We start from the raw sequence: 57,671 nt of genomic DNA, 5'->3' as shown, positions 1-57,671 counted from the left end.
GCTTCTCGAAAGAGGAGCGGATCATTCGAAAACTTCTGGTTCTTCCTCCGCCGCGCAAATTCCAGAGTCCCTACGAATTTTCTCTCGACGAAATTTCGAACGAGGCCAGCCCATTCGAGAACAAGCTGCGCGAGCTCTCGAAAGACAAGATGTCGGAAATCGATCTGAAATTTCTCGCAACTGAATTGGGCATGTCTTCGCGAACCCTGTCTCGCAGATTTTTCGACGAACTCCAGACAACGCCGGGAAAATGGATCCAGGAACGGCGGCTGGAGTTGGCAAAATCCATGCTTGAGGAAACGAAACTGAGTGTTTCAGAAATTTGCTATCGCGTCGGATATCAGGACGTCGCCTCGTTCAGCCGCCTTTTTTCCAAGGCAACTGGAATGGCACCAGGCGAGTTTCGAAAGCAAATCCGGTGACAAGTCGGCAACGGAAGTGCTGCGGCTACGGGCAACCGCCGCGGAAGTGCGGCTATCCATGAGCCTCGGCAAATGACTTCAGCCGATCCGGACGATTGCATAGGGTGTCATCACAAGATGGTCTCGGACCGACGTATCTCGCGGAATCTTGCGCGATATTCGTCCATCCCAGATCTTCAGAGGACCCCGATCGGAGCCGAGCCCGGAAACATCGACTGGAACGTCGTCCGAGGTAAGGTTCGCCAGCCAGACGATGATCTTGCCTGTCTGGGAGCGGCCGGCCAGTGCCAGCACCCGCGTCTCATCGGTCGTTGTCGCCGCCACATGCGCATGGCCGGCCAGATCGCAAAGTCCTTTCACCGCGTGGAAAATCGGCCGGGGTGCACCTTCTTCGACAGGTTCGCCCGACGAGGCCAGTACGCCGAATGGTCCGGTGAAGCTGCAGAGCGTGAGCATTTCGAGCCCGGCCGGCGCAACGCGCGCGGCATAGCCGATCGTCCACGCGGCCCCGAACAGCCCGGCATGGCGAGGGTCGCGGTCGGCCATGGCAATGCGCTGATTGTCGGGATTGGCCTTGGTCGCGCCGCCATAAGGGTTCTGGCGCATGGCAATGGTCGACGGCCCGATCCTATAAGGTATTGTTCCGAAGATCGTTCGTACTGACGCCGTGATGAAAGGCAGTGCCTCCAGCGATTGCATGACGCTGAGATCGTCGGCGGCGTGCACGATCGGGCAGGTGCAATGCGTGACGAAATCGAGCGGGTCAGCCGGCACACGCTTGCGATTGAGTTCGGTGAAATAACTGAACATGCCGCCGCCGAGGCGGGTGTCGGGAAAGGCGCGCCGCGCCGCGGCATAGACGTCTTCGAGCGGTGGGCATTGCGGCCATGCGCTGCCCGGCGGCGTCGACTGCCGGTCGACCGAGGGCGAGACGGCAATGGCCGAAAGCTTGAGCCCGACCTGGCGCACCATGTCGGCGACGCCTGAAAGCTCGGCGTCGAGATCGCCGTCGCCGGCAATGACACATTCGAGCATTGTCCGGACCGGATAGGCGGCGGCGAGCCGGGCGTAAGCCCGCAAGGCGTCGAGCCCATGGCCACGCGTCGGGTCGTAATGGAACATCAATTGCTGCGGACCAAGCTCGGACAGCATCGGCAGCTTGCCCAGCGCCGCCTCGACCTCATCCGGATAGACGATCACGCCGATATCCGGCAGCGCCGGTCCGGCTTTGCCGAGCGTGACGCGAATTGGTTCGACGGTTGCCGCAGCCGCCGGCACTTTCCCGCGACCCTCTATCCGCAAGCTGATGGTCTGGCGGAAGGTCTCGCCGGCCGGCAGCACGTATGGCCATGGCAGCGCCAGCGGCCGGACATAGGTCTTGTAGGAGGCATCCGACCAGTTGCGCTGGTCCTCCATCTCGAAAGTATCGCCTTGCATACGGCATTCGGCGGTGACGCCCGGCCGGACCTCATGGGTGATCGCCCGCAGATCCTTGAAAGGCTGCCAGGGATCGATCAGCTCTGGAAGCCGCGTCGCGACCACGCTGCCGTCGGTATGCTCGACCGTGACCGGGCGGCCGGACAGGCCGGCAATCGGATGCAGGATGCAGAAGCCACAGCGATTGGTTTCGAAATCGCTGTCGGGAAGAGTGCTCACGTCGAAGACCAACTGGCCGTCGGCGGAGCCCTTGATGGTCGCACGGAAGCCGAGCCGGCTTCCCTCTGGTCCGAAACAACCTGCCGAATAGCTGACGAAGAAAGCGTCATCGCCCTGGTCGATGATTAAATCGGTGAGCGTCGGCTCGTAGGTGCCCCAGTCGCGATCCCTGACGATGTAGGCGATGGCACGCAGAACTTCGGTGTCGCCGTGGCGGATGCTGCGCAGATTGCCGTTGACGAAGTCCGCCGTCAGCGCGCCGGCGCGCAGCCTGACCGGTTCGGCTTCAACGGCACGTGTGCCGTAGAGGAGGAAGGCGTCGGCTGTCATTTCAGCAAGGCGTCGAGTTGCACCGGCTCCCGGCTTGCGGCGCCGGCATAGGCTGCCTCGACCAGCGCTAATGTCTTGAGGTTGTCCGCGCCCGAGGTCGCGGGCTCGGTTCCGTTGGTCAGGCAATCGACCCAGTGCTTTTGAATGGCGACGACGCTTTCCTGGATGTTGTGCCACGGCCGTGATGCCCAGGCCAGCAGCGGTGGCGAGACGTCGCTCACGGCTGTCCCGCTCCTGCCGGTGACGGTGAGCCGGTAGCCCTGCGCCAGCCGGATCGTGCCGTCGCTGCCGTCGATCTCGATCAGCGTCTCCGGAAACGGCTCGGTAGCGAGCTTGCTCGCGTAGCTGCAGTCGACCACGGAAGTGGCGCCGCTCGTGTGGTCCATCAGCATCGTCGCAACGTCCTCGCCGGCAATGCCGGGATTGATGCGCGCCGTTCGCGCAGTGACCGTCGAGACGTCGCCCAGCAGAAAGCGGGCGATGTCGAGGATATGGATGCCGAGATCCTCGATAATGAAGCGCTTTCCGGTCGCCAGATAGGGCTGGCCGGAAAACACGTCATAGGCAGAGCGGAACGAGATCCGTCCGAAAAAGGGGGTGCCGATTTCGCCGCTGTCGAGCACGGTACGCACCGCCTGGATCGGCGACTGCCAGCGAAAATTCTCATGCACCATCAGCGGCACGCCGGCGTCAGCACAGGCCTTTACCATCGCTTTGGCGTCGGCAAGCGTCGGCGCAAACGGTTTTTGGCAGATTGCCGGAACGCCGTGCTGCGCCGCCATCTCCACGAGCATTCTGTGGCTTGGTGCGGTGGTGGCGATGTCGACGAAATCCAGCCTTTCGCCGGCAAACAGCGCCGCCGCGTCGGTATAGCGCCGCGCGACCCCGAACTGGTCGCCGACGATCCGCAGCCGGTCCGGATCACGGTCGCAGATGGCGGCGATCGAGGCGCCCTCTATGTCGCGCCAGGCATGCAACTGGTTGACGGCAAAGAAGCCGCAGCCGATCAGCGCTCCACGCAGTTCCGCCATGTCAGCCGGCCTTTGCCATCTGCATCAGCGTGACACGGCTCTGCAGCCGGCGCTGTGCCTGGTCGACGACGACGGCGACGATGATGACGAGGCCCTTGATCACCATCTGCCAGAACGAGCTCACTCCCATCATCACCAGCCCGTCCGAAAGGATGCCGATTACGAAGGCGCCGACAATGGTACCGCCGATGGTACCGCGTCCGCCCGACATCGAGGTGCCGCCGAGCACCGCCGCGGCAATGGCGTTCAGCTCGAAGCTCTCGCCGGTCGCCGGATGCGACGCCATCAGCTCGGACGAGATGATCAGCCCGACGATCGCCGCGCAGAAGCCGGAGAACATGTAGACGAACATCTTCACCATGTTGACGCGGACGCCCGAAATCCGCGCCGCCCGTTCGTTGCCGCCGACCGCAAAGATGTGGCGGCCGAGCGGGGTGTATTTGGCGAGATAGGCCGCCCCTAGCGCAACGACGAGCAGAATCCAGAGCGCGACCGGCAGGCCGAGCAGCCGGCCGGCGCCGAGGTAGCCGAACCCTGTGGTGCCGAGCTCGGGCTTGCCGACGAGATTGGGGAAAGTACGGCCGTCCGACGACAGCAGCGCCAGGCCGCGCGCGACATAGAGCACGCCGAGCGTGGCAATGAAAGGCGCAACGTTAAGCCTGGTGATCAGCAAGCCGTTGACGGCGCCGATCAATATGCCGACGGCAAGCGTGATCAGCGCGATCTCGAAGACGTTGAAATAGATGGTGTAGCCGACCTGCAGGTCGATGCCGTTGAGCACGAGGTAGCCGGCCACCATGCCGCACAGGCCGACGATCGAGCCGACCGACAGGTCGATGCCGCCGGTGATGATGACGAAGGTCATGCCCATTGCGAGGAATGCGTTCAGCGCCACGTGCTTCGACATCAGGATAAGATTGGCGGCCGATAGGAAATTGGGGGCGGCTATCGAGAAGAATAACAGCACGGCGATCAGCGCGATGAACGTCCTCGCCTTCATCAGCGTCAGCAGGACCGAGCCGCCCGACATGGAGTTGACCGCCGCCTTGGCTGGGATGTCAGTCATGCGCCTTGCTCTCCGTGCGGGACCGGTCCGTGGCCGAAGGCCGAGGCAGCGACGAGTGCGGCCTCCGTCGCCTCGGCGCGGTCGAACATGCCGGTCAATTTTCCATTGCTCATCACCGCGATGCGGTCGGACAACGCCATCACTTCGTCGAGATCGGAGGTGGCAAACAGAATCCCCAGGCCGTCGCGCGACAGCTTGCGCATGGTGCGGAACACGTCGGCCTTGGCGCCGACGTCGATGCCGCGGCTGGGCTCGTCCATCAACAGCACCTTCGGGCCGGTGAGCAGCGCCTTGCCGATCACCACCTTCTGCTGGTTGCCGCCTGACAGCGACGAGACTTCCTGCGCCGGATCGGCGACCTTGATCGCCAGTTCGCGCACCGTCCGGGCCACCGCCTGTCTTTCGGCGGCACCGCGAATGTGGAACAGGCGCACGAACCGCGACAGGCTGGCCAGCGTCAGATTGCTGGCGACGGAGAGGATCGACACCAGCCCTTCGCGCTGGCGGTCTTCGGGGATCAGCGCCAGGCCGCGCCGGATGCGCCGCGTCGTGTCGCGCTCGTGCACTTTTTTGCCGGCAATGAATATCGTGCCCGTCGAATGGCCGTGGCGGCCCATGACGCAGTCGAACAGCTCGCTGCGTCCGGCGCCCATCAGGCCATAGATGCCAAGAATTTCGCCGGCGCGCAGCGACAGCGAGACGTGATCGACCGCAAGCCCGCCGGTGACGCGCGGCAGGCAGATGTCCTCGGCGCGGAATATTTCCTCGCCCGGCACATGGCCGTCGGCCTTGGCGAAGTCCTTGGCGTCCGAGCCGATCATCTGCCGCACGATCCACCGGGTGTCGACGTCTTTCATCTCCGCCTGGCCGGTGATGCGCCCGTCGCGCAGCACCGTGATGGTGTCGCCGATGCGGATCAGTTCCTCGAGCCGGTGCGAGATGTAGACGATTGCCACGCCGCGTGCCTTGAGGTCGGCAATCACCTTGAACAGGATCTCGACTTCCGCCGCGCTGAGCGCCGAGGTCGGTTCATCCATGATCAGGATGCGCGCATCGAGCGAAACCGCCTTGGCGATCTCGACCAGCTGCTGCTGGCCGATGCGCAGATCCTCGACCAGCATGTCGGGCCGGATGCCGGCTTCCAGGCGTTCAAGGAACTCCGCCGCGCGGCGCTCCTGCTCCTTGCGGTCGATCTTGCGGAAGCGGTTGGTGATCTCGCGGGTGGCGAAAATATTTTCGGCGACAGTCAGATTGCCGAACAGATTCAGCTCCTGGAAAACCATGCCGATGCCGCGGCTCACGGCATCACCGGAAGACGAGAATGAAACCTCCTCGCCGTCCAGCAAGATGCGCCCGAGCGTCGGTTGCTCGACGCCGGCGATGATCTTCATCAGCGTCGATTTGCCGGCTCCGTTTTCGCCGACCAGCACGTTGACCGCGCCTTTGCGCACCTCGAAATTCGCCCGCTTGACCGCGACGGTGCCGGAATAGACTTTCGAGACGTCCTCCAGCTTCAGGATGACATCTTGATCGCCGGTCATGGCTTCGGCCCGATCTTTGCCTCCGCCGGCGTTACCAGCGGCAGGTCCTGGCCACTGCCCGGCGTATAGGCGCCAAGTACCTCGACGCTGCGGCCCTCGAGTGCCTCGCGCGGCAGCTTGGAAAGCACGGTCTTGTCGGCATAGGCGTTGAAAGCCTTGCCGAACTGGGCGAAGTCGATCTGGTTGGTGAAATCGTTGAACTGGATGAAGTCGAGGCTGTCGCGCAGCGCGGTTCCGCGCATGGCGGGTCCGATCTGCACCCGCGCGTCCGCCTTGCCGTCGCCGTCGGCATCGATGTCCATCGTCGCCGCGCGTGACTGTGTGTTGGCTGCCACGACCTTGCCCTCGAGCCGAACCGCGAAGGTCCATGGCGAATTCGCCTGCTTTTTCGGATTGCCGTATTTGGCGCCGGCAGCGGCGGGATCGGTCTTTGCCAAGGCATGAACCTCGGGAAACGGCCCGGCCTTCTGCTGCAGATAGGGTATGACTTTCGCCGCCCAGATGTCCTCGACCATCTTGTCGGGATTGAACGCGGAGCCAGTGCCGCCGTTTTCCGCTGACGGCGTCGGCAGGATCTTGCAGGCGGTCAGGCTGCCTATTGCTGCGAGGAACAACGCGACAAAGATCGGCCGGGTCAGCGTGTTGAACATGTCGGCTCGTTCGGCATGGCAGTCAGGAGCACCCAAAGAAATGGAAGAAAGGGCGAAATGGAAGCAAGGGACGAACCGGAGGCTCGTCCCTTGCTGCTGATGTTGCACCGGCTCAGTTGGTGAGCGCGAACGTCTCCAGCTTGGCGGCATTGTCGCCATTGACCAGGACGCAGTCCATCAATTGCTTTTCTTCGGCGGGAGACTTCTTGTTTTTGATGAAGTCGTTGGCCTGCTCGACCGCCATCTGCGCCTGCGCGAAGGCCGGCTGCAGGACTGTCGCCTTGATGCCGCCGGAGGTGATCGAGTCGCGCACGTCGTTCGACCCGTCGAAGCCGACGACGATGACGTCCTTGCGGCCGGCAGCGGCAAGTGCCGCATAAGCGCCCATCGCCATCGTGTCGTTGCCGGAGATCACGCCCTTGATATCGGGATTGGCCTGGAGGATCGATTCCATCTTTGAATAGGCCTCGGTCTGGCTCCAATTGGCCGACTGCTGCGCCACCATCTTCAGGTCCGGATAGTCGTCGATGACGTCGTGGTAACCCTTGGAGCGGATGCCGGCATTGGTGTCGGATTCCTTGCCGACGAGCTCGACGAAATTACCCTTCTCGCCCATCAGCTTGACGAATTCCTGTGCGCCGAGCTGGGCGCCCTGATAATTGTTGGAGACGATCTGCGCGACGGCAACGCCGGTGGCATTGATCTCGCGATCGATCAGGAAGGAAGGAACGCCCGCGTCCTTGGCCTTCTGCACCGCGGCGACGGTGGCGTCGGCGCCGGCATTGTCGAGGATGATCGCCTTGGCGCCGCGGCCGATCGCCGTGTCGATCAATTCGGACTGCTTGTTGGCGTCGTCGTCATGGACGAGCACCAACGCCTCGTAACCGAGTTCCTTGGCCTTGGCCTCCGCGCCGACAGCTTCCGCCTTGAAGAACGGATTGTCATGCGAGGGCGTGATGATGGCGATCAAATCTGCCGCATAGGCGGGTGCGGCGGTGCCAAGCGCCAGCATGCCGGCAAAAGCCGCAAGCGTCATTCTGCGTGTCAGTTTCATGTATTCCTCCCGTTGAAAATTCGTGCCTTGTCCCAAGGCTATATGCATTCGATTTCGTTTGCCGGCCGTAGGCGGCGGGTCGCGTCAGATTCACAAGCCCTTGGCCGGCTTCACTTCGACGGATCGCTCCCCCTATCCTCCACTCATCCAGCCCCTGAGCCTGCTGCGAAGCTTGACGGTCCGATCAATCGAACAGCTAAGCCAACTGGTATAATGAGTCAATGACAATTTCAGGTGACATGTTCCGGAAGACGCGTCGGCGCTCCCTCAAGTGATGCGCTGAATGCTCGCGGCAATCTCCTCCGGCTCGAACACCCGCTTCCAGTCGTCGCGCATCAGCACCGGCTTGCCGAACTCTATCGCCTTGTTGCAGGCGTCGGAGAACACGCCTTTGGTTTCGCCGAAGATGACGGCGCCAAGCACGTTCATATGACCAAGCAGGAAGTCGAGCGCCGCCTGCTTGTCGACCCCGCGCGCCACCACCTCGTCGACCGCCTCTTTCATGATGACGAGCAGCGAAGCGCATACCGTTTCCGAAAGGCCGGGCTCGAGCAGCGCCATCTGATCGACCGTGACGCGATGCGAGCGCATGACCGGGGCCCAGATGATCTTGGCGATCGCCTCACCCCTGGCGAAATCTTCCTCGGGTCCCTGCATCAAGGCGCTGACCATGTGTTGCTTGGCCTTGACGCCGCCGAAATAGTCCTTCTTCGCCGCCATGTCGGTCTCGTCGTTGAAGATCGGCGGATGGCACGGGTGGGTGACGAAATAGGTCAGGTCCGGCCGCTTCGGCAAATGCCCGGCGAAAGGTGCCGCGGCGTCGAGCACGACGACCATCGTGCCTGATGCAAGCTTGCTCTCGATACTCGCCGCGACCTTGCCGATGTGCGTGTCCGGCACCGCCAGGATCACCACATCGGCGCCATCAAGCGCCTCATCGGCGCTGACGGCATCGATGCCGAGGCCCGACTTAAGCCGCTCGCGGCCGGCGTCGCTGACCTCGACATGGCGTATCGTATAGGGAGATCCGCGAAAATTGGTCGACAGACGGTAACCCATTTTGCCGCCCGCACCAAACAGCGCAATCGTTGTCATGTGTCCGTTACTCCTGAATTCCAACGACGGCCCTGCCGATCGTCATCCCATTGACTTGTATGCACATTGCCGCCGGTTGGCGGATCAGAGAACGCAGGGGAGCCGCCGCTCAAATGACGATGCCATGGACGATGTCTCGGGCGCCCGGATGTCCAGCACAGCGCAGCTACGCGGAGCATGCTACCTCAGGTACACATTATACCAGCATACCAAATTGGCAAGCGGCCATGGCACGGCTCTGACCACTTGTTTGGCCGTCGTTTACCTCCTGTTCAACGGCAAGGAGCGATCATCGCGCTGAACCGCCGATCGGCGGGATGATTCGCAGCCGACAAAGGCCCATGCTCGAAACGTCACTCTACAGCCCGGTCAAGGCCTTCCTGGAAGGCCTGGGATTTATGGTCAAGGGCGAGATCGGCGGCTGCGATCTGCTGGCGCTGAGTGCCGACTCTCCACCGATCGTCGTCATCTGCGAGCTGAAGCTGAAGTTCAACCTCGAACTCGTCCTCCAGGGCGTCGACCGTATGGCGGCGAGCGACGAGGTCTGGCTAGCGGCATGCATGTCGGCCCGCGGCAAGGGCCGTGAGAGCGATGTGAGATACCGCAATCTCTGCCGTCGGCTCGGCTTAGGCCTGCTTGGCGTGCGACCGAACGGCGAGGTTCAGGTGCTGCTCAGCCCGACGGCATTGGCTCCGCGTCGCGATCCCCGGCGCCGCTCGAAGCTAATTGACGAACATCAGCGTCGGCAGGGCGATCCTGTCGCCGGCGGCGGCTCGCGTGCGCCGATCATGACCGCCTATCGCCAGCAAGCGCTGGCATGCGCCGCAGCCCTCGCCGACGGCCCAAAGCGGCCGCGTGACTTGAAGCCCAACCTGCCGAACGCGCCTAAGATCCTGCTGCACAATGTGTATCGCTGGTTCGCGCGCACCGATCGCGGGATCTACGACCTGACCGCTCAGGGCCGTGAGGCGTTGCAGCGCTGGCCGCAGCCCGATCGCAGCCACACCGCTGCCTGAGACAGGCAACGCCGGATTTCGCGCCCTGCTTTCCGCGACAATCACGGCTTTCGGCAAGACATCACCTCGGTCACGGAACCATATTTCGACACGATGGTTTTGTCGTCACCGAATTGATCGTCCGCTGAGCAAACGGAAGGAACGGCTATGCGCCTATCGACGACAATTGCCACACTTTCGGCACTGGCCCTTGCCTCGCCGGTCTATGCGCAATCCGTGGGACCAGAGCTTGCCCCTGTCCCGCCGACGGCCCCGAAAACCCTGCCAGAGCAAGCCACGCCCGAAGGGACCACTCCCGACCAGACTACACCTGACCAAGCCTTCTCCGCCCAGAATTTCACCGCAGTGACAATCGTGGCGATGGAGGATCTGCCTCCTGACATCAAGGCACAGGCGGAGGCCGTCGTCACCCAGACCAGCGCCGAGGATTTGCGCATCCTGCAAAGTTCGATCGACGCATCGCCGCAGGCGGCATCGGCGCTGGCGGCGAACGGGCTTAATTCCACGCAGGTCGTGGCGGCCAATATCGACGGCGACGGCACGCTGACGCTGATCATCCAGACGACGACGTGAGCGGCTCAAAGCGGACAAGCCGGCTCCGGCACGGAAACGAAGGCCGCCCGATCGCGGAGGACTGTCATGGCCGAGGCTGCAGTTCGCAACTTCACCATCAATTTCGGGCCACAACATCCCTCCGCTCACGGCGTCCTGCGGCTGGTGCTCGAACTCGACGGCGAGATCGTGGAACGCGCCGATCCCCACATCGGCCTGCTGCATCGCGGCACCGAAAAGCTCATCGAGTACAAGAACTACCTGCAGGCCTTGCCCTATTTCGACCGGCTCGACTACGTCGCGCCGATGAACCAGGAGCATGCATTCTGTCTCGCCGCCGAGAAGCTCCTCGAAATATCGGTTCCGAAACGCGGACAGCTCATCCGCGTGCTTTTCTGCGAAATAGGCCGGCTGTTATCGCACCTCCTCAACGTCACCACGCAAGCCATGGACATCGGCGCGTTGACGCCGCCGCTCTGGGGTTTCGTCGAGCGCGAGAAGCTGATGGTCTTTTATGAGCGCGCGTCCGGCGCCCGCATGCACGCGAATTATTTCAGGGTCGGCGGCGTGCATCAGGATCTGCCGCCGGAACTCCTCGACGACATCTGGAAGTTCTGCGATCCGTTCCTCAAGGTCTGCGACAATCTCGAAGAGCTGTTGACCGAGAACCGCATCTTCAAGCAGCGCAATGTCGATGTCGGGGTGATCGGCCTCGATGATGCCTGGGCCTGGGGCTTTTCCGGGGTGATGGTACGCGGATCGGGCGCGTCCTGGGACCTGCGCAAGGCGCAGCCATACGAATGCTATTCGGAGATGGATTTCGATATTCCGGTCGGCAAGCATGGCGACTGCTACGACCGCTATCTCGTACGCATGGAGGAAATGCGCCAGTCGGTCCGGATCATGCGGCAATGCCTGGAAAAGTTGCGCTCACCCGAAGGCCAGGGACCGGTCGCGATTCCGAACCACAAGATCACGCCGCCGCCGCGTGCCACGATGAAGCGCTCGATGGAAGCGACGATCCACCACTTCAAACTTTATACCGAAGGCATTCGCGTGCCGAGCGGTGAAGTCTATGCCGCCGTCGAGGCGCCGAAGGGTGAATTCGGCGTCTACCTCGTGTCGGACGGGGGCAACGTTCCCTACCGATGCAAGATCCGCGCACCTTCCTTCGCCCACCTGCAGGCGATGGATTTCCTGTCCCGAGGCCATATGATCGCCGATGTTGCCGCGATAATCGGCTCGCTCGACATCGTGTTCGGAGAAATCGATCGCTAGTTTAGCCAGGTCGCAGGATCTTCCCCGATCGCAGGATCATTTGTGTCGTTAGTAGCCGCGCAGGCAGGCCTGGACGGCGCTCGACCGCCGGTCAGACGAAGGCCCTCACCTGCGGCGGGCCAGCTCAAATTCTCAAATCAAAGACGGACGCCTGGCCGCGACAAGGCGCAGCCAAGCGTCGAGGAGTTTCACAATCTGCGCGGCCCGACGGGGCACGAGCCCTTCCAAGTTCGGAAGCGCTCTCCACGGCGCGGAAAGAACGCGTGTTCCGCCGTTCCTCGTACCGCCTCAATGCACGATCAAGCCCTTCATCCAGGCAACAAATCTGTTGCCGCGAACTATCCCGCGCACCCTGGCAGCGGCCCATCTCGCTTGCATCGTAGCGCCGACATGGCAATGGCAGACGATTTGGTGCAACTGCCGGTCGCTCAGTTCGAAGAAGCGCTTTGCCTCACCATAGGTATCATCGCTGAGGCCCATGGCACGCAGAACCGGATCCTCGAAGGCGACAGTGAGCGGCGTCCCAGCGCCACGCGATCTGTCACGCGCTTCCCTGTTCATATATTCGGTGCCTGGAAGCGCCCCAAGGCATCGGGTCGGGTTTTGTTCGAGAAGTTCCGCCCAACGTTCAATCCGCTGGGTTCGAGTCATCGCCGGGTACGCCGCGAAGGACTCAACTTCCGCGACGGCCTGCAGTTGGTCGAGTGTTTGATGTTTCATGGTCGGCTCCTGTCGACAGGTGAATTCGCCCACGCCTACATGAGCAATTATCGCGCCATGGAGCGCTGACAAGGCCGGACCGCCGTAACATGAGGCGTACGGATCACCTGCCCGGTGAAGCGGCGCTCGAATTCCGACGCGCCCCCGCCTGTGTTCGATGTCGACCCGTTAACCGAACCCGTTTCCGGACAGGAACTTTTGCGGAAGCTTGCCGTTTGGCTTTGCGTCCGCTTCGGCGGCTGCAATATCAGTCTTGAAAGCAATTCCGTTGGACACGAAGCCTCAACGCGTCGAGCAAGACGTCGAGCCTGTAAATGAAACCCGGGAGCAACCGGCCCCGGTTCGAGAATCTCGTGAGCGATCGGCAGAGCCCCGGCAGGAGAAGCTCGACGGGAATGCCTCGCAACGAAAGGCCGGTCTGCTCGGCTTTCCCAGGCGCCATCCCTATGCGGCCGCAGCCATCGCGCTTGCGCTGTTGCTCGTCGCGGCAGGCATCGCGATCTGGTGGCTGAACGCTCGCCAGTACGAATCGACCGACGACGCCTTCATAGATGCGCGCACAGTGACGATCGGTGCGCAAATAGCCGGCCGCATTACCGAGCTGGCGGTTACCGACAATCAGCATGTACAGGCGGGCGATGTCCTCCTGCGTATCGACGACAGCGACTATCAGGCAAACCTGAAGCAGGCCGATGCCGGCGTCGCCGCGGCCGAGGCCGAAATCGTCAATGTCGCCGCCCAGATCGAGGCTCAAAAGGCAAAGGTGAACGCTGCCCAGAGGCAGGTTGCACAGGCCAAGGCAGCGCTGGATTTCGCCAAGGCCGAGGATCAACGCAATCGCGAACTCCTGGCCAGGGGCACAGCAACGCAGCAGCAGGCGCAGCAGGCGGCATCGACGTTGCGTCAGGACCAGGCCGCGCTGGACAGCGCCGAGGCCAATGTCGCCTCCGCAAAAAGCCAGGTTTCGGTCTTGCAGGCACAGGCCAGGAGCGCCGAGGCGCAGCTCGAGCAGGCAAAGGCCAGCCAGGAGCAAGCCCGCATGACGCTGTCGCGCACGACTATCACAGCACCCGCAGCCGGGCGCGCAACGAGCATTTCCGCCGCTAAGGGCACCTACGCCCAACCCGGCCAGGTATTGATGATGTTCGTTCCCGACGAGGTCTGGGTGAAGGCCAATTTCAAGGAGACGCAGCTCGATCTGATGCGGCAGGGACAGCCGGTCGACATCGACATCGACGCCTACCCGGGCAAGTCCTTTCACGGCCGCGTCGACAGCATCCAGGCCGGCAGCGGCACCGCCTTCAGCCTCCTGCCGGCCGAAAATGCCACCGGCAATTACGTCAAGGTGGTGCAGCGCGTGCCGGTCAAGATCGTCTTCGACAAGCCGCCGGATGTGCTTCTCGGGCCAGGCCTGTCGGTGGTGCCGACGGTCAAGGTGCGATGAACGGCGAAACCGCCAGAAATCAGGGCGAAAGCCGATCCGCCGCCGGGACACACAATCCGTGGCTCATCGCCGTCGTCGTCTCCATCGCCACTTTCATGCTGGTGCTGGACACCTCGATCGCCAATGTCGCCCTGCGCAACATCGCTGGCAGCCTGGCGGCCGGAATGGACGAAAGCACCTGGGTCATTACCACCTATCTCGTTGCCAACTCGGTGATCATTCCGGTCAGCGGCTGGCTGGCAAGCGTCATCGGCCGCAAGCGCTACTACATGCTCTGCGTTGCGACCCTCACCGTCGCGTCGCTGCTGTGCGGACTGGCGCCCAACCTGGAACTGCTCATCCTGTTCAGGGTCCTTCAGGGCCTCGGCGGCGGCGGCATGGCGCCAAGCGAGCAATCGATCCTTGCCGACACCTTTCCGCCTGAAAAGCGCTCGCAGGCCTTCGCGCTTTACGGCATTGCCGTCATCGTCGCACCGACGGTCGGGCCGACGATCGGCGGCTGGCTGACCGACCATTTCTCCTGGCACTGGATCTTCTTCATCAACGTGCCGTTCGGCATCCTGTCGCTGGCCCTGGTGCAATGGCTGTTGGTCGAACCGGACGTACTCGAACGCGAACGCAAGGAACGGCTGAAGGGCGGCCTGAAGATCGACGGGATCGGGTTCGTCCTGGTGGCGACGGCCTTGGGGTGCCTGGAGATTTTTCTCGACCGGGGCCAGCGCTACGATTGGTTCGCCTCGGATTTCATCACCACTTTCGCAGTGATTTCCGCGATCGCGTTCCTGCTGCTTATCCCATGGGAGCTCAGTCGCAGCGATCCGGTCGTCGACATGCGTCTGTTGTTCACGCGCCAGTTCGGCACGGCCTTCCTGGTCATGATGGCGGTCGGTGCTATCCTGTTCAGCACCACCCAGATCGTGCCGCAGCTGCAGCAGACGACATTTGCCTACACCGCGACGCTCTCGGGCCTTTCGATGATGCCGGGCGGCATCGCCATGCTGATCTTGATGCCGGTGTCCGGATTTGTAGGCAGCATCGTGCAGCCCAAATACCTGATCATGATGGGCATGTCGGTGGTCGCAGTGGCCCTCTGGCATATGACCTCGCTCACCCCGGACGCCAGCTTCCGCTTCTTTGCCTTTGCCCGTGTTTTCCTGATGGTCGGGCTGCCGTTCCTGTTCATTCCCATCTCGACCGCGGCCTATGTCGGCCTGCCCCCGCAGAAGACCAACCAGGCATCGGCGCTGATCAACGTTGCACGCAATATCGGCGGCAGCATCGGCGTCTCGCTGTCCAACACCGTCATTGCGCAAAGCTCCCAGATCCATCAATCGAATCTGGTCGGCCACACCGTGCAGTCGTCGCCCGCCTATCAGCAGGCGCTTCGGCAGGCGACCGAGCATTTCGTCGCCCAGGGTTCGCCGATGGTCGAGGCGAAGCAGCAGGCGATCGGCTGGCTTGGCCAGTTGATCGCCCGCCAGGCCACGCTGCTCGCCTATGTCGATGTCTTCCGCTACTGCGCGGTGGCAACCGCCCTGCTCGTTCCGCTTGCTCTGCTGCTGCGATCAAGCAAGTCGGGCAGCAGACAGGCGAATCCGGAGATGGGCTGACCAGAAGGCGGGAACCAGCTGACCCATTGCGTTGTTCTGCGCCAAGAGGAGATGATCACGATGGCCACTATTCCCACACCCGAGCCAATGCCGACCCCGGTGCCGCCGCCTCCCATCCCCGATCCCAAGCCCGTGCGTGAGCCGGACCCCGACAGGCTCCCCGACGAGGACCCCATTCCCAATCCGGATGAAAACGATATTCCGCCGAAGCGGGCGTTCAACATCTAGCCTATTAGATTTCGAGCACAGCGTAGGGGCGGCCGGTCGGCTTGGCGACATGCATGGCAACGTTATAGACCGACGCCCCGCCCGGTGTGCGGCCCTCGTAGGCGCCGCGATGCGCATGGCCATGCACCACCGCGCTGACCTGGAACCGGTCTATTGTCTCGGCCAGGCGTGACGAACCGAGAAACGGGAAGATCTCCAGCGGCTCGCCTTCGACCGTCTCGACGACAGGCGCGTAGTGCAGAACGACAAGCGTGCGTTTGGCGCGGACCTGCCGCATTGCGTTTTCAAGCCGCATCGCTTCGTTCACGCTTTCCGCCACCATCGACTTGATGGCCGGTTCGCCGAAGGAGCCGAGCATGCGCGATCCAAAACCGCCAACGAAACCCTTGACCCCGACGAACCCGACCTCGTGAATCTCCGTCGCCTCGCCGTCGAGCAGGTGAACGCCCGCCTGGCGCAGAATGTCGGTGACCTGCTCGACGGCGCCTGACTCATAGTCGTGGTTGCCAAGTACGGCGACGACCGGGATCGTGCAGGCACGCAGTTCCTCGGCAAGGATTTCGGCCTCCCGAGGCTTGCCGAGGTTGGTAAGGTCGCCCGTCAGCACGAGAACCTGGGCTGCACGCGACATCTCGCCGAAAAGATCGCGGTACGAGGCCTGGTCCTCCTTGCCGACATGCAGATCGCCAATGGCGGCGACTTTGAGTGCGCTGCCGTTTTCCGCCTTCGGCGAAGCAGTTTCGAGCTCGTTAGCCATTGCTATGTTCTCCTTCACCGCCGACGTCGGCAAAACCCCAGTCGTTGACGTCGATCTCATAGTCAGTTCGTGAAAGCATGCGCCCACGGCAGATTTTCATCCGGGAAGGTGGCAATTCGCGCTGCTTGGCCAGCCGGTCAAGCAGCTCGTCGAGCAGCCAGGCGGGCACGCGGCCCCGCTCCGTCGGATAGATCCATCGGAAGTTCAAGAGATGCATCAGCAGAACTTCCCAATGAACTTCCATGTAGGAAAGCAGCCTTTGCCAGTCGATCTGGTCGTGGGCCTTGAGGATGGTGTGCGCGATGTCGGCCCCATCGTGGCGACCGCGGTCCTGGATGAAACTTTTGGACCAGATAAGCTCGGTGGGCCCGATGATCCGCACCTGGCTGCCCAGCAATTCGCCCTGACGGGCGTGCTCCAGCCACTGGTCGTCGACAGGCATTGTGCCGTTCATCGAGGCGAAAATGACGTCGAAAAAATGCGTGCCCTTGAACACTTTGCCGAGCCACCGGTCGTCCTCGACCACGACGGCGTAGCCGATCTGCTTAAAATGGGCGAGGATGCGCGGGCAGTCGCCGGCCTTGCAGAAAATGTCGAGATCCTTGGTCTGGCGGATGATCCCGGTATAGGCGCTTACGGCATAGGTGCCGGCGACGAGAAAGGGGATGCCGGTCGCGACAAGCTCGCGGATCGCTTCGATATAAAAGACCTCCGCTTCGGCATTGCGAAGCGTCGGGGCGGCTTTTGGATCGACCGACGGAACGGATGCCGGGATGGCGCTTTCCGGTGGGGGATTAATGATCATAGCAATGGCTCCTGGCCCGGCAGACCAGCAGCCGCCTGTATCTAATAGCCAGGCATGCCCGATGGTTCCCGCCGTTACGAGGCACTACCGCCCTCGCCTGCTGCATCAGGCGGATACGCCGCCGTGGCAGGCCTTCGAAGCGGTCATGGTTGTCGGCTGCGGCGCGGCCCTAAAAGGATATGTGAGCGGTCATTTTTGGCGTCAAGATCGCAGCGCGGTCAGCCTCAAGCGCGTCGAGGCGGAGTAGGCCCGCTGTCATCCTCGGGTCCGGAGAGGATTGGCTTCAACATGGTTCCCGAACTATCGGAGGCGCTGCGCACCCGGCGCAACAGCCACCTGAGCGCCCGCGGCCAGACCGACTCTGTTTGCCGGAAAGCTGCAGGCGGCGTGGCGAAAAGGCCATTCTCCATTTTGTAGTCCCTCACTGTCTCAGTCCAATCAGCGTTCTTCAACGAGCAAAGCTTGTGTTGGTTCCGCGTCGCCATCGGCGGGAGCACGGGCTGGACAGGCGAAGTCATCATTGGTGGGTTCGAGCGGGCTGGCCCTCTGCAGCGAAATCAGTGGCCTCGGCGATCAAGTCGCGGAATTCAGCCCACTAGCCGGCGGGATTCAGCTCGTATCCTGATGCGCCGGCTCTGGACACGACCCGCGAAGGCTGAAATTGTGATCGGCATTTTCCAGTTGCAAATTTGGTTGGGCTCGGCGGGGATGGCGCTGGTTTCTGAAGACATTGCCAGCCATCCGGCACTGCGTCGCCATGTCCAGGCTCAGTCGCGGACGCTTCTCCAGACCTATGAAGCGAACCCGCGGCTGGCTTCCGTATTCGCCACGCAACAGCGTTGGCTGATGGCCCATATCGGCCTTGGCTTGCATTTCAATCGAGAGCCGGACGGTCATCGCAAGGGACTTACGTCCGCACGGTTCATGGACGACATCTGCCGGCATTCGGTGGCCAGCCGCAACACCGCCGATGCCTTCCTGAAGGAGATGCTGCATTACGGCTTCATCCGGCATCTGCCGATTAAATATGGGCGCATCCGCCCCTTTGAGCCGGCCGCGGGCACTCTGGAGACGGTTGCCGGCTGGGTCATAGCTCATCTGAAAACGCTGGACAGCCTGGACGGTGGATCTCGACTGGCTGCATTCGTCGTACAACCGGATGTGCTCGCCAAACTGCAGCCGCTGGTGGCCGACGGCCTGCTTTCGTCGCATGCCGTGCGGCAGCCAAAACAGACTTTTTCCTTGTTCACCTGGCTCGACAATGGCGGCATCGTCATGGATTGGCTGATGTCCGGCGTCGATCCCGATTATGCCGACCTGGACCGAATCCCGACCGGTGTCGTCTCAATCGGGGATTTCGCGAACTGGCTCAAGCTTTCCCGCACTCACCTGTCACGCAAATTGCGCGATGCCGAGGAACTCGGCAGCATCGGCTGGTTGGGCCAGCGCGGTCACTCGGTCATGTGGGTGTCGAGCGAGTTCTATCAGGAATACATGACCGCCCAGGCGGTCAAGCTCGCCATCATCGATGCAGCCTTCGACAACTGTGTTGTAACTTCCGAAACCAGCTGAACCGCGAGCCGACCGCCCTCGTGGCAGCCTTGGCGCCGCCGCGACGGAGGTCTGGCATTTCAATCGATGTCGAACGACACGCCCTGCGCAAGCGGCAGCGCCTTGGAATAATTCACCGTATTGGTGGCGCGCCGCATATAGGCCTTCCAGGCATCGGACCCAGACTCGCGGCCGCCGCCGGTTTCCTTCTCGCCACCGAAGGCACCGCCGATCTCGGCCCCTGACGTGCCTATATTGACGTTGGCGATGCCGCAGTCCGATCCGTCGACGCCAATGAAGCGCTCGGATTCCTGCAGGTCGCGGGTGAAGATCGACGACGACAGCCCCGCTCCCACCGCATTGTGCTCGTCGAGCACGGCATCGAAATCGGAATATTTCAACACATAGAGAATCGGCGCGAAGGTCTCCTCCGTCACCGGCGAAACCTGCCGCGGCATTTCGACCAGCGCCGGACGCACATAGTAGGCCTTGGGGTGACCGTTCTCGACCCGCATTCCGCCGGTTATCTTACCGCCATGCGAAGCCGCCTCCTCCAGCGCCTTCTGCATATTCTCGTAGGCAGCCTTGTCGATCAGCGGGCCAACCAGAGCGCTTGTCTCCAGCGGATTGCCGACCGAGACGCTCTCATAAGCCTTCTTCAGGCGCGGAACGAGCTGGTCATAGACGCTCTCATGCACGAACAGGCGCCTGAGCGTCGTGCAGCGCTGGCCGGCCGTGCCCATGGCGCCGAAGGCGATAGCGCGGAGCGCCATGTCGAGATCGGCCGTCGGGCAGACGATGCCGGCATTGTTGCCGCCGAGCTCCAGCACCGCACGGGCAAAGCGCTTCGCCAGCCGTGGGCCGACATCCCTGCCCATGCGTGTCGAGCCGGTGGCCGAGACCAGCGGCACCCTGGGATGATCGACCAGGATCTCACCGACGGCGCGATCACCGATCAGCACCGGCGCCAGCCCCTGCGGCGCGTCCGTGCCAAAACGCTTTACCGCGCGTGCAAAAATCGCTTCGCAGGCGAGCGCCGTCAGCGGTGTCTTCTCCGACGGCTTCCACACCACCGCGTCGCCGCAGACCAGCGCAAGCGCTGCGTTCCACGACCACACCGCGACCGGAAAGTTGAAGGCCGAGATGACGCCGACGACGCCGAGCGGATGCCAGGTCTCCATCATGCGATGGCCGGGACGCTCGGTGGCGATGGTCAGGCCGTACAATTGCCGGGAAAGACCGACGGCGAAATCGCAGATGTCGATCATCTCCTGCACTTCGCCAAGACCCTCGGATGGGATCTTGCCGACCTCGATCGATACCAACCGGCCAAGCTCGGCCTTGTGTGTGCGCAACTCTTCGCCGAGCAGCCGCACCAGCTCTCCGCGCTTGGGAGCTGGCACCTGCCGCCACGCCAGGAAAGCCTTGTGGGCATTGTCGATGGTCGTTGCCGCATCGGCCGGCGAGATGGTCTTCAGCGCGGCGATCTGCTCGCCGGTCACCGGGCTGCGCACGATGAGGTCGCCGCCCGTAAGCGCGCCCTCGGCAACGCCCAGTTTCGCCAGAACCCCGGCCGTTTCCTTCGCAATCGTCATTTCGTTTCGTCCCTTTCAGATCCCGTCGCTCATATGGCGTCGGTCCAAGCTTTTCGCCATACCGGTTCCTTGCCGGTCGGCATACCAGGCGCTGTCATGGCGTGGCATTACGCGTTTCAGGGAGAAATCGCCACCCCGGCATGGTCCAAGCCGGCGTCCGACTGTTGAACCAGCCAGATAGAGCGAACTAGCGTGCCGTCTTGGCGGCTTCCGGCACGGCGCTTTCTTTCATCAGCCGGTCGATATGCATGCGGATATGCGCTGCCTCGGCGGCCGTATTGGCAAGCGCGATGGCGCGGTCGAAAGCGACGCGCGCCTCCTCGCCGCGGCCAAGCTGCATCAGCAGTCCGCCCTTGAGGCCGAAGAAATGGAAATAGCCGGAAAGCCTTCCCTCCAGCGGCTCGATCATGGCGAGTGCGGCTTCCGGTCCACGCACCTTGGAGACCGCGACGGCGCGGTTGAGCGTCACCACCGGCGACGGCTGCATCTGCTCGAGCAGGCCGTAGAGCAGGTCGATCTCGTTCCAGTCCGTGTCCTCGGGCTTTTCCGCCCGCGCATGCAGTGCGGCGATCGCCGCTTGCACCTGGTAGGGACCGGGCTTGCGATGGCGCAACGCCTTATCGACCAGCGCCAGGCCTTCATCGATCATCTTGCGGCTCCACAGGCTGCGGTCCTGGTCTTCGAGCAGCACGATCTCGCCGTTCTCGTCGAAGCGAGCCGGCGAGCGTGCATGCTGCAGCAGCACCAGCGCCGTCAGCCCCATGATCTCCGGCTCGGTCTGGAACAGCCTGAGCAGCAACCGGGCCAGCCGGATCGCCTCTTCGCAAAGCGGCGCACGCGCCGAAGCCTCGCCGCTGTTGCTGGAATAGCCTTCGTTGAAGATCAAGTAGACCATGGCGGCGACGGCGGCGAGCCGTTCGGAGCGCTCGACCGCTCCCGGCGTCTCGAACGGCACCCCGGCGTCGGCGATACGCGCCTTGGCGCGCGTGATACGCTGCTCCATGGCGCTTTCACCGACGAGGAAGGCGCGGGCGATCTGCTTGACCGTCAGGCCGGAGACGATGCGTAACGCCACCGCGATCTGCTGTGTGGCCGGCAGGTCGGGATGGCAGCAGATGAACAGCAGCCGCAAAATGTCGTCGCGATAATGCGCGCCGTCCAGCCGCTCGGCGACGTCGCTCTCGGCATCCTCCAGATCGGAGATCTGGTCCTCCTCCGGCAGCGGCGCCTGCTTGGCGCGCTTGCGCACCGCATCGATGCCGCTGTTGCGGCCGACGAAGATCAGCCAGGCTGCCGGATCGCGCGGAGGACCGTTTTTCGGCCAGTTGTTCAGTGCCCTCAGGCAGGCGTCCTGGAATGCTTCCTCCGCCGCGTCGAGGTCGCGGAAGTAGCGCAGCAATGCCCCCATCACCTGCGGGCGAGCGGTGCTGATTGCTGTGCTGATCCAGGCGAGTTCGGTCATGCGGAAACCTTGGCGGGATTGAAGAGCGAGACCGGCCGGATTTCATAGGAGCCGCCGCTCGGGTTGACCTCGGAAAGCTCGCGCGCGAAGTCGACGGCCTCATCGAGGTCGGCGCATTCGAGCGTGTAGAAGCCGAGGAACTGTTCCTTGGTTTCGGCAAACGGGCCGTCGATGACCACCGCTTCGCCCTTGATCTTCCTCAGCGTCGTCGCCGCCGTCGTCGGCAAGAGCCGCGCCACCGGGCCAAGCCGTCCCGCCTGGGCATATTTTTCCTGCACGCCGAGGAGTTTTTCCATGACCGCATCATCCTGCTCCTTGCTCCAGGAGCAGACGACGTCTTCAGAGGCATAGCAGAGGATCGCGTAGAGCATGGGTCGTCCTTTTCTCTGTCAAAGGACGAAACACTAGGACCGATCCCGACACCGCGTCGACAAAAAAATACGCTCCGTCCGGTGTCCCAGCCCCTAACTGAAATGTGGAATGCTTTCTGCTGCAAAAGTCGGTCGCATAACTTCGAATTTTTGCGACTGACTTTGCGGCAGGAACTTCCCTGAAAATTCAACGCCATCGATTTTGTCGCAAAACTTAGGAGTTTCGCGACACCGGAATCGATGCAATCGAGAAGTTGATGAACGTCGGATTCTCTCCAAAGAGCGGACGGTTCTCGCGTCGTCATCCCAGGCTGCCTATGATGCGGCATGGAAGCAAAAGTGTTCATTCGTGACGATGGCGAAACAGACGCAACGGGGGTTACGGATTCGATTCCATGGTGGAGCTTTGCGAAGACGGCGCTCTCGGTTGCTCTGTTGCGCCTGTCGGAACGCGGCAAGATCAACCTCGACGAAGCTGTCGAGGGGAAATCTTTCACACCTGCCCAACTCCTACAGCACGAGGCGGGGTTACCAGACTACGGTTCCCTTCCGGCCTACCACGCCGATGTTGAAGCGGGTCGTTCGCCGTGGTCTGTTGATGACCTGTTGAATGCAGTCGAAGCGGATCGGCTGCGATACGAACCCGGTCAAGGGTGGGCCTATTCGAACATCGGCTACCAGGAGGTCGCCCGATTGATCGAGGAGGCAACGAATGTCCCTCTTTCCGAGGCTCTTTCCAACCTCGTATTCATCCCTGCCGAACTCGCCACGGCCCGGCTCGCCCTCACTCCGGCTGATTTAGCAGACGTGCAGATGGGCGACGCGATCGGCTACCATCCGGCCTGGGTCTATCACGGATTGGTTGTCGGCACGGCGATGGATGCGGCCCGACTTCTTCGCCATCTACTCGCCGGCAATTTGGTCGACGGGAACGCGCTGTCCAGAATGCTCGAACACAGGCCGCTCCCGCAATTCCGCTCTGAACTCCATCCCGATCCAGCATACGGATTGGGGCTGATGCTGCGGGCAACGAACCCGCTCGCCCATCCCATCGGTCACAGCGGAAGCGGTCCCGGAAGTCGAATTGCCGTCTATGGGCAGCAGGGGAGAACATGCGTCGTTTGGGCAACCGCCGCTTCAAGCACCATTCCCGAGGCGGAAGTTTTCCGTGCCTTGGAAAACGGCGGCTTTTGACACCCCCACCCGAAGCCGATCGGCCGTTTTCCAACCTTCCGCGATCTTGCCGTATCGCGAAATTCCCGATTGAAGCGACAAAATAACCGGCAAATGCCGATTAGGCAGATTGCAGAACGCGCATTTCAACATGCAGTCCGGCCGCGACCACCATGTTGACGAGGGTGTCGAGGGCGAACAGGTTGATCTTACCGCGCAGGAGATCGGACACGCGGGGCTGCGTCACGCCGAGATGGCGCGCGGCTTCGACCTGCGTCCAGCCCTTTGCCCGGATATGCTGTTCCAGCGCCATCATCAGTGTGGAGCGGAGCTTCATGTTCTCTGCTTCGGCGGGGGTGTCTTCGATGGCGTCCCACACGCTTGCAAAAGTCTCGTTGCTCATTGGCCTAACTCCTTCATCAGATCGCCGTAGCGTTTCGCCGCCAGGTCCAGATCCATTTTGCTGGTCTTCTGCGTTTTCTTCTGAAAGCAATGCAGCACGTAGACCGCATCGGCGACTTTGGCGATGTAGATCAGCCGGAAGGCGCCGGCTTCGTCCCGAATCCTGATCTCCTGCACACCCTTCCCGATTGTCGCCATTGGCTTCCAGTCGGTTGGAGGTTGCTCATTCTGTACCTTGTCGAGCTGGTAGCCCGCTTCGCGCCGTGCCGAGTTCGGGAAAGCGCGCAGATCATTGAGGGCGCTGCCCCGGAACTTGAGCATTTTCATGCGGCGACTATACAAAAATTTGTATAGTCGCCGCAAGCCTCTTTTCTTCGGGCTGCATCAAGGGCTACTTGTCACCTTGCCGCACCCAGATCTGGATGCAAATAGTGCAAAAGTCAGGATTTTCGCGACACGAAGACAGCGGCTTTCGACCTCGAAGCGGCCATGACGGTCGGCGCAATCCGTGGTCAGGCAGGAACGTAAGTCAACCTGATGACCTCCCCGCCGACCCGATCGCTGGCCACAAGGCGGAGCGGCGGCCGAGGACCGGTGAAGAAGGGCTTGCCGTGACCAAGCACCACTGGGTGAAGGTAAAGACGGTATTCGTCGATCAGACCTAGGTCAGTCAGGCTTTGCGCCAACTCCGGTCCGGAAGCGGAAATCTCCCCTGTAAGCTGGGTCTTTAGCCCGCGTATTGCCACCTCGACGTCATCCATGACAAGCGTTGCGTTAGGGCCGACCGACTTCAACGAGCGGGACACGACCCATTTCGGCTGGCTTCGCCACGCCATCGCGAAGTCGCGTTGCTCGGGGGTCCACTCAGGATGGTTGTCATCCCAATAGCGCATGACTTCATACATGCGTCGACCGTAAATGCTGCCTGTCAGGTCGCGGACGTGGTCGATCCAATGACGAAAGAGAGCAGGATCAGGTCCAAATTCCTGATGGTCGACATAACCGTCGAGGGAGAGGTTCATTCCAAAAACGAGCTTCGCCATGCCGTAAGTTTCCGTGCCGGTCAGGGTATGATGGCCACCCTACTGCGTCATTCCTTTGTCGCGAAAATCCCGATTAAAGCGACAGTTTTGCGATTGAATTTTGCGACGCCGCAAAATGGGACATTTTGCTACAATCGGGTGCGCAGAATGCCGCACGAGGATATTTTCGGCAAGAAGATCGCCCAGCACACCAATGCTGCAAACGGATTCGGCACCTCTATCTGCTTGGTTTCCACATTTCGGTTGAGAGGTGGGTCCCGGCGTCAGCCCTCTCTCGCCTTCAGCCATCTCAAGACCAAGGCCTCCTCGTCGTCGAGCCCAGCGATCGAGCGCTTGCCTTTGTTGGCATCCGCCATTTCGTCCAGCAGCCGTCCTTCGGACCAGGCGCGGAACACTTCCGGATGGATGTAGCATTGGCGACAAACCGCGCGCGTATTGCCGAGCCGCTCGGCAACCTTGTCGATGACATTGTTCATCACCCGCTTTTGCTGCGCCTGGCTTTCCGGACGCTCGGTTTGCGCAAACAGCGACGCCGCATGGATGGTGCCACCCCAGGTTCTGAAGTGCTTGGAGCTGAACTCCGCTCCGGCGTTCTCCCTGATATAGCGGTTGACGTCGTCTGAGCGCACCGGATGCCTGTTTCCGTCCTCGTCGAGATACTGGAACAGTTTTTGGCCCGGCAGGTCCTGCGCTCCGCGCACGACCTTGGCAATCCGGCGATCGACAAGCTTCAATCTCCATTCCTTGCCGGATTTACCGATGAAGGCAAAACGCAGGCTCGAGCCCTTGATGTCGACATGGCGGTCACGCAGCGTGGTCAGCCCAAAACTCCTGTTGTAGCGGGCATAGGCGGCATTGCCGACACGGATCATCGTGTTGTCGAGCAGCCAGACGATAGCCGCAACGACGCGTTCCAGCGGCAGGCCGTGACGGCGCAAATCGACGTCGATCTGCCGCCGCAGTTCGGGCAGGCTTTCGGCGAAGGCGATCAGGCTCGAATATTTGACGCCGTCACGCTCCTCCGCCCAGTGCGGGTGATAGCGGTATTGTTTGCGGCCGCGCTGGTCCCGACCGGTCGCCTGGATGTGACCGTCGGCATCCGGCGAGATCCACACATCCGTCCAGGCCGGTGGAATGGCGAGCGCCTTGATGCGTGCCAGCGCCTCCCCGTCGACAATCCGCCCGTCGGGTCCTTTGTACGAGAACCCCTTGCCCGAACGCAGCCGGCGAATACCGGGTTCAGTGTCGGTGACATAGTTGAGCGAGGCCCGAACGGCCGAGGCTTGCGCGCCGTTCTCCAGCCCTCCGTTCTGCGGCACCCCGTTTTTTGGTGCAGCTTTCCTCACAGCCGATCGGCCAGACGACGATCCGGATTTGTCCAGCATGTCCTCTCCACGGAATTTCCGTAGATAAGCCGCTTGCCGGCTGCGGGTTCCAACGCCTCTTGATCTCTTGGTTCCAGAACAGCCTATCGACGTCGCCGTGCAACGAAGACGTGCGTCGTCACGCCTTTTCGAGCACGACCGGAATGACGTCGACCGCCTGCTCGCCGGCCTGTCCACCAGTGGTTTTCAGCACGCCGACGATCGGCGCCACATCGGAGTAGTCGCGGCCGTAGCCGACCGTGATATGGTCGTTGCTTGCCCGCATGCCATTGGTCGGATCGAATTCCTGCCAGCCGGCATCGCGCCCGCACCACACCTTGACCCAGGCGTGCATGGCGTCGGCGCCTTCGAGCCGCGGCTTCCCGCGCGGCGGGATGGTGCGCAGGAACCCGCTGACATAGCCCGCGGGAATACCGAGGCCGCGCAGGCCGGCGATCATGATGTGGGAAAAATCCTGGCAGACGCCGCGCTTCAGGCCAAAGGCGTCGCTGGCCCGCGTCTGCACGGTGGTCGCCTCGCCGTCATAGGTGAAATCGCGGTGAATGCGGTTGCACAGAGCCATGGCCGTGCCGACTGTCGAACTGCCGGCACTGCCTTTCGCATAGGCAGTGATTGCCGCGTCGATGCCGGCATGATCGCTGGCGGCCAGAAAGTGATGCGGCGAAGCCGGCGCCAGCGAGTGCACTGCGCCGAGTTCTTCCCTCAGCCGGCGTATGTCCGGCGATACGTCGAGCCCGGGTTCGGGCCGCGACACTGAAACACGCGCGCTCATCCTGATGTCGAGCGCATCATGCGCGTCACGAAAGGCGATCGAGGTGACACTGTTGCCGAAAAAGTCGGAAAAGTCGGAGCGTTCGCTGGGCGCCGGCACAAAAGACAGTGAAGCGGCGATGACGCGCTGCACGCCAGGGATGGTCGGCGGCAGCACGCGCACCTGATGGCGGCCGCCGCCGGCCGCCGCATCATAGTCGTAACGCAGGTGAAGCCTGATGTCGTAGAGCATGCTGTCTCTACCCGAAATAGGCTTTGGCGAGGCTGTTGTAGAGCCCGCCGATTTCATTGGCGAGATCGCCGAGGGCCTTGGCCGTCATGTCCGAGGGCTCCTTGATGGCGATCGACGTGTTGAGCTGCAGGATTTCCTTGGCCGCCGGCGACATATGGCCTTCAGCGCCGACAGCGGGCAGCAGCGCGATTTCGGCCTTCAGCCGTTCGAGCTGGAAAAGGATTGAGCGCGGGTTGAGCGGATCGAGGGCCAAAAGGTCGACCACCGTGCGCCGTCCCGCCTGCACCGGATATTGCCGACGGTGGGTCATGACGCTGTCGCCGATCTCCAGCATCATGTCGAGCGCACCTTCCGGCGCCTGGGCTCTGGTCAGCCGGGCGAGCGTGCGGGCTATCTGGATGCCGCGTTCGAGCCTGCGGCCGATTTCCAGGAAACGCCAGCCGGCAAAGCGGTACATGTTCTCGTGCAGCAGGCCGGAAAACCCGGCCAGCTTGCGCAGGATGACCGTCATTGCCCTTGTCGCGTCGTCGCCCGGCGCCACTGTCGCGGCAAATTGATGGATGGTCTTCGACAGATCCTTCAATGCCAGCCAGCCATCGGGCGAGAAGCGGTCACGGATCTGCCCGGCGCTGTAAACGGCGCTGTCCAGCGTGCCGATGAGCCCCAATGGGATTGCCGTCTCGACGTCGATGCCGAACGGCGCGAGATAGTCGCTGATATCGGCGAGCAGCGGCATCTCGGGATCGGATGTCTCGGCCAGCCGCACATGGTAGGCGCGCAGGATGCGCACCGTGTCTTCCGACCGCTCGATATAGCGGCCGAGCCATGTCAGGTTCTCAGCCGCGCGGCTGGGCAGGCTGCCGGGCAAGGTTCGGGTGAAGCTGTCGTGCTCCTGCGGCAGCAGCGTCTCGCGCTCGACCGGCCTGTCGCTGACCACCCAGACATCCGCCGCCTGGCCGCCGCGCTGCATGGCGATGGCGGTCGGGTCGAGCGAGAAGCCGACACGGGCAAAGCCGCCCGGCATCACCGTCCAGCCTTCCGGCGTCCGCGCCAGATAGACGCGCAGGCTTGCCGGCCGCGGCTCCAGCCAGCCGCCGACATAGACAGGCGTGGTCGACAGCGTCACCGCTTCCTGGCCGACGAAGTCGCCGCCGTCCCGTTCGATCCTGGCGACGAGTTCGGCCCGTTCCTCGACCGACAGCGCTGACCCGAGCTTGGTCGAGCCGTCGTCCTCGAAGGCAAGCCGCGTCGACAGCGCCGGGCCGATCACCATGCTATCGATATTGGCGAGCACATGCTCACGCTCCGTCTCCTGCCCGCACCACCATGTCGCGACCGTCGGCAGCAGCAGTTCCTCATTGCGCAGGGCGCGCGAAATCTTCGGCAGGAAGGCGAGCAGCGCGCGCGTCTCCATCAGGCCGGAACCCAGTGCATTGACGGCCGAAACCGCCCCTTGCCGGACCGCTTCGACCAGCCCCGGCGTGCCGATCTGCGAGTCCGGCCGCAATTCAAGCGGATCGGCAAAGGCGGCGTCGAGCCGCCGCCACAAGACGCTCACCGGCATCAGCCCCGAAACCGTGCGCACCATCAGCCTGCCGCCCGAGACGGTCAGGTCCTCGCCCTCGAGCAGCATGATGCCGAGATAGCGGGCGATATAGGCATGTTCGTAATAGGTTTCGTTCAGCGGTCCCGGCGTCAGGATGGCGACACGGCCGCCGGCTTGCTTGGCCATGCCGATCAGCGCGTCGCGGAAGCGACGGAAGAAGCCGGCCAGGCGGTGCACATGCATCTCGCCGTAGATGTCGGACAGCGCCCTCGTAGTGGCGACGCGGTTCTCCAGCGCGAAGCCGGCGCCCGACGGCGCCTGTGTGCGGTCGCCAAGCACCCACCAGCGGCCGTCCGGGCCACGACCGAGCTCGAAGGCGCAGAAATGCAGGAAATGGCCGCTGGCCGGCCTGGTGCCGACGACCGGCCGCAAATATTCGGGGCTGGCCGCGATCAATCCGGCCGGTAGAATGCCTTTCTCGACCAGCCGGTTCGGACCGTAAATGTCGGCGATGGTCTCCTCGAACAGATCGGCGCGCTGGACCAGGCCGGCGCTGATACCAGCCCATTCCTGCTCCTCGATCAGCAGCGGCACATGCGCCAGCGGCCATTCCCGCTCGTTGGCGCCGGCCTTGTCGTAGACGCGGTAATAGACGCCGGCATCGCGCAGGTACTGGTCGGCGCGGGCGAAGCGCTGGGCAAGCTTTTCCGGACCCAGGTCCTCCAGCGCCTCGATGAAGTGCCGCCACGCCGGCCGCGGATTGCCCGACGCATCGACCATCTCGTCGACGACGCCTTCGATCGGCTGATAGTGCTCCAGCAGACTGTGGGTTTGCGGCTTGCTGCGCAGCCTTTTGTGATTCCCCTTCGCCATGGCTGATCAGAGTCTTTGCGGCCGCCGAAGGTCAAGGGTCATCGGGAAATCTTCAGAGGCTTCTTCGTTGCACAGCACATAGCTGGACGGCGTATGGCCACGTGGTTCGAAGCGGGCGAGCCGCCGCGCCTCCGCTTCGTTGCCGTTGACCGGGAAGGTGTCGTAGCTGCGCCCGCCGGGATGTGCCACATGGTAGACGCAGCCGCCGACCGCGCGGCCCGACCAGCGGTCATAGATGTCGAAGACCAGCGGGGTGTTGACCGGTAGCGCCGGATGCAGGCCCGACGCCGGCTGCCAGGCCTTGAAGCGCACGCCGGCCACTGCGATCTCGCGGTTGTCGGTCACCTTCATCGGCACTACGCGGCCGTTGCAGACGACGGCGTGACGCTCCGGGTTGAGCCCATCGGTCTTCACCTGCAGCCTTTCGACGGAGGAATCGACAAAGCGTACGGTGCCGCCGATCGCGCCTTGCTCGCCCATCACGTGCCACGGCTCGAGCGCCTGCCTGAGCTCCAGCTTGACGCCGGCATGCTGGACCTCGCCGCAGAACGGGAAGCGGAATTCGAGCTGGGCGTCGAACCATTCCGGACGGAACGCAAAGCCGTTCAGCTTGAGGTCGTCCAGCACGTCGAGAAAATCCCCCCAGACATAATGCGGCAGCATGAAACGGTCGTGCAGCGAGGTGCCCCAGCGCACGAAGCGGCCGTCGAGCGGGTTCTTCCAGGCCCGGGCGATGATGGCGCGCACCAGCAATTGCTGCGCCAGGCTCATGCGCGCGTTGGGCGGCATCTCGAAGCCGCGGAATTCGACCAGCCCGAGCCGGCCGGTCGGCCCGTCCGGCGAAAACAATTTGTCGATGCAGATTTCCGAGCGATGCGTATTGCCCGTCACGTCGGTCAGAAGGTTGCGGAACAGCCGGTCGACCAGCCACGGCAGGGGTGCCGCGCCCTTGTCCGGATGTGGCACCTGCGCCATCGCGATTTCGAGTTCGTAGAGCGAATCGTGGCGTGCCTCGTCGAAGCGCGGCGCCTGGCTGGTCGGGCCGATGAACAGGCCGGAGAAAAGGTAGGACAGCGACGGATGTCGCTGCCATTGCAGCACCAGGCTCTTCAACAGGTCGGGGCGGCGCAGGAACGGACTGTCATTGGGCGTGGCGCCGCCGACGACGACGTGGTTGCCGCCGCCGGTGCCGGTGTGGCGGCCGTCGATCATGAACTTGTCGGCGCCAAGCCGCGTCTGCCGCGCCTCTTCGTAGATCGCCGTGGTCGTCGCCACGCAATCCTGCCAATTCGCGGCGGGGTGGATATTGACCTCGATGACGCCGGGATCGGGTGCGACACGGATGACATTGAGGCGCGGATCGTGCGGCGGGCCGTAGCCCTCGATGTGCACCGGCAGGCCGATCGCCCTTGCCGCCTTCTCCGCCGCCGCCACCAGTTCGAGATAGTCCTCCAGCGCCTCGACCGGCGGCATGAACACACAAAGCCGTCCGTCGCGCGGCTCGACCGAAAGGGCCGTGCGCACGGCGCCGCCGATCTCGGTAATCTCCTGTTCAACGCGGTCCTGCTGGCCAGTAACGGCCGTAAAGGAGACCGCCTGCTGGCGTCGCGCCATCTCGTCGGCGCCCTCCAGTTCGGCCGCAGCGGGCGACGAAGCAGAACCGGGCAAGATCGCCTCACGCGCCGGCAGTGGTCCGCGCGGCAGCGATGGATCGACCGGGACTATGTAGGGGAACTGCGCCGGCGGCACATAGGGCAGCGTGCCGAGCGGCAGGCGGTAGCCGACCGGCGAATCGCCGGGCACCAGGAACAGCCTGCCGCGCCGCGTCTTCCATTTCTCCGAGCGCCAGCGCGGTCCGGAAGCCTGGCTGTTCCAGCGCTGGACGGGCAGCACATAGCCCGACGGCTTGGTCAGCCCGCGTTCGAACACCCGCGCCATGCGGCTGCGCTCCTCCGGATCCTCCAGCTTCGAATTGGAAGGATCGACGTTGTCAGGCAGCTTGCCTTCCTTGAGCAGCCACTCGGCCGGATCCTCATAGGCTTCGCTGACCATGGTCTTGTCGATGCCGAGTTCGTCGGCGATCGCCGTCAGCAGGCCTTCGGCCTGCTTCGGTCCGACATCCGCCTCGCTCTTTTCATGCGCGATCAGCGACGGGTCGCTCCACACCGGCTCGCCGTCGGTGCGCCAGTAGAGCGAGAAGGTCCAGCGCGGCAGGCTTTCGCCGGGGTACCATTTGCCTTGCCCGTAATGCAGGAAGCCGCCCGGCGCGAAGCGTTCGCGCAGCCGGCGGATCAGCGCGTCGGCCTTTTCGCGTTTGGTCGGCCCGACGGCGGCGGTGTTCCACTCTGCAGCCTCGAAATCGTCGATCGAGACGAAGGTCGGCTCGCCGCCCATGGTCAGCCGCACGTCGCCGGCCTGGAGCGCAGCATCGACCTGGACCCCCAGCGCGTCCAGCGCCTGCCAGCTCTCGTCGGAGAACGGCTTGGTGATGCGCGGATGCTCGGCGATGCGGTCTACCCGCATGTCGAAGCCGAATTCGACATTGGCGAAGCTCGCCATGCCGGAGATCGGCGCGGCATTGCGGAAATGCGGCGTTGCCGCGAGCGGCACATGGCTTTCGCCGGTGAGCAGGCCGGAGGTCGGGTCGAAGCCGATCCAGCCGGCGCCCGGCAGATACACCTCGCACCAGGCATGGAGGTCGGTGAAATCGGTCGCCGTGCCGGGCGGCCCGTCGAGCGCAACGAGGTCGGGTTTGAGCTGGATCAGGTAGCCGGAGACGAAACGCGCGGCGATGCCGAGGTTCCTCAGTATCTGCACCAGGAGCCAGCTGGAATCGCGGCACGACCCCTTGCCGGCGGCCAGCGTTTCCTCGGGCGAGAAGACGCCGGTTTCCATGCGCACGATATAGGCGATCTCGCGCTGCAGCCGCGCATTGAGGTCGACGACAAAATTGACGGTGTTGGTCGGGTGGCGCGCGAGGGTTTTCAGGAATGCCTCCAACAGCGGCCCCGCCGGTTCCGGCGTTCGGTAGATGGTCAGATCGTCCCGGATCTCTTCGGGGTATTCGAACGGAAACGTCTCGGCCGACGGTTCGACGAAGAAATCGAACGGATTGTAGACCGTCATGTCGGCAACGAGATCGACCTCGATCTTCAACTCCGTCACCGGCTCGGGAAAGACGAAACGGGCAAGGAAATTGCCGTAGGGGTCCTGCTGCAAATTGACGAAGTGGTTTGCCGGCCCGACCTTCAGCGAATGGCTGAGCACTTTGGTGCGGGAATGCGGCGCAGGCTGCAACCTTATGACTTGCGGGCCCAAGACGACCGGCCGGTCGTATTTGTAGTGGGTCAGGTGATAGACGGCTGCCAGAATTGCCATGGTGCCCCTGAAGTCGGCGTTTCAAAAGGAGTTCGCTGAACCCTGACACGAATGCTGACCATTCTCCAAGCAGAGATGTTGCGCTGCACCTAAATTAAGCAGCTTTCACAGCTTCACGAAACGGAGCGCCGACCTGGGATTCCGTGGCGTGGCGGCAAGACGTTGCAACGGTGCAGAGCCGAAGGCCGGCGGGTCAGCACCGGGCGCTTCCCGCCGACATTGATGTCAGCAGCACCCGCGATGCTTGGTCGAAAAGAGCTGAAAAGAAAAACCCGCCTCGGTGAGCGGGTCGTCGGTGCGAATTAGCACCATAGCGAAATTAGTAGCATAGCTGCCGGCACAAAGCAAGAACAAAATGTGGCGCCGTTGGCGAAAATTGCCGATCTCCCGCCTTGCGAGGGGAGATGCCAAGCAGTGGCGCTGGAAGCGGAGGACACCTGCCAATGCTAAAAGAACGCCTGCAACCCGGTCTGCGCCCGCCCGAGGATCAGCGCATGCACGTCATGCGTGCCCTCATAGGTGTTGACGGTTTCCAGGTTCTGGGCGTGGCGCATGACGTGGTAGCCTATCTGGATGCCATTGCCGCCATGCATGTCGCGGGCCTGGCGGGCGATGTCGAGCGCCTTGCCGCAATTGTTGCGCTTGACGAGCGAGATCATCTCCGGCGCCATCTTGCCTTCATCCATCAGCCGCCCGACGCGCAGGCTGCCCTGCAGGCCGAGCGCGATCTCGGTCTGCATGTCGGCGAGCTTCTTCTGGAAAAGCTGCGTGCCGGCCAGCGGCTTGCCGAACTGCTTACGGTCGAGGCCATACTGGCGGGCGCGGTGCCAGCAATCCTCAGCCGCGCCCATGGCGCCCCAGGAAATTCCGTAGCGCGCCCGGTTGAGGCAGCCGAACGGTCCCTTGAGACCCGAGACGTTGGGCAGCAGCGCGTCCTCGCCGACCTCGACGCCCTCCATCACCACTTCGCCGGTGATCGAGGCTCGCAGCGACAGCTTGCCGCCGATCTTCGGCGCCGACAGCCCGTTCATGCCCTTTTCCAGGACAAAGCCGCGAATCTCGTTGTCATGCGCGGCCGATTTTGCCCAGACGACGAACACGTCGGCGATCGGCGCGTTGGAAATCCACATCTTCGAGCCGGAGATCCTGTAGCCGCTCGCGGTCTTCTCGGCCCGCGTCTTCATGCCGCCCGGGTCGGAACCGGCGTCAGGTTCGGTCAGGCCAAAGCAGCCGATCCATTCGCCCGACGCCAGCTTCGGCAGGTATTTCTTGCGCTGTTCTTCCGAGCCATAGGCGTGGATCGGATACATTACCAGCGACGACTGCACGCTCATCATCGAGCGATAGCCCGAGTCGATCCGCTCCACTTCCCGCGCGACCAGCCCGTAGGTGACGTAGTTGGCGCCGAGCCCGCCATATTCTTCTGGGATGGTGATGCCGAGCAGACCGGCCTCGCCCATTTCGCGAAAGATCCCGGCGTCGGTCTTCTCCTCGAGATAGGCTTCCTCGATCTTCGGAGCGAGCTTGTCGGCGGCAAACGCCGCGGCGCCATCGCGCACCATGCGCTCGTCCTCCGAAAGCTGGTCCTCGATCAGGAAAGGATCATCCCAGACGAATGCGTTCTTGTCGGCGGCCATGGCTCTCGGTCTCCCAAACTCATGCATGTCGCCCAAAGCTTGCCCGCGGGCCTGACCCGAGGGTGTTCGGCAGCTTGGAGATAACGACATGCATCGAAACAGAAATCTTGAAACGCGCGGCTTATCGGCTCCCGTCCTGAAAAAATCAAACGAAATAGCTTCGCCGATCCATGAGCATTGGTGATGGATGATCAATGTCGAGCGCCGCCGTCTGACCTGGCGGCGCAGCCCGGCTCGCGAAATTACTTCCGCTTCAACGCATCGGCCAAAGCGGCGCCGAACGCGCCCTGCTGCACCGGCCGCTCCGGCTGGCGTTGGGGCGCGGGCGCGCGCGGCACCGGCCTGCTGCCATTGTCGCGCGGCTTCGGTGCGCCAGCGTCGCCATCCTTGCGCATCGACAGACCGATGCGCTTGCGCTTGATATCGACGTCGACGACACGCACCTTGACCACGTCGCCGGCCTTGACCACCTCATGCGCGTCCTTGACGAAACGGTCGGCTAGTTGCGAGACGTGCACCAGTCCGTCCTGGTGTACGCCGATATCGACGAAGGCGCCGAAGGCGGCGACATTGGTGACAGTGCCTTCAAGCTGCATGCCGGGCTTCAGATCTTTGATGTCGTCGATGCCATCGGCAAAAGTCGCGGTCTTGAAGCCGGGGCGCGGGTCGCGGCCGGGCTTTTCCAGCTCCGCCAGGATGTCGCGCACCGTCGGCAGGCCGAAGCGCTCATCGACGAAGACGCGCGGATCGAGCGCCTTGAGTGCGGCGCTGTCGCCCATCAGCGAGCGGACGTCGCGCCCGCAGGCCGCAACAATCTTCTTGGCCACGCCATAGGCTTCCGGATGCACCGCTGACGCATCGAGCGGTTCGCTGCCGTTTGGAATGCGCAGGAAGCCGGCGCATTGCTCGAACGCGCGGGGTCCAAGGCGGGAGACCTTCAACAGTTCGCGACGGCTGGCGAACGGGCCGGAGGCATCGCGATGCGCAACGATCGCCTCGGCCAGCGATGCGCCGAGACCCGAAACCCGCCCCAGAAGCGGCGCTGAGGCCGTGTTGAGATCGACGCCGACGGCGTTGACCGCATCCTCGACCACCGCTTCCAGCGAGCGGCCGAGGCGGTACTGATCGACGTCGTGCTGGTACTGGCCGACGCCGATCGACTTCGGCTCGATCTTGACCAGTTCGGCGAGCGGATCCTGCAGGCGCCGCGCGATCGACACTGCCCCGCGCAGCGACACGTCAAGGCCGGGAAATTCCGCCGCCGCCGTTGCCGAGGCGGAATAGACCGAGGCGCCGGCTTCACTGACGATCACCTTGAGCGGCTTCGGCCCGGACCCGGCAGGCATGTCAGCCAGCATGTCGGCCACCAGCCTTTCGGTCTCGCGGCTGCCGGTGCCGTTGCCGATCGAAATCAGCTCGACCTTGTGCAGCCGGATGAGCTTGGCCAGTTCGGCCTGCGTGCCGCGGACATCGTTCTTCGGCGGGAACGGATAGACCGTTGTCGTCGCCAGCAGCTTGCCGGTGCCGTCCACCACCGCCACCTTGACGCCGGTGCGAATGCCCGGATCGAGCCCCATCGTCGGCCGCGAGCCGGCAGGCGCGGCAAGCAGCAAATCCTTGAGATTGCGGGCGAAGACATGGATGGCTTCTTCTTCGGCCCGCTCGCGCAGATCGCGCATCAGATCGAGCGTCAGGTGCAGCGACAGCTTTATGCGCCAGGTCCAGCCGGCGACCTCCATCAGCCAGCGGTCTCCCGGCAACTGGCGGCCGATGGCGTAGGCGTCGGCGATCATCCGCTCAACCGGTTTCACCGGAGAGGCGTCATCGGCATCGACTTCGACGTCGAGCGACAGAACCTCCTCGTTGCGGCCGCGCAGCATGGCCAGCGCGCGATGGCTCGGCACGTTGGCCCAGCGCTCGACATGGTCGAAATAGTCGGAGAATTTCGCGCCCGCCTCCTGCTTGCCGTCGACGACGCGCGACCGCAGGAAGGCGCGTTCCTTCATGTAGGTCCGCAATCTGCCGACCAGATCGGCATTCTCGGCGAACTGTTCGGACAGGATGTCGCGCGCACCCTCGAGCGCCGCCTTGGTATCGACCACGTCTTCGCTGATGTAGGCCAGCGCCAGCTCGGCGGGTACAGCCGTACGGTCGGCGAGAATAGCTTCCGCCAGAGGCCCGAGCCCGCGCTCGCGTGCGATCTCGGCCTTGGTCCGGCGCTTCGGCTTGTAAGGCAGATAGATGTCTTCGAGTTCGGCCTTGGTGCCGGCCGCAGCGATCTTTGCCTCGAGCTCGTCGGTCAGCTTGCCCTGCTCGCGGATCGAACCAAGGATGGTGTCGCGGCGCGCGTCGAGTTCGCGCAGGTAGGCCAGCCGCTCGGCAAGGTCGCGCAGCTGCGTGTCGTCGAGGCCGCCGGTGACCTCCTTGCGGTAGCGCGCCACGAACGGCACGGTCGCGCCGTCGTCGAGCAAGCCGATCGCCGCCGCAGCCTGTTCGGGCCGCGCGCCGATTTCGGCGGCTATGATGGTTGCGATGCGCTTGATGTCGGCTGCCATGTCGTACCTGTCGCTAGTCGAAACGAGCAGCGACCATAGGCGCAGAGCACTGCCGCGCCAACTGCGCCATTTTCAACCCGGCGAGAGGTCCACAGGAAAGGTCGGGCTGTCTGGATGGATCAGACCATCCGGCTCAGCGCCTCGAAGAAAGAAGTCATATCCAGATCGAGCGGATCGTCGACCGGTACCGGCTGCGACGACATTTTTGCGATTACCATTTCGGCCTTCGGATTGACGTAAAGCCACTGGCCGTGGATGCCGATGCCGCAGAAGGCGCCGCTTGCGGCGCCCGTCTGGTACCATTTGTTGCGGTAGCGGCCACGCTGAAACAGGAACGCCATCGTGCCGCGCCGCCAGGCCTCGGCGTCACCGCCAGTTTCGGCCGTGTCGCGCACCCAGGCTTCCGGCACGACGCGGCGGCCATTGGCCGTGCCGCCTTGCCGCATCATCTCGCCGACGCGTGCGAGGTCGCGCGGTGTCACCGAAATGCCGCCGGCGGTGCGCGCCGTTCCTTCCATGTCGACTGTCACCGAGGCATCGCCGACGGCGCCGAGCGGCGCCCATAATTTTTCGCGCATCAGATCGGCGAAGCGCCGGCCCGACGCGCGTTCGAGCAGGATGCCGAGCAGGTCGGAATTGGGCGAGCGGTAGCGGAAAGTCCGGCCATGCGGCTCGGCCAGGCCCTGCAGCGTCATGAGGAAAGTGGCCAGGCTCTCGATGCCCCCGCCTGGATTCCACAGCATGGCGCGGCGGTAGCGGGCGAAGGCGCTTTCCGGATCGAGATAGGCCTCTTCGAAATCGAGGCTGACACTCATGTCGAGCACGTGCCGCACACGCGCATCGCCATAGGCCGAGCCGGCGGCTTCGGGCAGATAGAGGCTTACCGGTGCCTGCGGATCGAAAATCCCCTCGCCTTCCAATGTGCCGGCAACAATGGCGGTCAGCGACTTGCTGATCGAAAAGACGATGTGGCGCGCCCCAAACTCCATATGCGGCGCGAACCAGTCGCCGACGAATTTGCCGCGTTTCATGATCGTCAGCGCGTCGGTATCGGAGCGCGCGAGAAACGCCGCGACCGTCTCCGCGCCGCCTGCAAGAGCGACCTTTTCGCCAAGTAGCCCGCCGAAATCCTGCGCCGGCGCCTCGCTGCTGCCCGGCTGTGCCGCCACGGCAGCGCTCGGCACCAGCTCGCCGACATTCTGGAACGACCACCGGCTGAACGGGCTTTCCCGCCAGTTGCCGAGCAGAACCTCATTGCGGCGAAAGCCGTATCTGGTCTCGAACGCGGTCTTGCCGGTCATGGTGGTCCTGCGGATTTTCTTTGAGGTTCAGGCGAGCGCAGCGGCAATGGCATGCACGGCTTTCAAGGTCGCCACCGAATAGCCGATGTTGGTGAAATCCGGATAGCTCGAAAGCTTCACCACGACCATTTTCGTATCCCAGTCGATATGGATCAGCTGCCCGAACACGCCCCGGCACATCAACGCGCGCGAGCGCGGGTCCTCGATCCAGAACTGGTTGCGGTAGCTGCCTTCCGGCAGGCTGGGACTGAAATCCGGTCCATGCCTGCCATTGCGCGTCGCCTCGATCCAGTCGGCCGGCACGATGCCGCCTCCATTGTCGAGGATCAGCTGGCCGAAGCGGCCATAATCGCGCAGCGTGGCGTTGAAGCCGCCGTCGGCGACCGCATAACCGGCGCTGTCGACAGTGAAGCAGGCGCTTTCATCGGCGCCGAGCTTTTGCCAGAGCTCTTCCGAAATCAGCTGCGCCAGCCTTTTGCCGCTCACCCGCTCCATGATGAAGGCAAGCACGTCGGTCTCGATCGAGCGGTATTCGAAGGCAGCGCCGTGCGGCCGGCTCTTTTCCTTGAGCCCCAGGATCAGTTCGAACATATGCGATGGCCAGCGGAAGGCCGGATCGCTGCCCGGCGGCACCGGCTTCCAGCCGGTGGCGACATCGACCTGGCCGATGTCGGAATAGGGGTCGGTGTATTCCTCGGAAAAGCGCACCCCGCTCGTCATGTCGAGCACATGCTGCACGCTGGCGCCTGCCCAGCCGGTCGCTTCCAGCTCCGGCAGATAGGCCGTCACCGGCAAGTCGGGATCGATCACCCCGTGCCCGACCAATATGCCGAACACCGAGCCCGTGACCGACTTCGCCATTGACTGCGACAAATGCAGCGTGCGCTCGGTCATGCCGTTGAAGTAGCGCTCATAGGCGACCTTGCTGTCCTTGAGCACGAGAAACCCGTCGGTATAGGTCTCGTCGAGCAGCCCGGCGAGCGTCGTCGGCTGCCCCATGCTGTCGCTCACCGGCAGCGCGTCGAGATCGACCTCGGCGCGCTCGGAGCGATGCCGATGGCCATTGCCGCGCCAGACTTCGACGGTCGGCAGAAATTCGCGGATGTGCTGAAACGCCCAGCGGTTCCATGGCGGCCGGTCCCAGTCGAGCTTCGGCGGCACCATCCGCGGCGGCGAACCCTGCATGATCGGCGGCGCCGGTTCGCTGTTGCGATAAGATTTCATCCAATCCCCTTGTCGCAAAGAAGGGAGGCCGAAGCCTCCCTTCGATCGATCCCACGTCGAGCCTATTTGCGCAGATTGGTCCAGATCTTGTTGTAGATCTCGACCACTTCCGGTGGGCAAGGTGGCACAAATTCCGCAGTCGGCGCACCGGCCGGCGGATTGATTTCCGGCGCGCTGGCGAAGTCCGGCGGCAGGAATTTGTGGCTCCCGGTAATGCCGTTGTCGTAACCGGCGAATTCCGAAATCAGCGCGGCGTTTTCCGGGGCCATGACGAAATCCTGAAACAGCTTCGCATTTTCAAGGTTCTTCGCGCCTTTCAGCACGGCCACATTGTCCATCCAGCCTTCGATGCCTTCCTTGGGATAGGCGTATTTGATCGCCGGAATTTTCTGGCGCGCACGATAGGTTGCGCCGTTCCACGCCTCCGTGACGATCACATCGCCCGAGGTGATCTTGGTGATGGTGTCGTAGCTGAAGGTCTTCCATGACGGCTTGGCGGCCATGAGAATGTCGTTGACCTTCTTCAGATTGGCCTTGTCGGCGCCGCAACGCGGCACACCGGCATAGCGCTCGGCCGCGTGCATCACGGTGTTGACATCGTCGAGCATGTTGATCTGGCCTTTCAACTCGTCCGGCGGGTCGAACAGGATTGCCAGCGTGTCGATGTCGCCCTTGTATTTGTCGGTGTTGACTTCGAACGCGGTGGTGCCGAACTGCCACGGCACGGTGTAGTGACGGCCTTTGTCCCAGTAGATGTCGACGAAGCGCGGGTCGAGGTTCTTGCCGTTCGGCATCGCATTGGGCTCGGTCTTTTCGAGCAGGCCCTCATCGATCATGATCTTCACGGTGTAGTCGGATGGGACGACGATGTCGTAGCCGGAATTGCCGGCGCGCACCTTCGACAGCATGGTCTCGTTGGAATCGTAGTCGTCCAGCGTCACCTTGACGTTGTATTGTTTTTCGAATTTCTCGATCAGCTTGGGGTTGGTGTAATCACCCCAATTGTAGATGTGCAGCTCACCATCGGCGAGTGCAGGTACTGCCCATAAAAGTGCTGCCGTCGAAACGGCAGCCGTCAGTTTCCTAGACATCACAGTCTCCTTTGCCTTCCCATTGACTCACTTGGCGCGGCGGCGCGCGATCAGGAACGATATCGAGACGAACAGGATCGACACCAGCAGCAGGATGGTGGAGATGGCATTGATCTCCGGCGTCATCGGCCGCCTGATCTGGTTCCAGATGTAGAGGGGCAGCGTCGTCTGCCCGGGGCCGGCGACCAGCTGCGTGATGGTGAAATCGTCGAAGGAGACGATGAAGGCGAGCGCCCCACCCGACAGGATGCCGGGAACCAGCAATGGCAGCGTTATGCGCCGGAAAGCATGCCAGGGCGTGGCATAGAGATCGGCCGCGGCAGCTTCGAGCGTCAGATCCATGTCCTCGAGACGCGCCCGGATGGGCATATAGGCGAAAGGAATGCAAAAGACGGTGTGGGCGAGGATCAGATTTATGCCGAAATTGAGCCCGAGAGTGCTCGCGATCAGCGCAAAGAACGAGAGCGTCGCCACCGCCGTGATGATCTCCGGAACCATCAGCGGCAGGTTGATGACCATGAAGGCGGCCGACAGCCCGCGCCACGGCTTGACCCGGGTCATGCCGATCGCCGCCAGCGTCGCGGCGATCGTCGAAATGATCGTGGCGGTGACAGAGATGATCAGCGTGTTCTTGGCGGCGTTGTGGAATTCCTGGTTGAGCAGCGCACTGCCATACCAACCGAGCCCGATGCCTTCCCAACGCGTGACCAGAGACCCGGTGTTCAGCGAGAAGATCATCAGGATCAGGATCGGCGCGTAGAGCACGCAGAGGCAGATGATGGCGATCGAGCGGAAGCCCGGTTGGTCCTTGATATCGGCGCTGCGGGGGTCAGCCATGCCTCATCTTCCCCGACGTGTTACGGACATAGAAGTAGAGCGCCACCAGCACCGCTGCCATCAGGATCAGCGCCTGCGCGCAGCCGAGCGGCCAGTTGCGCCCGGAGCCGAATTGCTGGGCGATGAGATCGCCGATCATCAGGTGGATACCGCCGCCGAGGATCAGCGGCGTCACATAGGCGCCGAGGGCCGGAATGAACACAAGCAGGCAGCCGGCGATGATGCCGGGCAGCGACAGCGGGATGATCACCCGCCATAGCACCTGCCGACGGGTCGCATAGAGATCGTAGGCGGCCTCGACCAGCCGGAAATCCAGCTTCTCCAGGCTGGAATAGAGCGGCAGCACCATGAACGGCAGGAACGAGTATAACAGGCCGAGCTGGATGGCGAAGTTGGTGTAGAGCATGGTGATCGGTTTCTCGATCACCCCCAGAGCCATCAGTGCGTTGTTGATGAGGCCCTCGTCGCGGATGATGAACATGATGGCAAGAGTGCGCACCAGCAGGTTCGACCAGAACGGGATGGTGATCAGCAGCACCCACCAGTTGCGCTGCGCCGGCGGTCGCGTGGCCATGAAATAGGCTGTCGGAAAGCCGAGCAGCAGGCAGATGACCGTCGTCACCACGGCGAAGACGAACGAGCGCAGATAGATGATCAGGAAATCCGGCGTGAACTGCAGCGTGTCGTCGAAGATGTCGCGCTGGAACAGGAAGTTCAGATAGGCGTCGGTCGAGAATTGCCACTGCACGCCGCCATAGGGTGCTGCGGCAAGAAATGAATAGATGACGATGATGAGAAGCGGCAGCACGCCGAAAATGCCGATGATTATCAAAGCTGGCAACGAAAGCAGGCGGTGGCGCCTGGCGCTGGCCTTCTCCGCCTCTGCTTCGAACAATGCAGCTTGGGAAAACGCGCTCGCCATCAATCCCTCAGCACTTGCGCGGCGTCGTTGCCGATCGAGACGCCGACCTTGTCGCCTCGCTCGAAACCGCAGCCTGCGCTGCGCGTGTTCTGCTGGCGCACGGTGAAGGCTTCGCCACTGTCCAGTTGGACATGAATATGCGTGTCGGTACCGAAATAGACGATGTTTTCGATGGTTCCCGAAAGGTCGCCCTTGCCGCTGGTCAGCTTGGCGTGTTCCGGCCTGACCACCACGGTAGCATTATCCTTCGGCTGGAAGCCTTCAGCCACGGTCGCGTCGATCGTTGCGCCGGATTTGAGGGTCGCGCGAGCCTTGCCGTTGCCGATGTCGGTGATGGCTGCGGTCAGGAAATTGGTTTCGCCGATGAAGTCGGCAACGAAGCGCTCCGCCGGCTTGTCGTAGATGTCCCAGGGCGTGCCGACCTGCAGGATCTTACCGGCCGACATCACAGCGATGCGGTCCGACATGGTCAGCGCTTCCTCCTGGTCGTGGGTGACGAAGATGAAGGTGATGCCGGTCTGGTGCTGCAGCCGTTTCAGTTCGATCTGCATCTCCTTGCGCAGCTTGTAGTCGAGCGCCGACAACGGCTCGTCGAGCAACAGCACTTTTGGCTGCGGCGCCAGCGCGCGGGCCAGTGCCACGCGCTGCTGCTGGCCGCCGGAGATCTGGCTGGTGCGGCGGCCGCTGAGCGCCTCCATTTTGACCAGCTTCAGCATCTCGGCAACGCGCGCCTTGATTTCGGCTTTCGGCTTGCCCAGCATCTCCAGCCCGAAGCCGATATTCTCGGCGACCGTCATGTGCGGGAACAGCGCATAGGACTGGAAGACGGTGTTGACCGGCCGCTTGAACGGCGGCAGCGGCGCGATGTCGTGGCCGTGCAGCAGGATTTCGCCTTCGCTGGGGAAGTCGAAGCCGGCGATCAGCCGCAGCAGCGTCGTCTTTCCGCAGCCCGACGGCCCCAGCAGCGTGAAGAACTCGTTCTCGCGGATCGACACCGAAACCGTGTCGAGAGCGGCGACTTGTGCGTCCCCGGTACCGAACACCTTGCGGACGCCGCGGACTTCGATTGCACTCTTACCCGGCTGATCCGGCACGCACTTCCCCATTTTCATGTCCGCTCTTGTTGGCGGATCCAGTTCCCATTCGATTGTCAGCATATGCCGGTCGGCTTGGCAACCATGCATCTGAATCTCGGTTCAGAACGCAAGCTCCGTGCCATCGTCAGCCCCATCATCAACCTGATGACTGATCTTGCCGCCGCAGATGGTAGTCACCGGATGCACCTTGTGTAACAAACCCGGTTCAGTTGTCTCGATATCGGCCGACAGCACCACCAGATCGGCCAGATAGCCGGTTTTCAGCCGGCCCTTGCGGTGCTCCATGAATTCGGCATAAGCGCCTTCGACTGTATAGCCCGCAAGCGCTTCCAACAGCGAGAAGCTCTGGTCGGGAACGCCGTCTGCCCAAGGTTTGCGCAGCATCGCCGCCTGAATGCCCAGGATCGGCTCGATCCGCGACACCGGCCAGTCGGAAGCGAAGACGACATGCGCACCCGCCTGCTTCAGCGTCCGCCAGGCATAGCTGAGCGGCCATCTTTCGCGGCCGATGCGCGAGAGCGTCGGCTCCAGCGGGAAGTCCATGGCGCCGGGCGGGTGCGGCGGCTGCATCGAGGCGACGACGCCGAGTTCGGCGAAGCGCGGCACGTCGGCGGCAGTGGTGACCTCGATGTGCTCGACCCGGTGCCGGCTGTCGCGTTTGCCGTTCTTCCGCTGCGCCGCCTCGTAACCGTCCAGAACCGCGCGCACCGCGCCGTCGCCGATCGAATGCACGGCGACCTGCAGCCCGCGCCGGTCGGCCTCCACCGCCACCTCGGCGAGATGCTCCGGCGTAAACAGCGGCTCACCGCGCCAGCCCGGCCGGTCGGCATAGTCGTCGACCATGACCGCGGTCCAGCCTTCCAGCACGCCGTCATAAAACACCTTGACCATGCCGGACGACAGCCATTCCGATTGGTAGGAGCTGGCCATGCTCGATGCCTTTTCCAGCCTGTCGAGCGACATGAAATTTTTGAAGTGGAACGGTATCTTGGTGCGGCAGAGCAGCCGGCCTTCCTGCTCCAACCCGGCAAGCAGTTCGAGCTGGTAGAGATTGCCGTCCATGTTCTGGATTGAGGTGATGCCGTGGCGGGCGCACCATTCCAGCCCGCGATGCATCAGGTCGCGGTCGGCCGCGATTTCAGCGGCGGAAGGGTATGGGTCGGGCTCACCGCCTGTCGCGAGGCCGAGCCGAACGCGATTCTGCCCGGAAAGCTCGAGGATCGGCCCGAACGCCTCGCCCTCGCGCAATTCGCCCGCCGCAAGGCCGTCGGCGCCCATGACGATCTCGTTGCCGGGGCCGAGTTGCTTGCCGTGCAGGATGCCTGCCAGTTCCAGCGCCTTGGTGTTGGCCCACATCGTGTGGTGATCGGAAGCAGACATGGCGAACGGCCGGTCGGCGATGATGCGGTCGAGATGATGGCGGGTGACCGGCTCTTCCTTGGAAAGGATGGTGTAGTGGACGCCGGCCCCAAGCAGCAATTTGGCGTTCGGCCGTGCCGCAGCGTAGGCGCGGATCGCGTCGCTCAGCGCATCGAAGCCATGCACGCCCTGAAGATGCAGATTGTCGAGTTCGGCCGCGCCGCCGAAAAGATGCATGTGCGCTTCGATGAAGCCCGGCACCACCGAACCGCCTTGCGCATCGATGATCTTCGTGGCCGGCCCTTTCAGCGCCTCGATCGTCCGGCGATCGCCAACCGCCATGATGTTGCCGTCCTTTATCGCCACCGCCTCGGCCGTCGGATTGCCTTCGTCCATGGTCAGCACACGGGCATTGGTGACGATCAGGTCGGCATTTGAACTCATGATTACCCGCAGTTCGGTTGCGCTGCCGGCAGGCTAGACGACCGGCTGCCGGGCCAGCAAGCCATGGCTGGTTGGCCCAGCGCCTTGTGAAAGGCAGTGCAGGACGGTTAGGGTCGCCGCGTCTCACCACGGAACAATTTCATGAAGACTGTTTTTTCGCCTTTCCATGCCGGCCATTCCGGCAATGTCGAATTGATCGCCGGCGCCATCGTGCCGGCTTTTGAAACGCCTTCGCGCGCCGAGTTCATCAGGGCGCGGGTGGAGAGCGAGAAGCTCGGTCCGATCCTGCCGCCGGAAAGCCACGACCTTGCCGCCGCCAGGAAGGTGCATGCCAGCGACTACATCGATTTCCTGCCGACCGTGTGGCCGCTCTGGGAAGCGTCGGGCCGCAGCGGTTCGGCCATTCCCTTCACCTGGCCGACGCGCGGCCTTCGCGGCGACGTGCGCCCGAAAGGCATCGATGCGCTGCTCGGCTTCTACTCCTTCGACGGTGGCGCGACGTTCGTCAAAGGCACATGGGATGCGATCAAGTCGTCCTATGACGTCGCGCTGACCGCCGCGGCGCTGGTCAAGGCCGGTGAGCCTTCCGCCTTCGCCCTCTGCCGCCCGCCAGGGCACCATGCAGGGGCGGCCTTCATGGGCGGCTATTGCTTCATCAACAACGCCGCCGTCGCCGCGCAATGGTTCCGCGACCATGGCGCCGGGCGCGTTTCGATCCTCGACATCGATTATCACCACGGCAACGGCACCCAGGAGATATTCTATCGCCGCGGTGACGTTCAGGTGCTGAACCTGCATGGCGATCCGATGACCGAATATCCCTTTTTCCTCGGCCATGCCGACGAACGCGGCGAGGGCGACGGCGAAGGCTTCAACGACAATTACCCGATGCCCTTCGGCACCGGCTGGGACGTGTGGAACGCCTCACTCGAGGACGCTTGCACGAGGCTTTCGGCTTATGCTCCTGACGTCGTCGTGGTTTCACTCGGCGTCGACACTTTCGAGAAGGACCCGATCAGCCAGTTCAAGCTGAAGACCCCCGACTATCCCCGGATCGGCCGCCGCATCGCCAGGCTCGGCCTGCCGACGCTGTTCGTCATGGAAGGCGGCTACGCCGTCGAGGAGATCGGCATCAACGCCGTCGGCGTGCTGACCGGCTTCGAAGACCGCTAGAAGCAATTCCAGGAAACAGGGCGGTTCGTCGTTTCCGTGAAACGATGAACCGCTAGAACCGCCGGCGCCTGCAAATCATGTGGCCGCGCTCGGCGCCGCAACCGGCGGAGCCGGCCTGCGCGAGCGGCCGAGGTAATAGACCGCCGCCGCTGCGATGACGCCCGCTGCCAGGATGCCCGCCGCCAGCACCGGCCGGTACCAGAACCAGGCGATGGCCATCGTCGTCGCCCCGACCAGGATCGCCAGGAAGAACGCGATGATGCCGGTACCCATCCGCGCCATGCTGCCGAGCAAAGGAATGACGTCGAGGATGACGCCGATCGGCCCGAGCAGCAGGGCAAAGCCGATGGCCAGGAGCAGCACGCCGGCGGCGCGCAGCAGCCAGGTGATCAGCGTGTTCGCGCTGACCGCTTCGGCGAACATCTTTTCCGCCGGAACATTGCCGGTGTCGACCATCAGCAACTGGTCGCCGGCGATTGTCTGGTATGGCTCGAAGCCGCCCCCCGTCTGGCGCGCGACGACGCTGACCACGCCGAGCGGCGCCAGTTCGTAGCCGATGCGGTAGTCGCCCAGCGCCGGCGACGTGGTGTTGAAACCGAGATAGATTTTTCCGTCGACGATGTTGACCCGCTTGGTGCCGGTATAGGCGGCGTCTATGGCGGCCGACTGATCGGCAGACAGTGAGAACATCTTGTCGCCGCCGATCAGGTCCAGCACGGGCCGGTCGAGCGTGAAAGCACCGAGCTTGCCGTCCGGAATCTGGAATTGCTTGCTGTGGATCTCCATCGGCGGATTCTCGTGGCCGTCCGGCTTCTTGAACTCCGACGAATTGATCTGGCTGTCGTCCCACACCTTCGAATAGCTGTAGGTCGTCACCGTCTCCTCGCCGCCGCCCAGCTTCTTCGTCGTCTCGGATTTCTCCTCTTCTTTCCACTGGTACATCTCGGCGCCGCGCGACAGCCGCAACCCCTGCGCCGAAATACCGAAGTCCGGATCGGCAAGGCCGCTGCTCGCCGTCACCGCCCCGGTGACATGGACGAGCTTGCCGTCATTGGCGGCATCGACGCTGTCGGCGCCGACCGAGACCACCGCGCCCGATCCCTCGGCCAGCGAGCGCGCCGTCTGCACGGCCCGGCCCTCGTTCCAGAACAGGCCGATCACCATCAGCACGATCAGGAGCAGCCCGAAGACGACCCCGGCGAGCGCGCGTTTGATCCGCCCGAACCACGAGACGGACGTCACTTCCTGAAATGAATCGCTCATTATTTCCCCCATCCCCCGAAACCAGTCTCGCGAAATCCGCGCTCTGCCGCGCAGTGGCAAGCAACCAGCGTCACCCCAAACCGGGGCGGACGCCCATCCGTCTCGGCACCGGGAGCTTATCGCAATCGGCGAGCCGCCGATACGGCACAGTTGCGATCCGACCGGTTTCGCGGCCGTAAAGCCCATCGCTCACCGCCAATTCATTGAATTCGTTTCCGTCAAATCGCGTTGATGTCAGATTCGTCTGCAGTTGGATTGTAGCCGAATCAGCCGTTCCTTGGGGGGCGCGGCAATCACCAAAGCTTGATGGTCCGCAACTATTCCGGAATCAGATCGGCTAGTGGGCAATGCTCCACCAGCAGGCTCTTGCAGAGTGCGTAGTCTTCGTACGCGAAAACACCTTGGTGCGCCCTTAACCCCGTTGCGTGACGTGGTGCGGCAGACGGCGAACGACAATGCGGGCAAGGCGAGGCATGCGATCAATCCGAACGCAGAGCCTGTCGGTTGGGCAGCAAAAAGTGCACCATCATCGTAGTTCGATTCGGACGGATCTCAGTATAAAAAGGAGAGATATAGGAAAAATAAATAGGACAATAAATCCATATATGCTGCCGGCTATCAAAAATACGTTCTCATATGGGTAAAATGTAGTTATTAGACAAGCGATAATATACAATACTACGTTCTTTTCGTACAATTTGTCACCAAGTATGTTCAACATAAGATATGTGTACAAAATAGCGCATGTAAATATTTGTATTAAAGCCAGGCCGCTCATGCTCGCAAGCGGTCTAAAAAATACGTGAGGTATAGCCACTATGAGAATGGCAATCGACATCCCCTTGAGAGCTCGCGCTTTCATTTCAGTCCCTCGGTAATTTCCTTCTGGCAATTTTCCTACGTACGGACCGCAGTTTGATCAAGTCCGAGCTGTGGAGCCTGAAGGGCCGAATTACCTTCATGCCAGCATCTGAATCGGCGCACGCAGTGGCGTGCGCTGACCGGCTCCGCGCCCGCTATCCTGTTGTTGGACCATGATGTTTTTCCAGAATGCGTTCGCCCTTTGCGAAATGATGTTCTATTTTTTGAACCCACGGCTTGCGGGGCCGATTGATCGGAAGAACAAACGCATTTGAGTCCGGGACAGCATTTATGAACGACGACACACCGGAAAGCGAAAGCGCCTCGGCGCTGGCGCCGTTCCGGCACGGCATCTTCCGGGCGGTGTGGTCCGCCAGCCTCGTCTCCAATTTCGGTGGCCTCATCCAGGGCGTTGGCGCCGCCTGGATGATGACGACGATCGCCACCTCGTCCTACCAGGTGGCATTGGTCCAGGCCTCGACCACCTTGCCGATCATGCTCTTCGCGCTGCTGGCCGGCGCCATCGCCGACAGCTTCAACCGGCGCAAAATCATGCTGATCGCGCAGATCTTCATGCTCGTCGTCTCGGCTCTTCTGACCGTCTTCACCTATCTCGACCTGATGACGCCGTGGACGCTGCTCGCCTTCACCTTCCTGATCGACAGCGGCACCGCGCTCAACAGCCCGTCCTGGCAGGCTTCGGTCGGCGACATGGTGCCTCGCACCAAGGTGCCGGCGGCGATCGCGCTCAACTCGATGGGCTTCAACCTGACGCGCAGCGTCGGCCCGGCGATCGGTGGCATCATCGTTGCCGCGGCAGGCGCTGCCGCCGCCTTCGCCGCCAACACGCTGAGCTATGTCGGCCTCATCGTCGTGCTGGCCCGCTGGAAGCCGGAACTGCCGGCATCGACCTTGCCGCGCGAGACGCTGGGCGCCGCCATGGGCGCCGGCCTGCGCTACGTCGCCATGTCGCCCAATATCGGCAAGGTGCTGGTCAGGAGCTCGGCTTTCGGCTTCAGCGCCGGCGCGGTCCTGGCGCTGCTGCCGCTGGTCGCGCGTGACGTCGTCAAGGGTGATGCCTTGAGCTACGGCATCATGCTCGGCGCCTTCGGCATCGGCGCCGTCGGCGGCGCGCTGATCAGCGTCAGGCTGCGGCAGCTGCTGTCCAGCGAAACCATGGTGCGCATGGCATTCGCCGGCTTCGCGCTCTGCGCCTTCAATGCCGCGCTCAGCGAGAATGCCTGGCAGACCTCGCTCGGCCTGCTGCTCGGCGGCGCCTGCTGGGTGACCGCGCTTTCGCACTTCAACGTCACCGTCCAGATGTCGACGCCGCGCTGGGTGGTCGGCCGCGTGCTTTCGGTCTACCAGACCGCGACCTTCGGCGGCATCGCGCTCGGCAGCTGGGTCTGGGGCGTCGTCGCCGACGCGCATGGCGCCGAAGTCGCCCTGATGGCGGCCAGTGTCGCCATGCTGGCGGGAGGCGCCATCGGCCTGCTGCTGCCGCTGCCGCAGCAGGCGGTGCTCAACCTCGACCCGCTCAACCGTTTTCAGGAGCCGCATCTGGCGCTTGATCTCAAGCCGCGCAGCGGTCCCATCGCCATCATGATCGAATATGTCATCCGCAACGAGGACGTACCGGAATTCCTCGCCACCATGGCCGAGCGCGGCCGCGTTCGCCGCCGTGACGGCGCCCGCAACTGGACATTGGCGCGCGATCTCGAAAATCCCTCGATATGGATCGAGCACTACCACACGCCGACCTGGGTCGAATATATCCGCCACAATCGGCGCGCCACCTACGCCGACGCGGTCATCGGCGAGCGCATAAGGGCGCTGCACAGCGGCAACGAGCCACCTCGCGTCCGTCGCATGATCGAGCGCCCGACGACAGCAGGCACGGCGCTGGTCATGCCGAAGGGACCGATCGAGCATTAAAGCATTTTGCAGCCAAGGGAATCACTTGACGTCGCAGAAATGCGGTTAAAACAAATAGATAAAGCGGGATGCACCGTTCAATTTGAACGCATCCCGCTCCAGCGCAATTCCAGGAAAAGTGTGAAACGGTTTTCCGTCCGGAAGAGACAGAGCGGTTCGCCGTTTCCGTGAAACGATGAACCGCTCCAGCCACCCTGACGCCCTTCCGCTGGCGATTCGACTACATGAGCTCTATGACGAAATAATCGCCCTGCTGTATCCACTTTACCAGGAAGTTGATCGTCAGGTCGGTACCGCTCCAATACATCTCGACGGTTGATGGAGACGGCTTTATGAGGCCTCCCTCGATAAAGTCACTCGACCTCGTCCCAGATACGCCTGAGATGAAATTGAAATCCTGGAACTGGAATGTGACCTCGCAGCTGAGAGTGAACGGCGTGAACCCGCCGCCGGCCGGCTTGGGCAACGCGAACTGAACCAACGCCGGCTCTGCGTTCGGCTTTTCGGTCTTTGAAAAGCTGCCGGATGGCCCCTGCAGGTGCCAGGTGATTTCAGTGATTTCTTTCTTGGTGGCGTTGAACCAGAGACCCGTTGCTATCGTCAGCATCGCCGGCTTGACGACCGGCGCCGCAGTAAGGGGAATACTGATGGTCTCGGTCTTGTAGCCAACGGCTGCAACTTGCAAGCTGACCGATGCTTGGCCGGTCGGCGGAGATAGCGTGAACGCTGTGTTGGTGGCCCCGACCACCGCGCCCCCTTGCGATATGGTCCCTCCAACCGATTGGGACTTGTTATCGGCGTCGACTGCTTTGATGGTTATCGTCGCCGGCTGGCCCGCTATCAGGGACGGGGGAGCCGCGGAGAGCAGCATTTCCCCGAGGGTGACATTGACGGGAACTCTGGTGAGCGGAGACATCTTCGTGCACAATGTCTGCATCACCGTAATTTGGTCTTCTACCTTGAGCTCGCCCACGTAAATCCCGAAGAAGAGCGTCGTCCAACCAAGTGGCGTATCGCTGGCGCGCCACTTCCCGTTCACGAATACATGCACGCGCGCCCCGGGAATCACGCCTGATACGTAAATTAACCGCTGGAAGACCCGGACGGGCTGTTGAATATCCGGGGTCTTGAGTGGGGTCAGGTCGGACACTTTGATCGGGCCCCCGACCCGAAGCGCGAGGGGCTGACAAGTAAGCTCCAGCTCGGCGTGAATGTGCTCGCCGGCGCGCAACGGCCGAAATGTCTCGACCCAGACGAGGCCGCCAAAACTGAATACGGGCTTGCTGATTACAGGAGAATCTGGCGCATCCGAGTACAAACGTACGACCGCGTTGTCGACGCTGTTGACGAAAGCGCCGCTTGCACATTCAAATGCAGGCTCCATGACGGTCGGCGGAAATACGCTGCCCTGGTAAGACCCTACCACCAGCAACTTATCCGATGTGGCTGTCTTGCCGCATAGCTCCTGGATGACGACGAGCGATGGAAACGGCGGCGAGGCCGGGATCAGGGCCGACACGTCGGGAATCCAGTATTGGCCGGAACTCACATCCTCGCCGACTCCGATTCTCCCGAGCACGGTAGCTGCACCCGAAGTCGGATCGACAAGTTGGATCGTCAATGTCGCGCCGGGCTCGAGATTGGAGATAGGCAAAGCACGGGCTGCCGGGCAGGAGTACTGTGAGGCGTCGATTACGGGCTTTCTAACCGGCAAGGTTTCGTCGACGATCACCGGAGGGGCAGATGACGGACTTGATGCATTGCAGCGCTCGAAGTGCTGCGTGGCGCTGAAGACATCCGGATTGTGCGCGGCACGGCCAAGCAGCGCCAGGAGGTTGGCACCGACGAAAGGATATTCCAGCACGTCGCCATTGAAGTGGACCTTCGTGGTGGCGCCTTGAGCCAACCCCCTGACGGGTACTGCTTGCGCGCACCCAGGAACCGGGCCGACTGCTGGTGCCGGCATGGTATTTTCCCGATACGGCGTCTGTTCGGCGGGCAAGCTCGGGGTCTGACTGCTCTTCACCTGTCCGGCAGGCGTCTGAACGGACTGCACTGCGCTAAGCACATCGTTGGCCTGGATCGCCCCGCGAATGCGCACTGGTACGACATTTCCGCGTGCAGTATCGCTGCCAATCAATGCGCCGCCGTTGAAAATCTCGACCGTGGCGCCAGGATAGGCTGCGCCTATCAGCACCCAGTCGACGCACTCGTGCACCTGACTCAAATACACCAATGCGCTTAGCGTCGAGGGATACCCGAGCACGACGATCGGGACCGGGCTTGGATCACTGGTTTCGGCGCCGAGCGTCCAACGTGCGGTCAATGCATCCCCCACGTTGAGGGAGCCTGCGGCGACCGGCACAAAGGTACTGGTTGTGGCGCCGGCATTTACCGCAGGGACGGGTACGCCATTTACCAGGAGGGAAATGCTCGAGCCGGGAAGCGGCCCATCGATACGGACCGAGGTACTCAAGACCGATACGGGGCCAATCACAATTGGTGCAAGGAGCGTGCTCATGTTCGTTTCCCTCTCTGTACGGCGCAGACATGTCGCCTGGTTCGAAACAGGACATAGAGGGAGCGCACTTACGGATGACTTACGGATGGGTCGGCGCGGTGCTGGACTGCGCTCGCGTCCGTCGCATGATCGAGCGCCCGACGACAGCCGGCACCGCGCTGGTCATGCCGAAGGGACCGATCGAGCATTAGTGGCTGGCGGCGCGTCCAATTGGACGAGCAAATGAAATTGCGGCGCCTGGCCCAATCCGCGAATGCACGAACAGGATGGCCATTGTGGAGAGACGGTTATATCAGTTGGTGTGACTATGACCACTAAGGGGAGACGATGCGTTACATACGTCCGCTTTCAATTGAAGACGCCGCCGGCCTGTTGGCCGGTTCAGCCGGCACGGCCGCCATCCTCGCCGGAGGCAGCGACCTCTTGGTGCGAATGAAAGGCGGCTTTATCGAACCCGACCTGATCGTCGACATCAAGGCGATCGACGGGCTTGGCGAGATCAGGGAAACAGCCGAGGGCTTCAGCATCGGCGCCGCGGTCCCCTGCGCCATGCTGGGCGAGAACACGGCCCTGCAGAAGGCATGGCCCGGCGTCGTCGAAGCGGCCAAGCTGATCGGCTCGAAGCAGGTGCAGGGACGCTGCACCATCGTCGGCAATCTGTGCAACGCCTCGCCGGCCGCCGACAGCGTGCCGGCGCTGGTGGCCGCTGGCGCCAAGGCTGTGGTCGTCGGCCCGGGAACCAGGCGCACGATTGCCGTGGAAGCGGTGCCGACTGGGCCGGGCAAGACGTCGCTGGCCAAGGGCGAGATCGTCGAGGCAATCCTGCTCGACAGCCGTCTGCCGCGTTCGGGCGATGCCTATCTGCGTTTCATTCCGCGCACGGAGATGGACATCGCGGTGGTAAGCGCCGGCGTGAACTTGACGCTCGATGAGCAAGGTCGCGTCAAATCCGCCCGTCTGGCGTTGGGCGCCGTGGCGCCGACGGTGATTCTGGTCGAGGAGGCCGCCGAGGTTCTCATCGGCTCCAAGCTGGACGAAGCCACGCTGGAGAGGCTCGCCAAGGTCTGCTCGGGCGCCTGCCGCCCGATCGACGACAAGCGCGGCACTATCGAATTCAGACGGAAAGTCGCGGGTGTGCTGGCCAAGCGGGCCGCCACGACCGCCTATGCACGCGCAGGAGGCAAATGATGGCTGGTGTGGCAGTATCAACGACAATCAACGGCGACAATGTCGAGTTTCTTTGCCAGCCGGACGAGACGCTGCTTGATGTCCTGCGCGATCGCCTGGGGCTGACTGGCGCCAAGGAAGGCTGCGGCACCGGCGACTGTGGGGCCTGCAGCATCATCCTCGACGATCGGCTGGTGTGCTCGTGCCTGGTGCTCGGCGCGGAGGCCGAGGGCCGGCACGTCGAGACCATCGAGGGCATGGCACATGGCGACAGGCTGCATCCGCTGCAGCAGAAATTTCTGGAACACGCCGCACTTCAATGCGGCGTCTGCACGCCGGGCTTCTTGATAGCGGCGAAGGACCTTTTGGCCAAGAACCCCGATCCGACCGAGGAGGAGATCCGCTTCGGCCTCGCCGGGAACCTCTGCCGCTGCACCGGCTACGACAAGATCGTGCGTGCCGTTCAGGACGCCGCCAGCGTGATGAAGGGAGCATGACGATGAATTTCGATCCGCGTTACTCCGGACGCAATTTCACCTCTGTCGGCACGCGTCCCATCCGTCCCGACGGCGTCGACAAGGTGACGGGCCGCGCACGCTATGGCGCCGACTTCAACATGGCCGGGCAACTGGTCGGGCGCGTTCTCAGAAGCCCCCATGCGCATGCCACGATCAGGAAGATCGACACGTCGAAGGCGGAGAAGCTCGCCGGCGTCAAGGCCGTGATCACCGCGGCCGACCTGCCCGACCTTACCGACGGCGATTCCGCCATGTACGACATCCTCGACAACTGCATGGCGCGCAAGAAAGCGCTCTATGACGGCCATGCCGTGGCCGCGGTCGCGGCGGTCGATGCTCGCACGGCGAGGCAGGCACTGAAGCTGATCGAGGTCGACTACGAGGTGCTGCCGCATGTCACCGACGTCGACGAGGCGATGAAGCACTCCGCACCCCTGATCAACGACGCCATCTTCACCGAGGGCCTCGAGCAAAAGCCCGTCAAGCCTTCAAACGTCACCAAGCGCACCCAGTACGGCCATGGCGACATCCATGAAGGTTTCGGCCAGGCCGATTTCGTCGTCGAACGCTCCTTCAAGACCGAGCAGACGCACCAGGGCTATATCGAGCCGCATGCCTGCGTGGCCAATGTCAGCTCCGACGGCACCGCCGACCTGTGGGTCTGTACGCAAGGCCATTTTGTCTACCGCCAACACTGCGCCCAGCTGCTTGGCATGGAAGCCTCGAAGCTGCGCGTCACCTCGTCGGAGATCGGCGGCGGTTTCGGTGGCAAGACCCATGTCTGGGCCGAGCCGGTGGCGCTGGCGCTGTCGCGCAAGGCCGGCCGGCCGGTCAAGCTGGTCATGACGCGCGACGAGGTGTTCCGCGCGTCTGGCCCGACCAGCGCCACCTCGATCGACGTCAGGATCGGCGCCCGCAAGGACGGCACGATCACGGCGGCCGAGGCGACGCTGCGCTATTCCTGCGGCCCCTATGCCGGCATGTGGGCCGAGATCGGCGCCATGACGGCCTTTGCCTGCTACAAGCTCGAGAACGTCAAGACGGTCGGCTACGAAGTGCTGGTCAACCGGCCCAAGACCGCGGCCTATCGCGCGCCGTCGGCTCCGATGGCGGCGTTTGCGGTGGAAAGCGCGGTCGACGAGCTGGCCAAGGAGATCGGCATGGACCCGGTCGAGTTCCGGATCAGGAACGCGGCGCAGGAAGGCACCAGATCCTCCTACGGCCCGGTATACGGCCCGATCGGCATCGGGCCGACGCTGGAGGCGGTGAAGAACCACCCGCATATGAAGGCGCCGCTCGGCAAGAATCAGGGCCGCGGAATGGCCTGCGGCTTCTGGTTCAATTTCGGTGGCCAGACCTGCACCGACCTCAACATCGGCATGGACGGTTCGGTCTCGCTTGCCGTCGGCACTGTCGACGTGGGTGGTTCCCGCGCCTCGCTGTCGCTGGTGGCGGCGGAGGAGCTCGGTATCCCCTATGAGCAAATCAAGGCGGTGGTCGCCGATACCTCCAGCCTCGGCTATAACGATATGACGGACGGCAGCCGCGGCACCTTCTCGTCTTCGATGGCGACGATCTCCGCCGCTCGCAACGCCATCAAGGTCCTCAGGCAGCGCGCCGCGCAGATGTGGGACATACCCGTCGACGACGTGGTCTGGGAAGAGGGTCACGCGATTGCCAAAGGCGCGACGCACGGCAACCTTTCGCCGCTGTCGATGAAGGAGATCGCGGCCGCTTCCGGAAAGACGGGCGGACCCATTGCAGGGCACAGTGAGCTCGTCGCCGACGGCGCCGGCGTCTCCTTCGCCACCCATATCTGCGATATCGAGGTGGATCCCGAGACAGGCTCGACCAGGGTGCTGCGCTACACCGTCGTTCAGGACGCCGGCAAGGCGGTGCATCCGACTTATGTCGAGGGGCAGTACCAGGGCGGTGCCGCGCAAGGCATCGGCTGGGCGCTTAACGAGGAGTATATCTACGGCAAGGACGGGCGGCTGCAGAACCCTGGCTTCCTCGATTACCGCATCCCGGTCTGCTCGGACCTGCCGATGATCGACACGCAGATCCTCGAGATCCCCAATCCCAACCATCCCTACGGGGTGCGCGGCGTCGGCGAGACCTCGATCGTGCCGCCGCTGGCGGCGATCGCCAATGCGGTGTCGAACGCCGCGGGCGTGCGCATGACGCACATCCCGATGTCGCCGCCGCGCATCCTGGCGGCGCTCGAGGCAGAACGGGAAGGCTGATGGTCGAAGTAACGCTCTGGGGATCGCTCGGCGCGATCGCCGGAGGCAAGAGCAAGGTCGAGATCGAGGCGAAGGACATAAGGGAGCTGTTCAGGAAACTGGCTGAACAGTATCCCGGCCTCGAGCCCTACATCGATCGCGGCATCGCCGTCGCCATCGACGGGACGATCTATCGCGACACCTGGTCGAAGGAACTGCCGGAAGGGGCGGAGATTTTCCTGCTGCCGCGCCTTGCCGGGGGATAACTGAACAACCCTGTCCTACCCATTGACGACCAAGACATGGCCTAGGCTCGAGAAAAACCTCGGCTATCCACGAGAATTCTTGGCCAGTTCAGCCTGCGAGTTTGGCTCCTTTTCGATGACTGCTTCTGTGTCAGAGAACGAACCCGCTCGCGGGAGGGGCGCGGGGTTTGAGGCGTGAGCTTTGTTGGCAGCGTCGGTGAGGCTTTAATCGATCAGGGGTGACGGACGGCCATCGGCC

47 protein-coding genes (1 of these 47 running past the window's edge) are annotated in these 57,671 nt (G+C 62.9%); 16 read left to right on the top strand and 31 right to left on the bottom strand.

Features of this window, described 5'->3' with window-relative positions; all coding sequences use genetic code 11:
- Positions 1-422: the end of a GlxA family transcriptional regulator gene (locus NKI25_RS10410; RefSeq protein WP_352998411.1), read on the top strand. 547 nt of this gene lie to the left of the window's left edge; 422 of the gene's 969 nt are visible here — the last part of the coding sequence; its start codon lies off the left edge, out of view; its stop codon occupies positions 420-422.
- A 78-nt stretch (positions 423-500) separates the two neighbouring features.
- Here NKI25_RS10410 and apnL read toward each other — a convergent pair whose 3' ends face one another.
- The 7 genes from apnL to NKI25_RS10375 all read right to left on the bottom strand — a co-directional run bounded on the left by apnL (position 501) and on the right by NKI25_RS10375 (position 8,845).
- A complete protein-coding gene (gene apnL / locus NKI25_RS10405; RefSeq protein WP_352998410.1) occupies positions 501-2,408 on the bottom strand; it encodes a D-apionate lactonase in 1,908 nt (635 codons plus the stop codon).
- Positions 2,405-3,439: a Gfo/Idh/MocA family protein gene (locus tag NKI25_RS10400; RefSeq protein WP_352998409.1), complete on the bottom strand. Its 1,035-nt coding sequence runs from the start codon at positions 3,437-3,439 to the stop codon at positions 2,405-2,407. Before NKI25_RS10400 ends, apnL begins: the two co-directional genes overlap by 4 nt.
- A gap of 1 nt (position 3,440) precedes the next feature.
- The gene (locus NKI25_RS10395) at positions 3,441-4,505 is read right to left on the bottom strand and encodes an ABC transporter permease (RefSeq protein ID WP_352577757.1); all 1,065 of its coding nucleotides are present in this window, start codon (positions 4,503-4,505) and stop codon (positions 3,441-3,443) included.
- Complete coding sequence (locus tag NKI25_RS10390; protein WP_352697462.1) at positions 4,502-6,046, bottom strand: sugar ABC transporter ATP-binding protein; 1,545 nt, start codon at positions 6,044-6,046, stop codon at positions 4,502-4,504. Before NKI25_RS10390 ends, NKI25_RS10395 begins: the two co-directional genes overlap by 4 nt.
- Entirely contained in the window at positions 6,043-6,696 is a 654-nt protein-coding gene (locus tag NKI25_RS10385) for a DUF2291 family protein (protein ID WP_023675476.1), read from the bottom strand. Before NKI25_RS10385 ends, NKI25_RS10390 begins: the two co-directional genes overlap by 4 nt.
- A gap of 112 nt (positions 6,697-6,808) precedes the next feature.
- The gene (locus tag NKI25_RS10380; protein ID WP_023675475.1) at positions 6,809-7,750 is read right to left on the bottom strand and encodes a D-ribose ABC transporter substrate-binding protein; all 942 of its coding nucleotides are present in this window, start codon (positions 7,748-7,750) and stop codon (positions 6,809-6,811) included.
- 267 nt (positions 7,751-8,017) lie between these two features.
- Positions 8,018-8,845, bottom strand: a complete 828-nt coding sequence (locus NKI25_RS10375; RefSeq protein ID WP_352998408.1) for a phosphogluconate dehydrogenase C-terminal domain-containing protein — start codon at positions 8,843-8,845, stop codon at positions 8,018-8,020.
- 341 nt (positions 8,846-9,186) lie between these two features.
- Between NKI25_RS10375 and NKI25_RS10370 the strand changes: the two genes are divergently transcribed.
- The 3 genes from NKI25_RS10370 to NKI25_RS10360 all read left to right on the top strand — a co-directional run bounded on the left by NKI25_RS10370 (position 9,187) and on the right by NKI25_RS10360 (position 11,691).
- A complete protein-coding gene (locus NKI25_RS10370) occupies positions 9,187-9,861 on the top strand; it encodes a DUF2161 family putative PD-(D/E)XK-type phosphodiesterase (protein WP_352998407.1) in 675 nt (224 codons plus the stop codon).
- 147 nt (positions 9,862-10,008) lie between these two features.
- On the top strand, positions 10,009-10,434 hold the full coding sequence (locus NKI25_RS10365; protein WP_352998406.1) for a hypothetical protein: 426 nt from the start codon (positions 10,009-10,011) through the stop codon (positions 10,432-10,434).
- Between the two features lie 66 nt (positions 10,435-10,500).
- Positions 10,501-11,691: an NADH-quinone oxidoreductase subunit D gene (locus tag NKI25_RS10360; protein WP_352998405.1), complete on the top strand. Its 1,191-nt coding sequence runs from the start codon at positions 10,501-10,503 to the stop codon at positions 11,689-11,691.
- A 288-nt stretch (positions 11,692-11,979) separates the two neighbouring features.
- On the opposite strand, the gene NKI25_RS10355 is transcribed toward NKI25_RS10360, so the two are convergent.
- Positions 11,980-12,411: a hypothetical protein gene (locus NKI25_RS10355; RefSeq protein WP_023675469.1), complete on the bottom strand. Its 432-nt coding sequence runs from the start codon at positions 12,409-12,411 to the stop codon at positions 11,980-11,982.
- Between the two features lie 268 nt (positions 12,412-12,679).
- Between NKI25_RS10355 and NKI25_RS10350 the strand changes: the two genes are divergently transcribed.
- From NKI25_RS10350 to NKI25_RS10340, 3 genes are read left to right on the top strand one after another with little or no spacing between them, the layout of a single operon-like run.
- A complete protein-coding gene (locus NKI25_RS10350; RefSeq protein WP_352998404.1) occupies positions 12,680-13,855 on the top strand; it encodes an HlyD family secretion protein in 1,176 nt (391 codons plus the stop codon).
- Positions 13,852-15,465, top strand: coding sequence for a DHA2 family efflux MFS transporter permease subunit (locus tag NKI25_RS10345; RefSeq protein ID WP_352998403.1), 1,614 nt, complete (start codon positions 13,852-13,854; stop codon positions 15,463-15,465). The genes NKI25_RS10350 and NKI25_RS10345 overlap by 4 nt, the downstream gene beginning before the upstream one ends.
- A 60-nt stretch (positions 15,466-15,525) precedes the next feature.
- Entirely contained in the window at positions 15,526-15,693 is a 168-nt protein-coding gene (locus NKI25_RS10340; protein ID WP_352448160.1) for a hypothetical protein, read from the top strand.
- 4 nt (positions 15,694-15,697) lie between these two features.
- Here the strand turns inward: NKI25_RS10340 and NKI25_RS10335 are convergent, their stop codons facing one another.
- Together NKI25_RS10335 and NKI25_RS10330 are read right to left on the bottom strand one after the other, a co-directional pair.
- On the bottom strand, positions 15,698-16,450 hold the full coding sequence (locus NKI25_RS10335) for a metallophosphoesterase family protein (protein WP_352633601.1): 753 nt from the start codon (positions 16,448-16,450) through the stop codon (positions 15,698-15,700).
- Entirely contained in the window at positions 16,443-17,255 is an 813-nt protein-coding gene (locus tag NKI25_RS10330; protein WP_352681986.1) for a nucleotidyltransferase family protein, read from the bottom strand. The genes NKI25_RS10335 and NKI25_RS10330 overlap by 8 nt, the downstream gene beginning before the upstream one ends.
- Before the next feature lie 61 nt (positions 17,256-17,316).
- Between NKI25_RS10330 and NKI25_RS10325 the strand changes: the two genes are divergently transcribed.
- Both NKI25_RS10325 and NKI25_RS10320 read left to right on the top strand, forming a co-directional pair.
- Positions 17,317-17,502: a hypothetical protein gene (locus NKI25_RS10325; RefSeq protein ID WP_352998402.1), complete on the top strand. Its 186-nt coding sequence runs from the start codon at positions 17,317-17,319 to the stop codon at positions 17,500-17,502.
- A gap of 461 nt (positions 17,503-17,963) precedes the next feature.
- Positions 17,964-18,827 (top strand): hypothetical protein, encoded by an 864-nt coding sequence (locus NKI25_RS10320; protein ID WP_352998476.1) that lies wholly within the window; start codon positions 17,964-17,966, stop codon positions 18,825-18,827.
- Between the two features lie 59 nt (positions 18,828-18,886).
- Here the strand turns inward: NKI25_RS10320 and amaB are convergent, their stop codons facing one another.
- The 3 genes from amaB to NKI25_RS10305 form a co-directional block, all read right to left on the bottom strand.
- Positions 18,887-20,401: an L-piperidine-6-carboxylate dehydrogenase gene (amaB, locus tag NKI25_RS10315; RefSeq protein WP_352998401.1), complete on the bottom strand. Its 1,515-nt coding sequence runs from the start codon at positions 20,399-20,401 to the stop codon at positions 18,887-18,889.
- A 187-nt stretch (positions 20,402-20,588) separates the two neighbouring features.
- Complete coding sequence (locus NKI25_RS10310; protein WP_352586623.1) at positions 20,589-21,863, bottom strand: RNA polymerase sigma factor; 1,275 nt, start codon at positions 21,861-21,863, stop codon at positions 20,589-20,591.
- Entirely contained in the window at positions 21,860-22,234 is a 375-nt protein-coding gene (locus NKI25_RS10305; protein ID WP_023675462.1) for a YciI family protein, read from the bottom strand. The genes NKI25_RS10310 and NKI25_RS10305 overlap by 4 nt, the downstream gene beginning before the upstream one ends.
- Positions 22,235-22,561: 327 nt before the next feature.
- Here NKI25_RS10305 and NKI25_RS10300 point away from each other — a divergent pair, with 327 nt between their 5' ends.
- Positions 22,562-23,428: a serine hydrolase domain-containing protein gene (locus NKI25_RS10300; protein ID WP_352586621.1), complete on the top strand. Its 867-nt coding sequence runs from the start codon at positions 22,562-22,564 to the stop codon at positions 23,426-23,428.
- Between the two features lie 100 nt (positions 23,429-23,528).
- Here the strand turns inward: NKI25_RS10300 and NKI25_RS10295 are convergent, their stop codons facing one another.
- From NKI25_RS10295 to NKI25_RS10220, 16 genes are all read right to left on the bottom strand, one after another.
- Complete coding sequence (locus NKI25_RS10295) at positions 23,529-23,810, bottom strand: helix-turn-helix domain-containing protein (protein WP_352586619.1); 282 nt, start codon at positions 23,808-23,810, stop codon at positions 23,529-23,531.
- Positions 23,807-24,136: a type II toxin-antitoxin system RelE/ParE family toxin gene (locus tag NKI25_RS10290; RefSeq protein ID WP_352586617.1), complete on the bottom strand. Its 330-nt coding sequence runs from the start codon at positions 24,134-24,136 to the stop codon at positions 23,807-23,809. The genes NKI25_RS10295 and NKI25_RS10290 overlap by 4 nt, the downstream gene beginning before the upstream one ends.
- A gap of 185 nt (positions 24,137-24,321) precedes the next feature.
- Positions 24,322-24,852: a dihydrofolate reductase family protein gene (locus tag NKI25_RS10285; RefSeq protein WP_352586615.1), complete on the bottom strand. Its 531-nt coding sequence runs from the start codon at positions 24,850-24,852 to the stop codon at positions 24,322-24,324.
- Between the two features lie 263 nt (positions 24,853-25,115).
- The gene (locus tag NKI25_RS10280) at positions 25,116-26,237 is read right to left on the bottom strand and encodes a DNA topoisomerase IB (RefSeq protein WP_352586613.1); all 1,122 of its coding nucleotides are present in this window, start codon (positions 26,235-26,237) and stop codon (positions 25,116-25,118) included.
- 118 nt (positions 26,238-26,355) lie between these two features.
- Positions 26,356-27,240 carry a transglutaminase family protein gene (locus tag NKI25_RS10275; protein ID WP_352998400.1) on the bottom strand — a complete coding sequence of 295 codons (885 nt, stop codon included), beginning with the start codon at positions 27,238-27,240 and terminating at the stop codon, positions 26,356-26,358.
- Positions 27,241-27,247: 7 nt separating this feature from the next.
- On the bottom strand, positions 27,248-29,659 hold the full coding sequence (locus NKI25_RS10270) for a circularly permuted type 2 ATP-grasp protein (RefSeq protein ID WP_352998399.1): 2,412 nt from the start codon (positions 29,657-29,659) through the stop codon (positions 27,248-27,250).
- A 6-nt stretch (positions 29,660-29,665) separates the two neighbouring features.
- The gene (locus NKI25_RS10265; protein WP_352827311.1) at positions 29,666-33,037 is read right to left on the bottom strand and encodes a transglutaminase family protein; all 3,372 of its coding nucleotides are present in this window, start codon (positions 33,035-33,037) and stop codon (positions 29,666-29,668) included.
- Positions 33,038-33,483: 446 nt separating this feature from the next.
- Positions 33,484-34,674 (bottom strand): acyl-CoA dehydrogenase, encoded by a 1,191-nt coding sequence (locus NKI25_RS10260; protein ID WP_352454106.1) that lies wholly within the window; start codon positions 34,672-34,674, stop codon positions 33,484-33,486.
- 242 nt (positions 34,675-34,916) lie between these two features.
- Positions 34,917-37,229: a Tex family protein gene (locus NKI25_RS10255; RefSeq protein ID WP_023675457.1), complete on the bottom strand. Its 2,313-nt coding sequence runs from the start codon at positions 37,227-37,229 to the stop codon at positions 34,917-34,919.
- Between the two features lie 119 nt (positions 37,230-37,348).
- On the bottom strand, positions 37,349-38,530 hold the full coding sequence (locus tag NKI25_RS10250; RefSeq protein ID WP_023675456.1) for a serine hydrolase domain-containing protein: 1,182 nt from the start codon (positions 38,528-38,530) through the stop codon (positions 37,349-37,351).
- Between the two features lie 27 nt (positions 38,531-38,557).
- The gene (locus tag NKI25_RS10245; protein ID WP_352998398.1) at positions 38,558-39,754 is read right to left on the bottom strand and encodes a serine hydrolase domain-containing protein; all 1,197 of its coding nucleotides are present in this window, start codon (positions 39,752-39,754) and stop codon (positions 38,558-38,560) included.
- Positions 39,755-39,816: 62 nt separating this feature from the next.
- On the bottom strand, positions 39,817-40,845 hold the full coding sequence (locus NKI25_RS10240) for an extracellular solute-binding protein (RefSeq protein WP_352827309.1): 1,029 nt from the start codon (positions 40,843-40,845) through the stop codon (positions 39,817-39,819).
- Between the two features lie 27 nt (positions 40,846-40,872).
- Positions 40,873-41,682, bottom strand: a complete 810-nt coding sequence (locus NKI25_RS10235; RefSeq protein WP_352998397.1) for an ABC transporter permease — start codon at positions 41,680-41,682, stop codon at positions 40,873-40,875.
- On the bottom strand, positions 41,675-42,604 hold the full coding sequence (locus NKI25_RS10230) for an ABC transporter permease (RefSeq protein ID WP_023675452.1): 930 nt from the start codon (positions 42,602-42,604) through the stop codon (positions 41,675-41,677). The genes NKI25_RS10235 and NKI25_RS10230 overlap by 8 nt, the downstream gene beginning before the upstream one ends.
- Positions 42,604-43,698 (bottom strand): ABC transporter ATP-binding protein, encoded by a 1,095-nt coding sequence (locus tag NKI25_RS10225; RefSeq protein WP_352586923.1) that lies wholly within the window; start codon positions 43,696-43,698, stop codon positions 42,604-42,606. Before NKI25_RS10225 ends, NKI25_RS10230 begins: the two co-directional genes overlap by 1 nt.
- 102 nt (positions 43,699-43,800) lie before the next feature.
- A complete protein-coding gene (locus tag NKI25_RS10220) occupies positions 43,801-45,504 on the bottom strand; it encodes an amidohydrolase (protein WP_352998396.1) in 1,704 nt (567 codons plus the stop codon).
- Between the two features lie 141 nt (positions 45,505-45,645).
- Here NKI25_RS10220 and NKI25_RS10215 point away from each other — a divergent pair, with 141 nt between their 5' ends.
- Positions 45,646-46,677 (top strand): histone deacetylase family protein, encoded by a 1,032-nt coding sequence (locus NKI25_RS10215; RefSeq protein ID WP_352586595.1) that lies wholly within the window; start codon positions 45,646-45,648, stop codon positions 46,675-46,677.
- Between the two features lie 75 nt (positions 46,678-46,752).
- Here NKI25_RS10215 and NKI25_RS10210 read toward each other — a convergent pair whose 3' ends face one another.
- A complete protein-coding gene (locus NKI25_RS10210; RefSeq protein WP_352620429.1) occupies positions 46,753-47,940 on the bottom strand; it encodes a TMEM43 family protein in 1,188 nt (395 codons plus the stop codon).
- A gap of 1,152 nt (positions 47,941-49,092) precedes the next feature.
- Here NKI25_RS10210 and NKI25_RS10205 point away from each other — a divergent pair.
- Entirely contained in the window at positions 49,093-50,736 is a 1,644-nt protein-coding gene (locus NKI25_RS10205) for an MFS transporter (protein ID WP_023675447.1), read from the top strand.
- Between the two features lie 220 nt (positions 50,737-50,956).
- Here the strand turns inward: NKI25_RS10205 and NKI25_RS10200 are convergent, their stop codons facing one another.
- Complete coding sequence (locus tag NKI25_RS10200) at positions 50,957-53,257, bottom strand: hypothetical protein (protein WP_352620426.1); 2,301 nt, start codon at positions 53,255-53,257, stop codon at positions 50,957-50,959.
- Between the two features lie 327 nt (positions 53,258-53,584).
- Here NKI25_RS10200 and NKI25_RS10195 point away from each other — a divergent pair, with 327 nt between their 5' ends.
- From NKI25_RS10195 to NKI25_RS10180, 4 genes are read left to right on the top strand one after another with little or no spacing between them, the layout of a single operon-like run.
- Positions 53,585-54,445, top strand: coding sequence for an FAD binding domain-containing protein (locus NKI25_RS10195; RefSeq protein WP_352620425.1), 861 nt, complete (start codon positions 53,585-53,587; stop codon positions 54,443-54,445).
- On the top strand, positions 54,445-54,921 hold the full coding sequence (locus NKI25_RS10190; RefSeq protein WP_352539334.1) for a (2Fe-2S)-binding protein: 477 nt from the start codon (positions 54,445-54,447) through the stop codon (positions 54,919-54,921). Before NKI25_RS10195 ends, NKI25_RS10190 begins: the two co-directional genes overlap by 1 nt.
- Before the next feature lie 2 nt (positions 54,922-54,923).
- Complete coding sequence (locus NKI25_RS10185) at positions 54,924-57,188, top strand: xanthine dehydrogenase family protein molybdopterin-binding subunit (RefSeq protein ID WP_352620525.1); 2,265 nt, start codon at positions 54,924-54,926, stop codon at positions 57,186-57,188.
- Complete coding sequence (locus NKI25_RS10180; protein WP_023675441.1) at positions 57,188-57,433, top strand: MoaD/ThiS family protein; 246 nt, start codon at positions 57,188-57,190, stop codon at positions 57,431-57,433. The genes NKI25_RS10185 and NKI25_RS10180 overlap by 1 nt, the downstream gene beginning before the upstream one ends.
- Positions 57,434-57,671: the final 238 nt, after the last annotated feature.

The organism is Mesorhizobium sp. M0808, from assembly GCF_040320025.1.
Classification (GTDB): domain Bacteria; phylum Pseudomonadota; class Alphaproteobacteria; order Rhizobiales; family Rhizobiaceae; genus Mesorhizobium.
The sequence above is the reverse complement of the archived record's forward strand: the minus strand, read 5'-3'. Positions and strand labels throughout refer to the sequence as shown.

Bases quoted from the DNA above. Each gene is read 5' to 3' on its own strand.
- apnL (WP_352998410.1), bottom strand. From the start codon at position 2,408: ATGACAGCCGACGCCTTCCTCCTCTACGGCACACGTGCCGTTGAAGCC.
- NKI25_RS10400 (WP_352998409.1), bottom strand. From the start codon at position 3,439: ATGGCGGAACTGCGTGGAGCGCTGATCGGCTGCGGCTTCTTTGCCGTC.
- NKI25_RS10395 (WP_352577757.1), bottom strand. From the start codon at position 4,505: ATGACTGACATCCCAGCCAAGGCGGCGGTCAACTCCATGTCGGGCGGC.
- NKI25_RS10390 (WP_352697462.1), bottom strand. From the start codon at position 6,046: ATGACCGGCGATCAAGATGTCATCCTGAAGCTGGAGGACGTCTCGAAA.
- NKI25_RS10385 (WP_023675476.1), bottom strand. From the start codon at position 6,696: ATGTTCAACACGCTGACCCGGCCGATCTTTGTCGCGTTGTTCCTCGCA.
- NKI25_RS10380 (WP_023675475.1), bottom strand. From the start codon at position 7,750: ATGAAACTGACACGCAGAATGACGCTTGCGGCTTTTGCCGGCATGCTG.
- NKI25_RS10375 (WP_352998408.1), bottom strand. From the start codon at position 8,845: ATGACAACGATTGCGCTGTTTGGTGCGGGCGGCAAAATGGGTTACCGT.
- NKI25_RS10370 (WP_352998407.1), top strand. From the start codon at position 9,187: ATGCTCGAAACGTCACTCTACAGCCCGGTCAAGGCCTTCCTGGAAGGC.
- NKI25_RS10365 (WP_352998406.1), top strand. From the start codon at position 10,009: ATGCGCCTATCGACGACAATTGCCACACTTTCGGCACTGGCCCTTGCC.
- NKI25_RS10360 (WP_352998405.1), top strand. From the start codon at position 10,501: ATGGCCGAGGCTGCAGTTCGCAACTTCACCATCAATTTCGGGCCACAA.
- NKI25_RS10355 (WP_023675469.1), bottom strand. From the start codon at position 12,411: ATGAAACATCAAACACTCGACCAACTGCAGGCCGTCGCGGAAGTTGAG.
- NKI25_RS10345 (WP_352998403.1), top strand. From the start codon at position 13,852: ATGAACGGCGAAACCGCCAGAAATCAGGGCGAAAGCCGATCCGCCGCC.
- NKI25_RS10340 (WP_352448160.1), top strand. From the start codon at position 15,526: ATGGCCACTATTCCCACACCCGAGCCAATGCCGACCCCGGTGCCGCCG.
- NKI25_RS10335 (WP_352633601.1), bottom strand. From the start codon at position 16,450: ATGGCTAACGAGCTCGAAACTGCTTCGCCGAAGGCGGAAAACGGCAGC.
- NKI25_RS10330 (WP_352681986.1), bottom strand. From the start codon at position 17,255: ATGATCATTAATCCCCCACCGGAAAGCGCCATCCCGGCATCCGTTCCG.
- NKI25_RS10325 (WP_352998402.1), top strand. From the start codon at position 17,317: ATGGTTCCCGCCGTTACGAGGCACTACCGCCCTCGCCTGCTGCATCAG.
- NKI25_RS10320 (WP_352998476.1), top strand. From the start codon at position 17,964: ATGGCGCTGGTTTCTGAAGACATTGCCAGCCATCCGGCACTGCGTCGC.
- amaB (WP_352998401.1), bottom strand. From the start codon at position 20,401: ATGACGATTGCGAAGGAAACGGCCGGGGTTCTGGCGAAACTGGGCGTT.
- NKI25_RS10310 (WP_352586623.1), bottom strand. From the start codon at position 21,863: ATGACCGAACTCGCCTGGATCAGCACAGCAATCAGCACCGCTCGCCCG.
- NKI25_RS10305 (WP_023675462.1), bottom strand. From the start codon at position 22,234: ATGCTCTACGCGATCCTCTGCTATGCCTCTGAAGACGTCGTCTGCTCC.
- NKI25_RS10300 (WP_352586621.1), top strand. From the start codon at position 22,562: ATGGAAGCAAAAGTGTTCATTCGTGACGATGGCGAAACAGACGCAACG.
- NKI25_RS10295 (WP_352586619.1), bottom strand. From the start codon at position 23,810: ATGAGCAACGAGACTTTTGCAAGCGTGTGGGACGCCATCGAAGACACC.
- NKI25_RS10290 (WP_352586617.1), bottom strand. From the start codon at position 24,136: ATGAAAATGCTCAAGTTCCGGGGCAGCGCCCTCAATGATCTGCGCGCT.
- NKI25_RS10285 (WP_352586615.1), bottom strand. From the start codon at position 24,852: ATGGCGAAGCTCGTTTTTGGAATGAACCTCTCCCTCGACGGTTATGTC.
- NKI25_RS10280 (WP_352586613.1), bottom strand. From the start codon at position 26,237: ATGCTGGACAAATCCGGATCGTCGTCTGGCCGATCGGCTGTGAGGAAA.
- NKI25_RS10275 (WP_352998400.1), bottom strand. From the start codon at position 27,240: ATGCTCTACGACATCAGGCTTCACCTGCGTTACGACTATGATGCGGCG.
- NKI25_RS10270 (WP_352998399.1), bottom strand. From the start codon at position 29,659: ATGGCGAAGGGGAATCACAAAAGGCTGCGCAGCAAGCCGCAAACCCAC.
- NKI25_RS10265 (WP_352827311.1), bottom strand. From the start codon at position 33,037: ATGGCAATTCTGGCAGCCGTCTATCACCTGACCCACTACAAATACGAC.
- NKI25_RS10260 (WP_352454106.1), bottom strand. From the start codon at position 34,674: ATGGCCGCCGACAAGAACGCATTCGTCTGGGATGATCCTTTCCTGATC.
- NKI25_RS10255 (WP_023675457.1), bottom strand. From the start codon at position 37,229: ATGGCAGCCGACATCAAGCGCATCGCAACCATCATAGCCGCCGAAATC.
- NKI25_RS10250 (WP_023675456.1), bottom strand. From the start codon at position 38,530: ATGACCGGCAAGACCGCGTTCGAGACCAGATACGGCTTTCGCCGCAAT.
- NKI25_RS10245 (WP_352998398.1), bottom strand. From the start codon at position 39,754: ATGAAATCTTATCGCAACAGCGAACCGGCGCCGCCGATCATGCAGGGT.
- NKI25_RS10240 (WP_352827309.1), bottom strand. From the start codon at position 40,845: ATGTCTAGGAAACTGACGGCTGCCGTTTCGACGGCAGCACTTTTATGG.
- NKI25_RS10235 (WP_352998397.1), bottom strand. From the start codon at position 41,682: ATGGCTGACCCCCGCAGCGCCGATATCAAGGACCAACCGGGCTTCCGC.
- NKI25_RS10230 (WP_023675452.1), bottom strand. From the start codon at position 42,604: ATGGCGAGCGCGTTTTCCCAAGCTGCATTGTTCGAAGCAGAGGCGGAG.
- NKI25_RS10220 (WP_352998396.1), bottom strand. From the start codon at position 45,504: ATGAGTTCAAATGCCGACCTGATCGTCACCAATGCCCGTGTGCTGACC.
- NKI25_RS10215 (WP_352586595.1), top strand. From the start codon at position 45,646: ATGAAGACTGTTTTTTCGCCTTTCCATGCCGGCCATTCCGGCAATGTC.
- NKI25_RS10210 (WP_352620429.1), bottom strand. From the start codon at position 47,940: ATGAGCGATTCATTTCAGGAAGTGACGTCCGTCTCGTGGTTCGGGCGG.
- NKI25_RS10205 (WP_023675447.1), top strand. From the start codon at position 49,093: ATGAACGACGACACACCGGAAAGCGAAAGCGCCTCGGCGCTGGCGCCG.
- NKI25_RS10200 (WP_352620426.1), bottom strand. From the start codon at position 53,257: ATGAGCACGCTCCTTGCACCAATTGTGATTGGCCCCGTATCGGTCTTG.
- NKI25_RS10195 (WP_352620425.1), top strand. From the start codon at position 53,585: ATGCGTTACATACGTCCGCTTTCAATTGAAGACGCCGCCGGCCTGTTG.
- NKI25_RS10190 (WP_352539334.1), top strand. From the start codon at position 54,445: ATGGCTGGTGTGGCAGTATCAACGACAATCAACGGCGACAATGTCGAG.
- NKI25_RS10185 (WP_352620525.1), top strand. From the start codon at position 54,924: ATGAATTTCGATCCGCGTTACTCCGGACGCAATTTCACCTCTGTCGGC.
- NKI25_RS10180 (WP_023675441.1), top strand. From the start codon at position 57,188: ATGGTCGAAGTAACGCTCTGGGGATCGCTCGGCGCGATCGCCGGAGGC.